Origin of the sequence: Parafrankia elaeagni (genome assembly GCF_000374165.1) — a bacterium.
GTDB classification, from domain to species: domain Bacteria; phylum Actinomycetota; class Actinomycetes; order Frankiales; family Frankiaceae; genus Parafrankia; species Parafrankia elaeagni.
The window spans coordinates 1-57671 of sequence record NZ_KB893733.1 but is presented as its reverse complement, the minus strand read 5'-3'; the positions used below and the strand labels follow the sequence as shown (position 1 = coordinate 57671).

General features: G+C 71.2%; 49 protein-coding genes (1 of these 49 running past the window's edge). 32 read left to right on the top strand and 17 right to left on the bottom strand.

Going from position 1 to position 57671, the window contains the following annotated elements; translation table 11 throughout:
• Positions 1–184, top strand: partial view of an apolipoprotein N-acyltransferase gene (gene lnt, locus B207_RS0119155; protein ID WP_154675469.1) — the end only. The gene continues 1376 nt to the left of window position 1, outside the view; the window shows 184 of its 1560 coding nt (coding positions 1377–1560); the start codon falls outside the window, past its left edge; the stop codon is at positions 182–184.
• Here lnt and B207_RS34585 read toward each other — a convergent pair.
• The 5 genes from B207_RS34585 to B207_RS0119135 all read right to left on the bottom strand — a co-directional run bounded on the left by B207_RS34585 (position 113) and on the right by B207_RS0119135 (position 3228).
• Complete coding sequence (locus B207_RS34585; protein ID WP_230205108.1) at positions 113–946, bottom strand: hypothetical protein; 834 nt, start codon at positions 944–946, stop codon at positions 113–115. The two genes, lnt and B207_RS34585, sit on opposite strands and share 72 nt — an antisense overlap.
• Complete coding sequence (locus B207_RS41655; RefSeq protein WP_018638209.1) at positions 903–1226, bottom strand: hypothetical protein; 324 nt, start codon at positions 1224–1226, stop codon at positions 903–905. The genes B207_RS34585 and B207_RS41655 overlap by 44 nt, the downstream gene beginning before the upstream one ends.
• Positions 1223–1567, bottom strand: a complete 345-nt coding sequence (locus B207_RS0119145) for a PadR family transcriptional regulator (protein WP_018638208.1) — start codon at positions 1565–1567, stop codon at positions 1223–1225. Before B207_RS0119145 ends, B207_RS41655 begins: the two co-directional genes overlap by 4 nt.
• Before the next feature lie 267 nt (positions 1568–1834).
• Positions 1835–2887, bottom strand: a complete 1053-nt coding sequence (locus B207_RS0119140) for a hypothetical protein (protein ID WP_018638206.1) — start codon at positions 2885–2887, stop codon at positions 1835–1837.
• Positions 2884–3228: a PadR family transcriptional regulator gene (locus tag B207_RS0119135; RefSeq protein ID WP_026311224.1), complete on the bottom strand. Its 345-nt coding sequence runs from the start codon at positions 3226–3228 to the stop codon at positions 2884–2886. The genes B207_RS0119140 and B207_RS0119135 overlap by 4 nt, the downstream gene beginning before the upstream one ends.
• A gap of 356 nt (positions 3229–3584) precedes the next feature.
• On the opposite strand from B207_RS0119135, the gene B207_RS34575 reads away from it, so the two are divergent.
• The 10 genes from B207_RS34575 to B207_RS0119080 all read left to right on the top strand — a co-directional run bounded on the left by B207_RS34575 (position 3585) and on the right by B207_RS0119080 (position 13210).
• On the top strand, positions 3585–4268 hold the full coding sequence (locus B207_RS34575) for a hypothetical protein (protein ID WP_018638200.1): 684 nt from the start codon (positions 3585–3587) through the stop codon (positions 4266–4268).
• A gap of 52 nt (positions 4269–4320) precedes the next feature.
• The gene (locus tag B207_RS0119120) at positions 4321–5181 is read left to right on the top strand and encodes a TIGR03620 family F420-dependent LLM class oxidoreductase (protein WP_026311223.1); all 861 of its coding nucleotides are present in this window, start codon (positions 4321–4323) and stop codon (positions 5179–5181) included.
• 158 nt (positions 5182–5339) lie between these two features.
• A complete protein-coding gene (locus B207_RS0119115) occupies positions 5340–5720 on the top strand; it encodes a DUF6204 family protein (protein ID WP_018638195.1) in 381 nt (126 codons plus the stop codon).
• Positions 5721–5873: 153 nt separating this feature from the next.
• A complete protein-coding gene (locus tag B207_RS0119110) occupies positions 5874–7280 on the top strand; it encodes a lamin tail domain-containing protein (RefSeq protein WP_018638193.1) in 1407 nt (468 codons plus the stop codon).
• Positions 7281–7353: 73 nt separating this feature from the next.
• Positions 7354–7776 (top strand): MazG-like family protein, encoded by a 423-nt coding sequence (locus B207_RS37025; RefSeq protein WP_018638192.1) that lies wholly within the window; start codon positions 7354–7356, stop codon positions 7774–7776.
• 76 nt (positions 7777–7852) lie between these two features.
• Positions 7853–8467 carry a PaaI family thioesterase gene (locus B207_RS0119100; protein ID WP_154675467.1) on the top strand — a complete coding sequence of 205 codons (615 nt, stop codon included), beginning with the start codon at positions 7853–7855 and terminating at the stop codon, positions 8465–8467.
• Complete coding sequence (locus B207_RS42590; RefSeq protein ID WP_084692215.1) at positions 8356–9420, top strand: protein kinase domain-containing protein; 1065 nt, start codon at positions 8356–8358, stop codon at positions 9418–9420. Before B207_RS0119100 ends, B207_RS42590 begins: the two co-directional genes overlap by 112 nt.
• Before the next feature lie 302 nt (positions 9421–9722).
• Positions 9723–10694: a polyphosphate kinase 2 gene (gene ppk2 / locus B207_RS0119090; protein ID WP_018638189.1), complete on the top strand. Its 972-nt coding sequence runs from the start codon at positions 9723–9725 to the stop codon at positions 10692–10694.
• 93 nt (positions 10695–10787) lie between these two features.
• The gene (locus B207_RS41645) at positions 10788–12482 is read left to right on the top strand and encodes an LPXTG cell wall anchor domain-containing protein (RefSeq protein WP_154675466.1); all 1695 of its coding nucleotides are present in this window, start codon (positions 10788–10790) and stop codon (positions 12480–12482) included.
• A 5-nt stretch (positions 12483–12487) separates the two neighbouring features.
• Positions 12488–13210 (top strand): YqjF family protein, encoded by a 723-nt coding sequence (locus tag B207_RS0119080; RefSeq protein ID WP_230205106.1) that lies wholly within the window; start codon positions 12488–12490, stop codon positions 13208–13210.
• An 81-nt stretch (positions 13211–13291) separates the two neighbouring features.
• Here B207_RS0119080 and B207_RS0119075 read toward each other — a convergent pair whose 3' ends face one another.
• Positions 13292–13999 carry an O-methyltransferase gene (locus B207_RS0119075; RefSeq protein ID WP_018638186.1) on the bottom strand — a complete coding sequence of 236 codons (708 nt, stop codon included), beginning with the start codon at positions 13997–13999 and terminating at the stop codon, positions 13292–13294.
• Between the two features lie 189 nt (positions 14000–14188).
• Between B207_RS0119075 and hisD the strand changes: the two genes are divergently transcribed.
• The 4 genes from hisD to hisH are packed head-to-tail and all read left to right on the top strand — an operon-like array spanning position 14189 to position 17979.
• Positions 14189–15490 carry a histidinol dehydrogenase gene (gene hisD, locus B207_RS0119070; protein WP_018638184.1) on the top strand — a complete coding sequence of 434 codons (1302 nt, stop codon included), beginning with the start codon at positions 14189–14191 and terminating at the stop codon, positions 15488–15490.
• The gene (locus B207_RS0119065) at positions 15487–16722 is read left to right on the top strand and encodes a histidinol-phosphate transaminase (protein ID WP_018638182.1); all 1236 of its coding nucleotides are present in this window, start codon (positions 15487–15489) and stop codon (positions 16720–16722) included. Before hisD ends, B207_RS0119065 begins: the two co-directional genes overlap by 4 nt.
• Before the next feature lie 58 nt (positions 16723–16780).
• Positions 16781–17368, top strand: a complete 588-nt coding sequence (gene hisB / locus B207_RS0119060) for an imidazoleglycerol-phosphate dehydratase HisB (RefSeq protein WP_018638180.1) — start codon at positions 16781–16783, stop codon at positions 17366–17368.
• Positions 17365–17979, top strand: a complete 615-nt coding sequence (gene hisH, locus B207_RS0119055) for an imidazole glycerol phosphate synthase subunit HisH (protein ID WP_018638179.1) — start codon at positions 17365–17367, stop codon at positions 17977–17979. The genes hisB and hisH overlap by 4 nt, the downstream gene beginning before the upstream one ends.
• Positions 17980–18011: 32 nt before the next feature.
• Here hisH and B207_RS0119050 read toward each other — a convergent pair whose 3' ends face one another.
• Genes B207_RS0119050 through B207_RS0119040 form a run of 3 tightly spaced genes read right to left on the bottom strand, consistent with a single transcriptional unit; the run spans position 18012 to position 20818 of the window.
• A complete protein-coding gene (locus tag B207_RS0119050) occupies positions 18012–19058 on the bottom strand; it encodes an ABC transporter ATP-binding protein (protein ID WP_018638178.1) in 1047 nt (348 codons plus the stop codon).
• Between the two features lie 5 nt (positions 19059–19063).
• Positions 19064–19948 carry an ABC transporter permease gene (locus tag B207_RS0119045; protein ID WP_018638177.1) on the bottom strand — a complete coding sequence of 295 codons (885 nt, stop codon included), beginning with the start codon at positions 19946–19948 and terminating at the stop codon, positions 19064–19066.
• Positions 19949–19954: 6 nt separating this feature from the next.
• Positions 19955–20818, bottom strand: a complete 864-nt coding sequence (locus tag B207_RS0119040) for an ABC transporter permease (protein ID WP_018638176.1) — start codon at positions 20816–20818, stop codon at positions 19955–19957.
• A gap of 122 nt (positions 20819–20940) precedes the next feature.
• On the opposite strand from B207_RS0119040, the gene priA reads away from it, so the two are divergent.
• The 7 genes from priA (at position 20941) to B207_RS0119005 (ending at position 29801) form a co-directional block, all read left to right on the top strand.
• Complete coding sequence (gene priA / locus B207_RS0119035) at positions 20941–21681, top strand: bifunctional 1-(5-phosphoribosyl)-5-((5-phosphoribosylamino)methylideneamino)imidazole-4-carboxamide isomerase/phosphoribosylanthranilate isomerase PriA (RefSeq protein ID WP_018638175.1); 741 nt, start codon at positions 20941–20943, stop codon at positions 21679–21681.
• Entirely contained in the window at positions 21678–22442 is a 765-nt protein-coding gene (gene hisF, locus B207_RS0119030; RefSeq protein ID WP_018638174.1) for an imidazole glycerol phosphate synthase subunit HisF, read from the top strand. Before priA ends, hisF begins: the two co-directional genes overlap by 4 nt.
• 422 nt (positions 22443–22864) lie before the next feature.
• Entirely contained in the window at positions 22865–25201 is a 2337-nt protein-coding gene (locus B207_RS0119025; protein WP_407671435.1) for an ABC transporter ATP-binding protein, read from the top strand.
• Entirely contained in the window at positions 25198–26961 is a 1764-nt protein-coding gene (locus tag B207_RS0119020) for an ABC transporter ATP-binding protein (protein WP_018638172.1), read from the top strand. The genes B207_RS0119025 and B207_RS0119020 overlap by 4 nt, the downstream gene beginning before the upstream one ends.
• Before the next feature lie 166 nt (positions 26962–27127).
• Positions 27128–27550 (top strand): phosphoribosyl-AMP cyclohydrolase, encoded by a 423-nt coding sequence (gene hisI / locus B207_RS0119015; RefSeq protein WP_018638171.1) that lies wholly within the window; start codon positions 27128–27130, stop codon positions 27548–27550.
• Positions 27547–29157 carry an anthranilate synthase component I gene (locus B207_RS0119010; RefSeq protein WP_018638170.1) on the top strand — a complete coding sequence of 537 codons (1611 nt, stop codon included), beginning with the start codon at positions 27547–27549 and terminating at the stop codon, positions 29155–29157. The genes hisI and B207_RS0119010 overlap by 4 nt, the downstream gene beginning before the upstream one ends.
• The gene (locus B207_RS0119005; protein ID WP_018638169.1) at positions 29154–29801 is read left to right on the top strand and encodes a Trp biosynthesis-associated membrane protein; all 648 of its coding nucleotides are present in this window, start codon (positions 29154–29156) and stop codon (positions 29799–29801) included. Before B207_RS0119010 ends, B207_RS0119005 begins: the two co-directional genes overlap by 4 nt.
• Here the strand turns inward: B207_RS0119005 and B207_RS0119000 are convergent, their stop codons facing one another.
• Positions 29802–30137, bottom strand: a complete 336-nt coding sequence (locus tag B207_RS0119000; protein ID WP_018638168.1) for a hypothetical protein — start codon at positions 30135–30137, stop codon at positions 29802–29804. It lies immediately after the preceding gene.
• A gap of 682 nt (positions 30138–30819) precedes the next feature.
• Here B207_RS0119000 and trpC point away from each other — a divergent pair.
• The 10 genes from trpC (at position 30820) to B207_RS0118950 (ending at position 46921) form a co-directional block, all read left to right on the top strand.
• The gene (gene trpC, locus B207_RS0118995; RefSeq protein ID WP_026311218.1) at positions 30820–31626 is read left to right on the top strand and encodes an indole-3-glycerol phosphate synthase TrpC; all 807 of its coding nucleotides are present in this window, start codon (positions 30820–30822) and stop codon (positions 31624–31626) included.
• Between the two features lie 105 nt (positions 31627–31731).
• Positions 31732–33051 (top strand): tryptophan synthase subunit beta, encoded by a 1320-nt coding sequence (trpB, locus tag B207_RS0118990; protein ID WP_407671434.1) that lies wholly within the window; start codon positions 31732–31734, stop codon positions 33049–33051.
• An 82-nt stretch (positions 33052–33133) separates the two neighbouring features.
• Positions 33134–34057, top strand: coding sequence for a tryptophan synthase subunit alpha (gene trpA / locus B207_RS0118985; RefSeq protein WP_407671433.1), 924 nt, complete (start codon positions 33134–33136; stop codon positions 34055–34057).
• A gap of 35 nt (positions 34058–34092) precedes the next feature.
• On the top strand, positions 34093–35283 hold the full coding sequence (gene lgt / locus B207_RS0118980) for a prolipoprotein diacylglyceryl transferase (RefSeq protein WP_084692214.1): 1191 nt from the start codon (positions 34093–34095) through the stop codon (positions 35281–35283).
• A gap of 405 nt (positions 35284–35688) precedes the next feature.
• Positions 35689–40281 (top strand): glutamate synthase large subunit, encoded by a 4593-nt coding sequence (gene gltB, locus B207_RS0118975; RefSeq protein WP_018638163.1) that lies wholly within the window; start codon positions 35689–35691, stop codon positions 40279–40281.
• A gap of 195 nt (positions 40282–40476) precedes the next feature.
• Positions 40477–41922 carry a glutamate synthase subunit beta gene (locus B207_RS0118970; protein ID WP_018638162.1) on the top strand — a complete coding sequence of 482 codons (1446 nt, stop codon included), beginning with the start codon at positions 40477–40479 and terminating at the stop codon, positions 41920–41922.
• Positions 41923–42161: 239 nt separating this feature from the next.
• Positions 42162–42761, top strand: coding sequence for an adenylate kinase (locus B207_RS0118965; protein WP_018638161.1), 600 nt, complete (start codon positions 42162–42164; stop codon positions 42759–42761).
• A gap of 107 nt (positions 42762–42868) precedes the next feature.
• On the top strand, positions 42869–45271 hold the full coding sequence (locus B207_RS0118960) for a PI-PLC domain-containing protein (RefSeq protein WP_026311216.1): 2403 nt from the start codon (positions 42869–42871) through the stop codon (positions 45269–45271).
• A 157-nt stretch (positions 45272–45428) separates the two neighbouring features.
• A complete protein-coding gene (locus B207_RS0118955; RefSeq protein ID WP_018638159.1) occupies positions 45429–45884 on the top strand; it encodes a tellurite resistance TerB family protein in 456 nt (151 codons plus the stop codon).
• Between the two features lie 209 nt (positions 45885–46093).
• A complete protein-coding gene (locus B207_RS0118950; RefSeq protein WP_018638158.1) occupies positions 46094–46921 on the top strand; it encodes a sulfite exporter TauE/SafE family protein in 828 nt (275 codons plus the stop codon).
• Between the two features lie 133 nt (positions 46922–47054).
• Here the strand turns inward: B207_RS0118950 and B207_RS34560 are convergent, their stop codons facing one another.
• From B207_RS34560 to B207_RS38555, 7 genes are all read right to left on the bottom strand, one after another.
• Entirely contained in the window at positions 47055–50585 is a 3531-nt protein-coding gene (locus B207_RS34560) for a non-ribosomal peptide synthetase (protein WP_018638157.1), read from the bottom strand.
• 191 nt (positions 50586–50776) lie between these two features.
• Positions 50777–51988, bottom strand: a complete 1212-nt coding sequence (locus B207_RS34555) for an MFS transporter (RefSeq protein WP_018638156.1) — start codon at positions 51986–51988, stop codon at positions 50777–50779.
• A 194-nt stretch (positions 51989–52182) separates the two neighbouring features.
• Positions 52183–52902, bottom strand: coding sequence for a flavodoxin family protein (locus tag B207_RS34550; RefSeq protein WP_063820938.1), 720 nt, complete (start codon positions 52900–52902; stop codon positions 52183–52185).
• A gap of 35 nt (positions 52903–52937) precedes the next feature.
• Positions 52938–54272, bottom strand: coding sequence for an amidohydrolase family protein (locus tag B207_RS34545; protein WP_051102589.1), 1335 nt, complete (start codon positions 54270–54272; stop codon positions 52938–52940).
• Positions 54273–54337: 65 nt separating this feature from the next.
• A complete protein-coding gene (locus B207_RS34540) occupies positions 54338–55018 on the bottom strand; it encodes a type 2 periplasmic-binding domain-containing protein (protein WP_018638153.1) in 681 nt (226 codons plus the stop codon).
• The gene (locus tag B207_RS0118920) at positions 55015–56427 is read right to left on the bottom strand and encodes a phenylacetate--CoA ligase family protein (protein ID WP_018638152.1); all 1413 of its coding nucleotides are present in this window, start codon (positions 56425–56427) and stop codon (positions 55015–55017) included. The genes B207_RS34540 and B207_RS0118920 overlap by 4 nt, the downstream gene beginning before the upstream one ends.
• Before the next feature lie 379 nt (positions 56428–56806).
• Positions 56807–57394, bottom strand: coding sequence for an SDR family NAD(P)-dependent oxidoreductase (locus B207_RS38555; protein WP_268258210.1), 588 nt, complete (start codon positions 57392–57394; stop codon positions 56807–56809).
• Positions 57395–57671 lie beyond the last annotated feature (277 nt).

The following is a 57671-nucleotide window of genomic DNA, read 5'->3' as shown; positions in this document are numbered from 1 at the left end:
CGACTGGGTACCGCACGGCTCGCTCGCCGTCGTCGCGGCCGTCGCACTCGGTGCCGCGGTGCGGGCGCTCCGCCGGTACCGATCGCGTTGTTCGAGTGACGAGGCCAGGGCTTTACGGTGCTGGTGGCGGGCCCGGCAGCGTCGACCTCGTGGTGAAGGTGCTCGGCTCGGCCCGGGCCGGTGAGCCAGAAGTGTTGTGTGGCGGATCCGAGGTCCGCACGACCTTCAGCCCGGCCGCACGGAAGAGATCGACGACCGCCGCCAGGGCGATGAGCCCGAAGACGAACAGGAATCCGAGCCCGGCGTAGGTGTTCTCCCAGGCCCAGCGGCCGTAGCGGATGGAATCCGCGATCGGGAGAAGCGACCAGATTCCGCCGATGGTGAAGGTCGCCACGATCCAGCCGGGTCGCCGCACGCTGGCCGCGGTCGCGAGGAGAGCCCCGACGGCGACGACGGCCGGCACGATCATCTCGACGGTGTCGAGCAGGCCGCCGTAGCCACGGTAGGCGTGAAGAGGCCAGTTCCAGTGGTCGCTGGGGTAGGTCCGGCGGAACAGCGACACGCTGAGAGCTGTCGCACCCGCGAGGAGCAGGCCGTGTAGCGCCACGGCGCCGAACAGGTCGCGGCGGGAAACCCCCGCCGAGTATCCGCCCGCCGCCAGCGCTGCCAGCACGCCCAGCACGGCGAGCAGATACAACTGCGGCCGCTCGGCGTCCATCGAAGGGGTGGCCAGCGGCAACACAAGAATCGTGAGGACCGCGAGGCAGGTGAGCCCCAGCATGGCGCGGGCGACGCGGCGGGCCTTCGCCGCGGCCGCGACGAAGGCGAGGACCGGCAGGGGATAGAGGGCCGCGCCCATGGTGACGAACGGGCCGAAGGTCAGACCAGACTCGTCCCGCCAGTTACCCCCGTCGGCCGGAAACGGCCGGGGTAGCACCTCGGCCACGACGAAAAGGGCGCAGGAGAGTGGCGACGGAAGCGAACGCCATGGCCGCGACGCGGTTCCGCACCGTCGCGGGCAGCAGGTCCAGCGAGGCGCCGAACCTGGCGGCGAGGCCATGGGCGAGCAGGTTCGCGGCTTCGCCGGGGCTCGGCCTGGTGCGTCCCTCCGCGTCGGCGACGTCCAGGAGCGTGGCGACGACCTCGTCCGCGTGCCGCTGCTGCCACCGGGGTGGGTAGCACTTCAGCAGACGGCGGTAGACGATCTCGAGCCGCGGGGCCGTCATGCCGGTGCCTGCACTGGACGAGGCCGTGAACGAAGTCGACGGTCGGCCTCGGCGGCGTTCTGTCGCAGGCGGGCGGCCTGTGCGGCGAGAACCTCGACGCCGGCGTCGGTGAGGTCGTAGTAGCGCCGGAGTCGCCCGTCGACCACCTCCTCGCCGCTCTGACGCACCAGCCCCTGGTCGGCCAGTCGGCCGAGAGCGGCGTAGAGGGTGCCCGCCCGCAGCGTCACCCGGCCGTCGGAGATGGCCTCGACCTCCCGGATCACCGCGTACCCGTGTTTGGCCCCGTCAGCGAGTGCCGCGAGGACCAGGAAGGTCGGCTCGCGGATGTCCTCGATACCCACTTCGACAGCATATACCGACGATCGATATATGCCGGTGCCGGTAGCTGGTGACGCCGAGGCCGGATGGCTGACGGCCGTTCCGGCCGGACGTACCGGGAACGCGGCCTTAGGTCGGGTGGTCGGTCGTCGATCCACCGAAGGGAATGAGCGGCCCGTCGACGTCCAGGAAATGCGGCGGGCTATGCGTGGACCCACCCACGCCATGAATCGTATGTCCCGGCAGGAGCGACGTACGGCATGCACTTTCACCCTGGTTCCGCCGGCACACTACTCGGGCTCGGCGGCGTCGCGGCCGGTGGATGACAGGCCCGGGTTCCGCACGATTCTCAGGTCCGCGGCGCGAAACAGATCGACGGCGGCGGCCAGGGCGATGAGGGCGAAGACGAACACGAAGCCGAGGATGGCGTAGTTGTCGTACCCCCATCCCCAGCGGGGGTAGCGGATCGACGCCGCCACGGGTATCACTGACCACGACCCGCCGACCACGAAAGCCGCCACGATCCAGCCGGGACGCCGCACACTGGCCACGGTCGCGACGGCGGCGCCGACGATGACGGCGGCCGGCACCGTCGACCCGACCGCGGCGAGAAGTCCATAGTGGCCGCGGTAGGCGACGAGCGGCAGGTTCCAGCCGTTACCAGGGTAGGTCGGGCGGTAGTACACGACACCGTAGACGGCTGCGCAGGCCAGCAGCAGGCCGAACAGCGCCGTGGTGGCGAGCAGGTCGCGGCGGGGGACCATCGGTGGCATGCCGACCGCAGCCATCCCCGCCAGTAGGCCCAACGTCACGAGCAGGTACAGCACGGGCCGTTCGGCGTCGCTCCACGCCGCGGCCGGTAGAACGGCGCACACCGCGAGGCAGGTGAGGCCCAACAGCGCGCGGGACGTGCGCCGGGCGCCGACCACGGCGGCGGCGAAGGCGAGGACCGGCAGGGGGTAGAAGGCTGCGCCGAGCGTGACGAACGGGCCGAAGGTCAGCCCGGAGCGGTCCGGTACGTAGCCTCCGGCCGCCGAGAACGGCACGGGCAGTACCTCCGCCACGATGAACAGGCTCAACGACAGGGTGGCCACCGAGGCGAGGGCCAGGACTGCGACCCGGTGCCACACCACGGCGGGTACCAGGCCGCGTGAAGCGCCGAGTCGGGCGGCCAGGCCGTGGGCGACCAGGTTCGCGATCTCACCGGCGCTCGGCCTGGTTCGCTGGCCGGCGTCCGCGACGTCCAGCAGCGTGGCGACGATCTCGTCCTCGTGCTCCTGCCGCCACCGGGGTGGGTAGCAACGCAGCAGCCGGCGGTAGACCGCCTCCAGACGCGCGGTCACGCCGGTGCCTTTCCCAGGCGAGCCCGCGCGCGTAGCCGGCGGTCGGCCTCGACGACGTTCTGCCGCAGACGGGTGGTCTGTGCGGCCAGGGCTTCGGCGCCGGCTTCGGTGAGGTCGTAATAGCGCCGGAGCCGTCCGTCGACCACTTCCTCGCCGCTCTGGTGTATCAACCCGCCCTCGGCCAGGCGGCCGAGGGCGGCGTAGAGGGTTCCCGCCCGCAGTGTCACCCGACCCGAGGAGATGCCTTCGACCTCCTTGATCAACGCGTAGCCGTGCTTTGCCCCGTCGGCGAGTGCCGCGAGGACCAGGAAGGTCGGCTCACGGATCTCCTCCATGCTCATATCGTCAGAATATACTCATGATCTTACTGCGCCGGGACGAGCGTCGCCGAGTCTGTGGGCTGGTCGGGTCGGTGGGCTCAGGTGAGGGGCGTGCGGACCCGCTCGGCCGCGAGGAGCCTGGCGGCCTCCACCGGATACGGCTCGAACAGTTCCTCGCGCGGCCCCGGCGCGACGCTGTAGATCACGCCTGGGACGGCCCGTTCGTCCCGCGGAACCGGTGTTCTGGCCGACTGTGGGTGAGGACGTACCGGTTGCGGCGGCATGGGATGACCGGTGCTCGCGACCGCTTACGGGATGCCCATTCCTGTGGTTCGGGATGTGTTCCCGCGGGCGATAGTGTGACCCGCATGGATCGGATGTCCGTAACCATCGTTCAGCAGGCGTTCGCCCAGGCCGGGCAGAGCGCAGGGAATTCTGTCGACGGGTTCGACGTCCTGTTTGCGCTCGCGACCGAGCCGTCCGGTGTCCGTGATCTGCTGGCTGATCTCGGGGTGACTTCCGAACGTCTTCGCTCCGTACGTGCCGAGCGTGTCCGCATGCGGTCTGAACAGCTCGGATACGACCCGGCGGAGGTGGAACGCGACGCGGGGAGAGCGACAACTCTCGGACCCAGCGCTCACGAGATCAAGGGCAGGGCGGAGGGGTTCGCGTTTGCCTGGGGGTGGCCGGAGACCGAACGGGAGCACTGGCTTCTCGCTGTCCTCTACGCGGATCCGACCGTCATCGGCGGTGTGCTCGTAGACCTGGGCACCTCGGCGGGCGAGGTCGTCGAGGAACTTCGCCGGCGAGGGACGCGGGTCCCCGAGGTGCCGGCGCCCCGGCACCGCCCCTGGCGCGGACAGCACCATCTGGACGTCGTCGGATCCGCGGAGCCGCTTCTCGTCCTGCTGCGTCAGCACCATCCGCCCGGGACCGAGTGGCGGTGGGCCATCAGCTACTTTCCCGGCGACACGGCGAACACACGGTGCCGGGTGCACGCGGAGGAGGGCATCGACCTTCGTGCACTGCTCGCCGAGGCGCGGGAGAACGAGGCAGGCTGAGACCGGCCGGGTGACGGGGAACACGGCCGGGTGGGTCGCGGTTGTGCGGAGCGTGGTGACTCTTGGACCCTTGGGAATCGCGGCATCCGGACTTGCGGCGGACCGGCCCGACGCGGAGATCGTCCTCGCGCGGGAGGCGGAGGCGGCCGGCTACTCCACGGTGTGGCTGGCGGGCGGCCAGGGTAACAACCTGCCCGTCATCGACCGGATCGTGCGGGCAACGGGGCGGATCCAGGCGGCCAGCGGCATCATCCCGGTAGATGTGGTGCCGGCGGCCGAGGTGGCGCGCACCTACGCGGACCTCGAGGAGTCGTTCCCCGGCCGGTTCGTGGTCGGTCTCGGCGGCGCGCACGGGCCCCGGCCGTTGCGGTCCCTCAATGCCTATCTCGACACCCTGGACGGGCGTGACGCTGGAACCAGTGCCGGAAGCGTGCCCGCGTCCTCACGGGTTCTTGCCGCGCTCGGTCCGGCCGTGCTCGCGCTGGCCCGCGACCGGGCGTCCGGCGCCTATCCCTACCTGGTCACCCCGGACTATGTAGGGAAGGCACGGGCGACTCTCGGCGCGGGCCCGGCACTGGCGGTGCTGTTGGCGGTGATTCCCGAGGTCGATCCGGCCACCGCGCGGGCGACGGCGGCGGAGAGCCTGCGGTTCTTCGTCACCACACCTGGCTACCGGCGCAGTTTCCTCCGCATGGGGTTCACGGAGCCGGAGATCGATGGCCTGGAACCGAGGTTTCTCGACGCGGTGACCGCCTGGGGGGACGTCGACTCCATTGTCGCCCGCGTCCGTGAGTACCATGCCGCCGGAGCTGACCAGGTTGTCCTGCGTATCACCGGTGACGCCGGTGGCGACAAGGGTTCCGGTCCTTTCGGTGGGTTGTTGCGCCGATTTGCTGAGGCCATACTGCCCTGACCCGGGAAATCTTCCTCTCGGTCCGTTGCAGCCCGCGATGATGGTGGCCCGCCTGTGCGATTGCCCCGCGCCGGGGCGGCGTACCGAGACCCGTCGGACGTCTCCGGGTGCCCGAAATTCCGTGGACGTGAGCGCGCCGGGATGGTTCCGTGAGGCCGGTGAGTGCCCGAACCTTCCGAGTCATCGTCCGCGGCGCCTTCGCCGACCTCACCGCGGAGCAGCGCGCCGAACTGGCGGCGCACGCGGCGGAGCATGAGCCGTTGCGCGCCGCCTTCACCTCCGAGGGCACCCTCACCTACGAGATCGACGCCCGGCCGTTCTTCACCTTCCGGTTCGAGATCACCGTCGACGTCGACACCGCCGCCGGCACCAACATCGAATCGGCCGCGGTGGCAGCGCGGGGTGAGACCCGCGCGCTGGCATGGCTGGACGAGCACGGCTACCGCCACAAGCACCTGACGAGCCGCGCCGACGAGGTCCCGCAGGCACCGCCCGGCGCCCGGGCTCGTCGCGAGCAGCGCCGCAACCAGCGGGCCTGACGGGCCGACCCTGCGTCGCCGCGACGTGTGGTCATCCAGACTGCGGGTCGTGTTGGCCGCGGGTTCAGGCTCCGGTCCGCGGGGCGCGGGAGGCTCGGCAATGAGCACAGTGTGCTTTCTCCTGCCGGTTGACCCGCGAGAAGGAGTGGCTGCGTGTCCGGATCCTCCCGTGGAAGAACGCGACTGGCCGTCGCTGTTCTCCTGGCCTTTGTCTCGCTCGGCCTGTCTGTCCTGCCGGCCTCGGCGGACGGCCCGGCCAGTGTCCGGATCAACGAGGTCGAGTCGAGCGGGGGTTCGCCCGGCGACTGGGTGGAACTCGTGAACACCGGCGGGACGTCGGTGAGTATTTCCGGCTGGGTCGTGAAGGATAACGACAACTCGCATGCTTTCGCGGTCGAGTCGGGAACGTCGCTCGCGTCCGGTGGCCGGGTGGTCCTCGACGTCGACCCGGAGTTCGGCCTCGGCAGTTCGGATTCGGTGCGTTTGTACCAGGCCGGCGGCACGTCGCTGGTGGACTCGTACTCCTGGACGTCGCATGCGTCGACGACCTACGGGCGGTGCCCGGACGGCACCGGCACCTTCGCCACCACGACGGCGCCGACCCGCGGAGCAGCGAACGTGTGCCCGGTGCCCGTCGTTGCCTGGCCCGGCGATTCCGCCGTGGCCGTCGCGGACGGCACGAACGTGTTCGGAACCAACCTCAGTGGGCTGTCCTTCGAGAGCTCCGGTGTGCTCTGGGCGGTCAAGAACGGCGCCGGGCGCCTCTACCGTCTCGTCCCGAACGGCACGAACGGCACGAACTGGGCCCCTGACACGTCCGGCGGCTGGGGGAGCGGGAAGACCCTGCGTTACGCGAACGGGTCCGGCGACCCCGACGCGGAAGGTGTCGTCATCACCCCGGACGGCGCGCTGGTCGCCACCGAGCGCAACAACAGCAGCGGCAGTACCAGCCTGCTGAAGGTGCTCCGCTACGACATCGCCTCCACGGCGACCTCGCTGAACGCGACCGCGGAGTGGAACCTCACCGCCGATCTGCCCGCGGTGGCGGCCAACAGCGGGCTCGAGGCCATCTCCTGGATCCCGGACTCCTACCTCACCGCACACGGCTTCCACGACGAGCATGCCGGCGCCGTCTACAACCCGGTCGCCTACCCGGGCCACGGCACCGGGCTGTACTTCGTCGGGCTCGAGGCCAACGCGACGGTCTACGCCTACGCGCTCGACCAGGCCGGCGGCGGCTACACCCGGATCGCCACGATCACCAGTGGTCTCGCGGGCGTCATGGACCTGGAGTACGAGCCGGCGACCGGCCACCTGTGGGCGGCCTGCGACGACACCTGCCAGGGCCGCACCGCGACGCTGGCTGTCAACGCCCAGGGCCGGTTCGCCGCCACCGCGGTGTACACGCGTCCCACCGGCATGTCGAACTACAACAACGAGGGGTTCGCCATCGCACCGGCGGAGACCTGCTCGGCGGGCCGCAAGCCTGTCGTCTGGTCCGATGACAGCAACGACGCCAGCCACGCGCTGCGGCGGGGCGCCGTCACCTGCTCGGGCTGAGCCACCTGCTCGGGCTGAGCCACCTGCCCGGGCCGGTACCGTCGGGGCGGTGGACATCCCCCCGAGCAGTCCGGTGAGGCCGGGCGCCCTGCTGCCTGTCGCCGCGATCGACGCCGTCGTGCGTGCGCTCGACGTGAACGACGGCCGGCGGTCGATCGGCCCCGACGAGGCGCTGGCGCTGCGGGTGGTCAAGGTGGCGGAGGAGTGCGGCGAGGCGAGCGCGGCGCTGATCGGGTTGCGGGGCCAGAACCCGCGCAAGGGGTTCTCCTCCGAGCAGCATCTGGTGGACGAACTGTTGGACGTCGCGCTGTCCGCACTGGTCGCCGCGGCTTCCGTGACCGATGACTGGGCTGACCGCTTCGCCGCCCACGTGACCGCCAGGACGTCCCGGCTGATCGCGGCCGTCGACGGCGGCGCGCCGGGTGGCGGCATGCCGGGTGGCGAGGCACTTGGTGGCGCCGCATCCGGAGCCGGAGCCGGAGCCGCGACCGACTGACGGTCCGTGCGGGCGGGTGCCGATGATTGTCCGCATCCGTTCGAAGGGCCCGCAGGCCCGGGTTAGGCTCCGGACCATGCCATCGCAGACCCCGGAAACTCGCGTACCCGTCGAGCTGCAGCCCGCCGAGCCGGGGCAGGGTGGAGTGTCACCGGAAACGTCTCCCCCCGGAGAGATCGGGGAACAGCGGACCGCTGGCCGGCGGCGGAAAACCATCAGCTGGGACGACCCCGCCGCCACCGCTGCGCTGGGTATGGGAATGTCCGGCCTGGATTTCCTGCGCGGCATGGTGGCCGGGACGGTTCCGCCGCCGCCCATCTCCCAGGTGTTCGACTTCCGCCCGGTCTCGGTCGAGGTCGGTGACGTGGTCTTCACCTGCGAGCCGGACGAGTCCGCGTACAACCCGATCGGCGTTGTGCACGGCGGGCTCGTCTGCACTCTGCTGGACACCGTCTCCGCCTGCGCGGTGCACACCACGCTGGCCGCCGGAGTCGCCTACACCTCCCTGGAGCTCAAGGTCAGTTATGTGCGTCCCGTCCGCCTCATCCCCGGCCGGGTGAACACGCTGACCGCGCACGGATGGATTGTGCGGCCCGGCCGCCGGGCCGCGTTTGCCGAAGGCGACGTCCGGGACGTGGACGGCCGCGTCGTGGCCACGGCCAGCACCACCTGCCTCGTCATGGAACCCTGATCCACCGCGATCTGAAACCAGGAAACATCATTCTGGCTGCTGACGGCCCCAGGGTGATCGATTTCGGAATCTCCCGGGCTGTCGAGGGCTCGAGTTCGCGCACCCATCCGAGCGTCCTTTTCGGGACGCCCGCGTTCATGGCCCCGGAGCGGGTGCGCGGCGACGATCTGGGTCCCCCCGGCGACGTGTTCGCGCTGGGATCGACGGCCTACTACGCCGCCACCGGCGAGCTGCCGTTCGGCGTCGACAGCGCGGTGTTCCACCGGATCGCGTACGAGAGCCCGAACTGGCGGCGCTGCCCCGACCAGATCCGGGCGGTACTGGCCCGGTGCGTGGAGAAGGCGCCGGGGGATCGTCCGCGTCCGGCGGAACTCATCGAGCTGTGCCGGCAGGCGTCCACGGACGAACGGCTGCGGGTCGGCGAGGGCTGGCTGCCCGCCACGGTCGCCGGTGAGATCACCCGCTACCAGCTTGCGCCCCTCGCGGCAGCGGAACCCGGCGCGGGTCCAGTTCCCTCGCCGGCTCAGGCTTCGTCGGCGGCGGATCCGCCGGTCGCCGCACTGTCGGACTCCCCGCCGGCCCCGCCGGGGCCGGCGCAGGCGGGGCTGCTGGCAGAGGAGGTGCTGCTGCTGCAGGAAGACGCCTACGACCGGGATTCGCTGGTCATCGACTCGCTGCCGCTGGTTGTCACGGACGCGTCCGCGAGTTTCCACGTGCTGTCGGGACGACTGCTCGGCAAGCGGCTCGCGGAGTGGAACGCCCCCGGTGCGCCGACCGCCGCCGACTGTGCCCAGGAGCTGCGCCTGCGTCCGGTGGACTCTCTCGTCAACCATCCCGGGGCCCGGTTCTGCCTGCTCGGGACGGAGACACCCCTCATCGCCGCGGGAGAGGTGCAGTCCTACGACGGCAGGGTCAGCACCATCCGGTTCACGGTGTGGGACCGGCGCCTCTGAGAGCGACCGGTCCCCCCGGGCGACCCGGAGCGGCGCGACATCGGCCTGCCCAGGCCCGGGAGCCAGCGCCCGGACGGGCCCGCCGAGGTGCTTCCTCGGCAAACAGGTGATGAACACCCAGCTCGGGGCAGACCCATCCGGCCGGGCTGATGATGGGATCGGGCCACGACACATCCGGGCCTGACCAGGCGCTGCCGGGGCCAGCCCGGCACGCCCCTTCCGCATGCCCGGGACGGGTACGGCACTGAACTGACGGACGCGCGCCGCCCGTGATGCCGAGCGAGACTCCACCGGAGGCTGCGATGAGCGAACTGATCACGGAAACATCCGGTCCGCGGCCTGTCTGGACACTTCCCCGCGAGCTGCCGATCGAGTATCTCGGCGTGAATGTCGACGAACTGCGGGTGGTTGAGGAGGACGCCGACGACGCCACCCTGCTGCGCCCGGACGGGACCTCCATCGACACCTGGCGGGAGAACTACCCGTACACGCAGCGGCTGTCACGTGACGCCTACGAGAAGGAGAAGCGGCTGCTGCAGATCGAGCTGCTGAAGCTGCAGTACTGGGTGAAGGAGACCGGTCAGCGGTTGGTCCTCCTCTTCGAGGGGCGGGACGCCGCCGGCAAGGGCGGCACCATCAAACGGTTCACCGAGCACCTGAACCCACGCGGGGCGAGGGTCGTGGCGCTGGAGAAGCCGACCGAGACCGAGCGCGGGTCCTGGTACTTCCAGCGCTATGTCGCACACCTTCCCACGGCCGGCGAGATCGTCATGTTCGACCGGTCCTGGTACAACCGCGCCGGCGTCGAGCGGGTGATGGGGTTCTGCACCCAGGACGAGTACCGCGAGTTTCTCCGCCAGACGCCCGAGCTCGAGCGAATGCTCGTCCGGAGCGGCATTCATCTCATCAAACTGTGGTTCTCCGTCTCGCGCAGCGAGCAGCAGACCCGTTTCCTCATCCGTCAGATCGACCCCGTCCGGCAGTGGAAGCTGAGCCCCGTCGACCTGGCCGCCCTCGACCGGTGGGACGCCTACACCGAGGCGAAGGAGTCCATGTTCTTCTACACGGACATTCCCGAGGCCCCGTGGACCGTCATCAAAAGCAACGACAAGCGCCGCGCCCGGGTGGAGGCGTTGCGCCATGTCCTTTCCCGGCTTGACTACACCGGCCGGGACGACTCGGTCATCGGGCACCCTGACCCGCGCATCGTCGGACCGGCCGCGGGCCTGCTGGAGACGGGTGAGCAGGCCGGCCGGGAGTTTCCCCGGCTCTGAGCCGCAGGTTATGGACACGGAGAGTAGTCCTTTCTAAGCTCTCCGTTGTTGACGGCTTCGCCGCCAGCCGCGACGGGTGGGGGTGGTCGGTCGATGGGCGCATGTGTGGAGCCGGTCGCAGCTCCGCCCCCCCGGGGCCGCCTGCGCCGGGGCGCCGCGCTCTGCCTGGTCCTGGCCGCGTTCGTGCTCCTCGCCGGTGCCGGTGCCGGTGCCGCTCCCGCGGCCGGGCTGGCGACGGGCCTCGCCGGCGAGGGGTGCCTGGGAGCCCGGGTCGGCCATTCCCGCCTGCTGGTCGGGGAGATCACGACCTTTGACGGATGCGGCTTCGGGCCCGGGACGGTGGTCGAGATCGCCTCCGGCGGTCGGGTGTTGCGGGCGGTGACGGCAGACGAGGCCGGGCGGGTCTCGGCACAGATCTCCTTCGCGTCGCCGGGCGTCAGGCTGATCACTGCCCGTGGCCTGGGCATGCCGCCCGCCGTAGCCGCCGGAAGTCCGCCCGTGCTGCCGTCGGGTGCCTCGCCAGGCCTCACCCCGGTGGGGGCCTCGGGCCACCCGGGCCCCGGCTCCGCAGGTGCCGGGCCGCCGGGTCCGTCCGGCCTCACCCCTGCCTCCGGATCGGGGGCGGGGCTGGGACAGGTGGTGTCGCCGGGAACCTCGCCGGCGGTGGCCGCGCCACGCACCCTGTCCGTGACGGTGCTCGTGATCGGGTTGACCGGTGTCGCCGATGCCGCGGCCACTGGTGGCCGTGCTGGTGCTGGTGCCCTCGGCGACGCCGGTGCCGGTGCCGGTGCCGGTGCCGGTGCCGGCAGCGGGGCCCGGGGCGGCGCCTGGCCCCCTCCGCAGTCCAGCGGGCTGACCCCGACCGATGTTCTGGCGCTGCTCGCGTTGCTGCAGAGCCAGGCGAACCAGCGGGGCTCCGCCGTCGTGAGCGGCACGGGAACGCCCGGCCTGGGGGCGGAACTCGCGCTGGGTGATTTGCTCGGGGCTGAGGAGGTGGCCGCCGTCGAGGAGGAGGCCGTGGCCGAGGAGCCGGTGCCGGTCGCGCAGCCGCCCGGGCCGGTGGCGGCCGGTGCGGGTGCCGGCGCGGTCGCTGGTGCGGGGACCGGGCAGCCCGCCGTCACCGCCGACCCCGGCGGCGAGCTTCCGCTGACCGGCGTCTCCGGGACCGCCCTGACGCTGCTCGCCGGCGGGCTGCTCGCCGGCGGGTTCTGGTGGCTGCGCCGTCGCCGCGAGTTCTACGTGCGGCAGTACGCGGCCGGGCCCGCCGTGCCGTGGGGCCCACCGGGGCCGCCGGGCCCCATCCCGCCGACGGGCTGGTGGCACGGAGGCTGGCCGGGCTGGCCGGGCTGGCCGGGCTGGCCGGGCTGGCCGGGCTGGCAGGGAGTGCCGGGCGGGCCGGGGTTGCAGGGCGGGTCCTGGCCCGGTCCGCCCGGCAGAGCTGACGGTCAGGGCCCGCAGGACGAATCGGTGGTGGGCGGACCCGGCCCTCATGGTGGTGGCCAGCTGAACCTGGCCCGCCCGGTGGACGCCAGGCTGCGCCGAGCGACTCCGACGGGTCTGATTGCGATGGGTCTGCCCGCGCCTGATCGCGGTGTTCACCGGTCGCCGGCACCGTTCGGAGCGATCCAGAAGCGCGGGGCGTCCATTATCGCCCTATGTACGCGGATGAAACGAATCCGGCAGGGGTGGAGGGCTCCGTTCCGCCGGCCTCGGAGCGGCCCGCTGTCGGGCCCGTCTGTCCGTTCACGGTCGAGCGGCCCGCCTCGCTCCAGCGCTGGGAGCGGCTGACGTTCGTGCACTGGCCGTTCGAGCCCGAGCAGGTGCGCGCACTGCTGCCGCCGGAGCTGGAGGTCGATGCCTTCGACGGTCGCGCCTGGGTCAGCCTGGTGCCCTTCACCATGCGGGTGGCGACCGGCCGGGGCTGGTCGGTTCCGTGGGCGTCGACGTTTCCGGAGACGAATGTCCGGACGTATGTCGTGGACCGCCTGGGCCGGCGCGGCGTCTGGTTCTTCTCTCTGGACGCGGCCCGGCTCGGCGCCGTTCTGGTGGCTCGGAACGGTTACCGGTTGCCCTATCTGTGGTCCGCGATGACGCTCTCCGGACCTGACGGGCTGCCCGCGGAGCCCGGGTCCGGGCCCGGACCAGGGCCCCGACCAGGGCCCCGACCAGGGCCAGGGCCCGGCGAGATCCGGTACGGGAGCCGTCGCCGCTGGCCCGGCCCGCGAGGTGCGTCCTGCCGGCTGCGGGTGCGGATCGGCGCGGCCTACCGCGATGACGAGCTGGGCCCGCTGGACCACTTCCTCACCGCCCGCTGGCGGCTGTACAGCGCGACCGGGCCGGCCCACCGGGCGATCCGGGCCAGCCACGACCCGTGGCCCCTGTACCGGGCGCAGGTGGCGGAGCTCGACGACGGGTTGCTGCGGGCGGCCGGACTCACCCCGCCGCCGGGCGACCCGCTCGCGCACTACTCGCCGGGCGTCGGCGTCAGGATCGGCCGCCCGGAGAAATACCTGTGATGTGCCCGGGCCAGGACCCACAGGCCCAGGTCCAGGTCCAGGTCCAGGCCAGGGCCGTGCGGCGGACGGCTGTTCCGGCCGCTACGGCAGCTTCCGCGCGATCGTCAGCCCGTCCGCCACGGGGAGGACGACGACCTGCACCCGGGCGTCGACGGCGAGCGCCGCGTTGAAGCCACGGATCGCGAGGACGTTGGGGCTGTCCTCCGCGTCCTCCTCGTCCAGCACCCGCCCGGACTGCAGCACGTTGTCCACGATGATCAGCCCGTTGGTGTTCATCCGGGGGAGCAGCAGCTCGAAGTAGGCCGGGTACGACTGCTTGTCGGCGTCGATGAAGGCCAGGTCGAAGGTGGGCTCCTCGGGCAGCGCCGCCAGTGACTCGGCGGCCGGCCCCAGGCGCAGCTCGACCCGGTCACTCACCCCGGCCCGCTCCCAGTAGCGACGCGCGACGGACGTCCACTCGTCGTTGACGTCGAGGCACAGCAGGCGCCCGCCCGGCGGCAGGCCCCGGGCCGTGCACAGCGACGAGTACCCGGTGAACGTCCCGATCTCGATCGCCCGGGACGGCGCGAGCGCCGCGGTCAGAATCGTCAGGAGCGCACCCTGTTCGGCGGGGATCTGCATCCGCCCGGCGTCGCCGAGCGCCGCCGTCTCGGCGGCGAGGTCGACCAGGATGTCGTCCGGCGGCGAACCGTGGGCGACCAGGTAGCCCCGCAGGGCCGGAGGCAGGAAGCCCGACTTGCCGGAGTCGGTGTTCCCGCTGGTCGGGGCGACGTCCGCGCTGTCAGTCACCGGCCGAGGCTATCGGACCTGATCTGCCTCCGGCGTCAAGCCCACCGGTCGGTCGGCGCGGCTGCCGAGAGGTGACGGAACTGACCCGTTCTTCGTGGAGAATCTGTCGGATCGGACGCATTGTCGTGCCGTGTTGTGGTATTCCCGAAGAATTCCACTCCTCGGATCGGCGGCCGGGCCGATACGCTCATGGGCGTGCTCAGAAGGCTCGATCTGCGTTCCACGACTCCCAGCGCCGCGGAGGTCCGCCGGCTGTTCCCGCGGGCAGCCGTCGATGTCGACGTGGCGATCGAGGCGGTCCGCCCCGTCTGCGACGACGTCCGCGACCGCGGTGACGCGGCCGTTCTCGACGCGGCCGAGCGGTTCGACCGGGTGCGCCCCGCGGGCCTGCGGGTGCCGGCCGAGGTCCTCGCCGCGGCGCTCGCCGAGCTCGACCCGGCGGTCCGCGACGCGCTGACCGAGGCGATCCGGCGGGCCCGGCTGGTCCATCGCGCCCAGCTGCGGGAACCGGTCGCCGTCGAGGTCGCTCCGGGCACGACGGTCACCGAGCGGTGGATTCCGGTCGAGCGGGTCGGCCTCTACGTGCCGGGCGGGCGGGTCGCCTACCCCAGCAGTGTGGTCATGAACGTGGTCCCGGCTCAGGAGGCCGGGGTGGGGTCGCTGGCCGTCGCCTCTCCGCCGCAGGTCGACAACGGCGGGCTGCCGCACCCGGTCGTGCTGGCCGCCTGCGCGCTGCTCGGCGTCGGCGAGGTCTACGCGGCCGGGGGCGCCCAGGCCGTGGCGATGTTCGCCCACGGCACCGAGAGCTGCCCGCCGGTCGACGTGGTCACCGGCCCGGGCAACGTCTACGTGACGGCGGCGAAGCGCCTGCTCCGCGGCATCGTCGGGGTCGACGCCGAGGCAGGGCCGACCGAGGTCGCCATCCTCGCCGACGGTTCGGCCCGGGCGGACTTCGTCGCCGCCGACCTGATCGCCCAGGCGGAGCACGATCCGATGGCGGCGTGCCTGCTGGTCACGACGTCGGTCGAGCTCGCCGACACGGTGGACGTCGAGCTCGACAAGCAGGTCCCCGCCACCCGACACCGGGACCGGGTGGCCGAGGCCCTGGCCGGCCAGGGCGGGGTGGCGCTCGTCGCGGACCTCGACGCAGGCCTGGCCGTCGTCGACGCGTGGGCCGCGGAGCACCTGGAGATCCAGACGATGGACGCCGCGGCGGTCGCCGCCCGGGTGCGGAACGCGGGTGCGATCTTCGTGGGGCCGTACGCGCCGGTGCCGCTGGGTGACTACCTGGCCGGTTCCAACCACGTCCTGCCGACCGGTGGCACGGCGCGGCACTCCGGTGGTCTTGCCGTGTCCGCGTTCCAGCGCCAGGTTCACGTCGTGGAGTGCACGGACGAGGCGCTCGCCGACATCGCGCCGCGGATCGCCGCGCTCGGCGGCGCCGAGGATCTGATCGGGCACGTCGATGCGGTGGAGGTTCGGGCGCGATGACCAGCAGCACCAGCAGCACCAGCGCGGCGGGAGGCGCCGCCGCCGGCACGGCCGTCGCCGGTGGCGAACGTGCCGCCAGGCGGGTCGTCACACTGGACGACCTGCCCCTGCGCGATGACCTGCGCGGGCTGTCGCCCTACGGGGCGCCGCAGATCGACGTCCCGGTGCGGCTGAACACGAACGAGAACCCGCACCCGCCGTCGCCCGGGCTCGTCGACGCCCTGGGCAAGGCCGCGACGCTGGCCGCGACCGAGGCGAACCGCTACCCGGACCGCGAGGCCGAGGCGCTGCGCGCCGACCTCGCCTACTACCTGACCCCGGACGCCGGCTTCGGGGTGACGGCCGCCCAGGTCTGGGCCGCCAACGGGTCGAACGAGATCATCCAGCAGCTCTGCCAGGTCTTCGGCGGGCCGGGGCGCAGCGCCGTCGGCTTCGAGCCGTCCTACTCGATGCACCGGCTGATCGCGCTGGCCACGGCCACCGGCTGGGTCGCCGAGCAGCGGGCGGCGGACTTCACCCTCGGCGCCGACCAGGTCGCCGGCGCGATCCACCGGCACCGCCCGGCGCTGCTGTTCCTGTGCTCACCGAACAACCCCACCGCCACCGCGATCGACCTGGACGTCATCACCGCCGCCTGTGAGGCGATGGGCGAGGTCGGCTCGGGTGTGGTGGTGGTCGACGAGGCCTACGGGGAGTTCCGCCGGGCCGGTGTGCACAGCGCCCTCACCCTGCTGCCGGCGCAGCCCCGGCTGGTGGTCACCCGCACGATGAGCAAGGCGTTCGCGCTCGCGGGTGCCCGGGTCGGGTACCTGGCGGCGCACCCGGCGGTCGTCGACGCGCTGCAGCTGGTGCGGCTGCCCTACCATCTCTCCTCGTTCACCCAGGCGGTCGCGCGTACCGCGCTGGCGCACGCCGACGAGCTGCTCGGCACCGTCGACGCGGTCAAGGCCCAGCGTGACCTGCTGGTACGGTCCCTGCCGGAGCTGGGCTGCGAGGTGGCGCCGAGCGACGCGAACTTCGTCCTGTTCGGCCGGTTCACCGACCAGCACGCGGTGTGGCAGGGCCTGCTCGACGCCGGCGTGCTCGTGCGGGATCTGGGCCTCGACGGCTGGCTGCGGGTCACCGCCGGGCTGCCCGCCGAGACGGACGCCTTCCTGGCCGCGCTGCGCACGGTGCTCGCCGACCGCCCGTCCCTGCTGCGCACAGCACCGGTGAGCCCGCCGGTCGGCTGAGCGAACACCGACCCCGAAACCGTCACCGCAGACCCGACAGAAGCCGCAAGGGACCCGCATGGCACGCACCGCCCGGATCGAGCGCAGCACCAAGGAATCGCACGTCCTCGTCGACCTCGACCTCGACGGGACGGGCCGGGCGTCGTCCGAGACCGGCGTCCCGTTCTTCGATCACATGATGGAGCAGCTCGGCAAGCACGGCGGCTTCGATCTCACCGTGCGGACCAAGGGCGATCTGCACATCGACGCCCATCACACGGTCGAGGACACGTCCATCGCCTTCGGGGCGGCGCTGCGGGAGGCCCTCGGCGACAAGGCCGGGATCCGGCGGTTCGGGGACGCGACCGTGCCGCTCGACGAGGCGCTCGTTCAGTCCGCGGTGGACCTGTCCGGCCGGCCCTACTGCGTCCACGTCGAACCGGAGCTGGTCGGGCTGATCGGCACCTACGACACGACCCTCACCCGGCACGTCTTCGAGTCGATCACCGCCTCGGCGCGGATCGCGCTGCACGTGCGGGTGCTGTCCGGGCGCAACGCGCACCACGTCGTCGAGGCCCAGTTCAAGTCCGTCGCCCGCGCGATGCGTGACGCGGTGGCCCTCGACGCCCGGGTGGCCGGCGTCCCGTCCACCAAGGGTGTGCTGTGAGCGGCGGGCAGCCGAACGTCGTCGTTCTCGACTACGGCTCGGGGAACCTGCGGTCCGCCGAGCGGGCCGTCGCCCGCGTCGGTGCCCAGGTGACCGTGACGGCTGATCTCGACGCCGCGCGGGCCGCGGACGGCCTCGTCGTTCCCGGCGTGGGTGCCTTCGCGGCCTGCATGGCCGGCCTGACGGCGGTCGGTGGCGAGGCTGTCGTGCACGAGCGGCTCGCGGCCGGGCGGCCTGTCCTCGGGATCTGCGTCGGCATGCAGATCCTCTACGAGCTCGGCGACGAGCACGGGGTGCGGACTGAGGGCCTCGGTGTGCTCGCCGGCAGCGTGGAACGGCTGTCCGCGCCCATCCTGCCGCACATGGGCTGGAACGTCGTCGCGCCGCCGCCCGCGTCCGTCCTGTTCGCGGGGGTCGATGCCGACACGCGTTTCTACTTCGTGCACTCCTACGCCGCCCGGCCGCGGCCCGGGGACACTGTCGCCGAGCACGGCGAGGCCTTCGCCGCGGCGGTCGAGCGCGGTCCGCTGACGGCCACCCAGTTCCACCCGGAGAAGTCCGGGGACGCCGGTGCCCACGTCCTGGAGAACTGGCTGCGCACCCTGAACTGACCGCCCGCCGCGATCCCGCCCGCCGCGGAGTCTCACCCGACTCTCGGCAACGGGAGGCGGTCGGTCGTGTAGAGGCGCGCGACGATGTCCTCGATCGCCGGCTCGCCGACGGTCAGATCCACCAGCGGATAACGGGCCGCCACCTCGCTGACCAGCGGTGCCGCGCTCCTGTCCGCCGGGAACTGCAGCCACTGCCGAGTCCCTTCCACGCGCACGACCTCAGCTCCCTCCACAGCCATCGCCGGCATCGGCACGGCCAGGTCGACCCGCAGCGTCCGCACACCGCCGATGCGCGCCCGCAGCGCCGCCAGCTCACCGTCGAAGCCGAGCCGGCCGTGGTCGATGACCATCACCCGGCGGCAGAGCTGTTCGACGTCGCCCATGTCGTGGGTCGTCAGCAGGATCGTCGTCCCCTGCTCACGGTTCGTCCGCTCCAGGAACGAACGGACGGCGGCCTTGGAGACCACGTCCAGACCGATCGTCGGTTCGTCCAGGTAGACGATCTCGGGGTTGGGGAGGAAGGCCGCGGTGATGGTCCCGCGCATCCGCTGCCCCAGCGAGAGCTGGCGCACCGGGGTGTCGATGAACGGCCCCAGGTCCAGCAGGTCGACGAACTCGTCGAGGTTCCGGCGGTACCGGTCGGGCGGGATCCGGTAGATGCGGCGGACCAGTTCGAAGCTGTCGCGGAGTGGGAGGTCGTACCACAGCGCCGAGCGTTGGCCGAACACGACGCCGATGCGCCGGGCGAGCCGCAGCCGCTGCCGGGACGGATCGAGCCCGGCCACCCGCAACCGCCCGCCGGACGGGGTGAGAATGCCGACCAGCATCTTGATCGTGGTGCTCTTGCCCGCCCCGTTCGGCCCGAGGTAGCCCACCATCTCGCCGGCCCGCACGGTGAACGACAGGTCCGAGACGGCATGCAGGACGGATCTCTCCCGGCGCATCCAGCCGGTGCGCCGCCGCAGCACGAACGTCCGGGTGACGTTCCGGACGTCGATCGCGATGTCGTCCGCGATGTCGTCCGCGACGTCGTCCGCGATGTCGTCCGCGACGTTGCCGTCGGTGTCGCCGTCAGGCATTCGGCTCAGCCCCCCACGCCGCGGTAGTGACGGATCCCCGACCGCCACGCCGTCGCGGCGGCGGCGGCGCAGACGACGGCGACGGGCAGGGAGAGGAAGCGGGTGAACGCCGGCAGGCCGAACGGGTCCGGCCGGTCGAGGACGAACAGCGCCGGCTGCCAGTTCACGAAGGCGATCGGAAGGACCACGGTCATCAGCAGGGCGGCGCGGCGCCCGTAGACCGTGAGCGGGTACTGCGTCGCCAGGGCCGAGCCCTGCCGGACGGCGCTGACCGCGAGGCTCGAGTCCGGCGCGACGAACAGAACGGCCGCGATGCCGACAGCGAGACTGATGCTGATCAGTGTCCCGCAGGCGATCATCGCGGGGAGCAGCGCGACGCGGGCCGGGGTCCAGTCGACGTCGAGTGCGGCGACACTGACCGCGAGAACGGCGACCGGCTGGACGATCCGGCTGAGGCGCTGCGGTGAGAAGTCCATCGTCGCGCACTGCACGAGCACGCTGACCGGGCGGATGAGCACCGCGTCCATCCTGCCCTCCTTGATGTGCCAGCCGAGCTGGTCGAGTGGGCCGGCCATGGCCTCGGCGAGGGCGAACGCCAGCGCGGACGTCCCGTAGAGGAACGCGACCTCGGCCAGCGAGAAGCCGTCGAGGTCCGACAGGTGGGCGAAGATGATGCTGATCGTGGCGAGGTCCAGGGCCGCGCCCGCCATCTCCACCAGGGTGTAGAGCACCAGCGAGACGCGGTACTGCGCGGCCGAGCGGAACGCCGCGCCGACCAGCAGCAGGTAGCTGCCGGCCTCCGTGCGCAGCAGCCCGATCCGCTCGCCGGCCCGCTCGCCGGTCCGTTCGCCCGTCCGCCTGTCGGTCCGTTCGCCGGTCCGTTCGTTCATCGGCCCTCATCCGCCCTGTACGACGAGGCGGCGCAGGCCCGCGGTCGTCAGCACCCTGGCGGTGAGCAGCAGGAGAGCGGCCCAGACGGCCTGGAACGCGAGGGCGCGCAGTGTTCCGCCGTCCGCCGTGCCGAGGTAGAGATCCATCGGGACCTGCACCACGGCCCCGAACGGCGCCAGCCCGGCGATCGTGCCGAGCGGCCCGGGAAACAGGGCGAGCGGGAGCACCGCCCCGGAGAAGAACATCATCACCAGCGCGGAGACCGCCTGCACGCCCCGGGCGTCCGTCATCCAGAACGCGCTGAGGCCCACCAGGTAGCGCAGCCCGAAGCTGACGAGCAGGGCGAGGCCGAGGCCCACCGCGAAGGCGGCGCAGGCGCCGGGCGACCCTGGCCGGCGCAGATCGAACAGGAGCGCGCCGACGATCGCGGCCGGCACCGCCCGACTGGCGAAGTACACCGCTGCCCGGCCCACCTCCAGCCCGAGCCACCAGCGCTGGAACCCCACCGGCCGGACCAGGTCGACCTCGATCGACCCGTTCCGGATCCGCCACGGCATGTCGATCATGCCGCCGAACACGGCGAAGGTCGTCACCAGCGACTGCCCGAGCACGGTGAACGTGATGGCGGCCGTGCTGTCGTACCCGGCGAGGCCGGGCCGCTGCTCCCAGACGGCGAGCGCCACATGCCCGCGCAGCACGGTCAGGATGATGTTCGACAGGATGGACGCCGCGATCGTCGCGCGGTAGCAGAGCATCCGGCGCGCGGCGGCGGACGCGACCGCGCACCACATCCGCGCGCAGCCCGCGGCGCTGCCCCCGAACGGGCGTGCGGCCGCCGCGACCGGACTCGCCGGATCAGAGATCACCACAGCCAACGTAGGGCTCGCGGGTCCGGCACACCGGTGATTCTGGTCAACATGTCGGCGGGGCGGCCAGGTGTTCGCGGGGGAGACCACGGCCGGCACCGTCGGCGGACCCGTAGGGTGGTCACGTGACGCTGACGCTGCTACCCGCGGTGGACGTGGCCGACGGCCAAGCCGTCCGCCTGGTCCAGGGCGAGGCCGGATCCGAGACCTCCTACGGCGACCCCCGCGAGGCGGCGCTGACCTGGCAGCGCGACGGCGCCGAGTGGATCCACCTCGTCGACCTCGACGCCGCCTTCGGTCGCGGCTCCAACCGAGACCTGATCGCCGAGGTCGTGCGCTCCGTCGACGTGGCCGTCGAGCTCTCCGGCGGCATCCGCGACGACGAGACGCTCGATGCCGCACTGGCGACCGGTGCCGCCCGGGTCAACATCGGCACCGCCGCGCTGGAGAACCCGGACTGGGTCCGCGCGGCCATCGACCGGGTCGGCGACCGGATCGCGGTCGGCCTCGACGTGCGCGGCACCACCCTCTCCGCCCGCGGCTGGACGCGCGACGGCGGCGAGTTGTTCGAGGTGCTCGCCCGCCTCGACGCCGACGGCTGCGCCCGCTACGTCGTCACCGACGTGCGCCGCGACGGGACGCTGACCGGCCCCAACGTCGAGCTGCTGCGGTCGGTGACCGCCGCGACGAACCGCCCGGTGGTCGCCAGCGGCGGAGTCTCCTCCCTGGCGGACCTCAGCGCGATCGCCGCGGTCCCCGGTGTCGAGGGCGCCATCATCGGCAAGGCGCTGTACGCAGGCGCGTTCACGCTGCCCGAGGCGCTGGCAGTGGCGGCGCGGGAACCAGCGGTCCCGGGCACGCCGTGACGGTCGCCGTCCGGGTGATCCCCTGCCTCGACGTCGACGGCGGCCGGGTGGTCAAGGGTGTGAACTTCACCGATCTGCGGGACGCCGGTGACCCGGTGGAGATGGCCCGTCTCTACGACGCCGAAGGCGCCGACGAGCTGACCTTCCTGGACATCACCGCGTCCAGTGGCGACCGTGAGACCACCTACGACATCGTCCGGCGCACCGCCGAGCAGGTCTTCATCCCGTTGACCGTCGGCGGGGGAGTGCGCGCCGTCTCCGACGTCGACCGCCTCCTGCGTGCCGGGGCCGACAAGGTCGGGATCAACACGGCCGCGGTGGCCCGTCCCGAGCTCGTCCGGGAGTGCGCGCTGCAGTTCGGCAGCCAGTGCATCGTGCTGTCGGTCGACGCCCGGCGCTCCAGCGAGCCTGGCGGCCCGTTGTTCGAGGTGACCACGCACGGCGGCCGCCGCGGCACCGGCATCGACGCGGTGGAGTGGGCGGCCCGGGCCGTCGAGCTCGGCGCCGGCGAGATCCTGCTGAACTCGATGGACGCCGACGGCACCCAGGACGGCTACGACCTGCAGATGATCGGCGCGGTCCGCGCGGTGGTGGACGTCCCGGTGATAGCCAGCGGCGGAGCGGGGAAGCTCGACCACTTCGCCCCCGCCGTCGGCGCCGGCGCGGACGCCGTGCTCGCCGCCAGCGTCTTCCACTTCGGCCGGATGCGGATCTCCGAGGTGAAGGAGCGCCTGCGGGACGCGGCCATCCCGGTGCGCTGACATCCCGGTGCGCCGGCGCCCTGGCGTGCCGGCCTCCTGGCGTGCCGATTCCGGCGCGCTGGCCCAGCCGTTGCCAGCCCGAGCCTGCCGCTGGTCGCTCGTGCGTGCCGCCGGCCGCCGGGTGTGCCGCAGGGCCCAGAAAGCGGCCCGCGAACACCGACGGAACATCGGTTGTCCAGCAGCGGTCAGCTCGCCGATCGTGGCGGTCAGGGCCCGGCCGCCGGGCCAGTATGACGGCTCGTACCGGCGCCGGCACGAGCACCGCGGCTCACCGGCCGCAGGCCGGATCCCTGACTCGTCCTCACCGGTGGGCGGGACTTTTGCGCTGGCCGGCCGTGTTGGCCGTGTTGTGGGACGAGCCGGGGCCGTCGCGTCCCACAGCGGTAGCGATCCGGTAGCGATGGTGAGACGGAGGAGCAGCATTGCCCGGTGAACCCGCATCCAGCCTGGTGCCCGGTCAGGGGGCACCGATCGCCGCCACCACCGCCGGCAGCCGGCCTCCTCGTCACGTGACGCGCTCCGCCGAGGTGTCCGAGGTGTCCGAGGTGACCCCGCGGACGGCCCCGAGCACGCCCGGGGACGCCTCGGCCGGGGGCAGGTCGGCAGGGGGAGCCCAGGACGGGGTGATCCGGCGCGGGCTGGGTGTCCTCGCGATCGCGGTACGCGAGGAGCCGCGGATCTTCGTCGCGGCGGTGGCCGGAAGCTCGCTCTACGCTCTCGCGACAGTGGCGAGCTCGCTCGCCCTGGGCGAGATCACCGAGCAGGTGATCGTGCCGAGCATCCGGAACGAGCACGCCGACTGGAGCACCGTCCTCGCGGTCGGGGCGATCATGGTCGGGATCGGGCTCGCGCGAGCCTGCGGGTTGTTCTTCCGTCGCCTGGTCTCCGGCATGATGCAGTACCGGCTCCAGGCCACCTACCGGCGCCGTGTCACCCGCCAGTACCTGCACCTGCCGCTGGCCTGGCACCAGCGGCACCCGACCGGCTCGCTGCTGTCGAACGCGAACGCGGACGTCGAGGCCACCTGGGCGCCGATCGCCCCGTTGCCCTTCGCCGTCGGTGTGCTGGTGATGCTGGCTGCCGCGCTCGTCCTGCTGATCCTCACCGATCCGCTTCTCGCCCTGGTGGGCTGTGTCGTGTTCCCCGCCTTCGGGGTGGTGAACATCGTCTACGGCCGCTGGGTGTCACCGCTGTACGGCCGGGTCCAGCGGCTGCGCGGCGAGGTCAGCGCGGTCGCCCACGAGTCGTTCGACGGGGCGCTCGTCGTCAAGACCCTCGGCCGGGAGGCCGATGAGACGGAGCGTTTCACCGGCAAGGCCCACGAGTTGCGGGACGCGATGGTCCGCGCCGGCCGGATCCGTGGCCTGTTCGACCCGGTCATGGAGGCGCTGCCCAACCTGGGTGTGCTCACGGTGATCCTGGTCGGCGCGGTGCGCATCGACAACGGCTCCCTCACGGTGGGGGAGCTGGTGCGGGTCGCCTATCTGTTCACCCTGCTCGCCTTCCCGATCAGGTCGATCGGATGGGTCTTCGGCGAGCTTCCGAGGTCCGTCGTCGGCTACGAGCGGGTGGCGGCGGTGCTGGCGGCCCGCGGCGGGCTCAGCCACGGGACAGCCGCCCTGAACGGGACCGACCCGGCCACGCTGCGTGTCACCGGCGTCGGCTACGCCTATCCGCAGCCGGCAGCGGCACCGGCCCCGCCCGCGGGAACCGAAGCGCTCGCCACCGATCTGCTCCCCTCCGAGCCCGCCACCGACGCGCCGTCCGTCGACGCGGCCGGCCGCCCCGCTTCCGCCTCCCCCTCCGCCTCAGTGGCTGTCGCCGACGCCGACGCCGACGCCGATCGGCAGGCACTGGCCGCGGTCACCTTCGAGGTACGTCCCGGCCGGGTGGTGGCTCTGACCGGTCGTACCGGAGCCGGCAAGTCGACTCTGGTCAACCTGCTGGCCCGGCTCGTCGACCCCGACGCCGGCACGGTCCGCGTCGACGGCACGGACCTGCGCGAGCTCGCCGCCGGCGAAGTGGCCCGCGCGGTCGCGCTCGTCCCCCAGCAGACCTTCCTGTTCGACGACACCGTGCGCGCGAACGTCACCCTGGGGCTCGACCTGGGCGACGACGAGGTGTGGGAGGCCCTGCGGCGGGCCCAGGCGGACCGGTTCGTCCGCGCCCTTCCCGACGGCCTCGACACCCGGGTCGGGGAGCGGGGCACCACACTCTCCGGCGGTCAGCGGCAGCGGATCGGCCTGGCCCGCGCGCTGGTGCGCCAGCCGCGGATGCTCATCCTGGACGACGCGACCTCCAGCGTCGATCCGCGGATCGAGGCGTCGATCCTCGCCGACCTGCGGCAGCGGGCGGGGGCGTCCACCGTCGTGATCGTCGCCTACCGCCGTTCGACGGTCGAGCTCGCCGACGAGGTCGTGTTCCTCGCCGACGGCCGGGTCGCAGCCCAGGGAACCCACGCCGAACTGCTGGCCTGCTCGCCCGGTTACGCCGAGCTGCTCACTGCCTACGACGGCGCCGCGCGGGCGCGGGCGGACGCGCTGGCGGCGATGCCCGTCCCGCCCGTCCCGCCCGTCCCGCCCGTCCCGCCGGCACCCGCTCAGGTGGCGGATCTCCTCGCATCGTCCGTGGCCGCTGCCGACCCGGCGGACGGAACGGTACCGGCGCAGCCGCCGGACCTGGCCGCGGATCCGGCGGCGGAGCCGGCCCCGCTCGCCGACCACCGGGTGCCGGCGGCGGACAGGGACGGGGTCCGATGAGCGACGGCCTGGTGGCGACTGCCGGCCGCCTGCGTCGGCTGGTGCCGGAACTGACCGCCGGTATCCTCGGGACGCTCTCGCTGGCCGCTCTCGCCACTGTCGGCAAGGTGGTCATCCCGGTGGTCGTCCAGCAGACGCTCGACCGCGGTGTCGGGGACGACGGCGCCGACCTCGGCCTGGTCGGGACATCCGTCGCTGTCGCGGCCGTCGCGATCCTGGTCACCGGCTTCGCGGCGTTCCGGATGAACGTGCGGCTCTACCGGATCTCGGAGAGCGCGCTGGCCACACTGCGGATCCGCGCGTTCCGCCATGTCCACGACCTGTCGATGCTGAGCCAGTCCGAACAGCGGCGCGGGTCGCTGACCTCGCGGGTGACCAGCGACGTCGACACGATGTCGCAGTTCCTGCAGTTCGGCGGCGTGATGCTGATCGTCGCCTCGGGGCAGATGCTGATCGCCACGGTCCTGATGTTCGTCTACTCCTGGCAGCTCGCCCTGCTCGTGTACGCCTTCTTCGTCCCGCTGGTCCTGGCCACCCACCGCTTCCAGCGGCGGCTGGCCCGCCGGTACGGCGTGGTCCGCGAACGGGTCGGTGACATGCTCGGCGCGATCGCCGAGTCGGTGGTCGGTGCCCAGGTCGTGCGGGCCTACGGATCGCAGGACCGCACCGCCCACCGCATCGACACCACGGTGGAGAACTACCGTTCCGCGCAGACCGGCGCGCAGACGCTGGTGGCCGGGGTGTTCGCGGGCGTCGAGGGCGTCGCGGCGCTGACCACGGCGGCGGTGGTCGTGGTGGGCGTGCTGCTCGGTGTCGACGGTTCGCTGACCACCGGTCAGCTGGTGGCGTTCCTGTTCCTGCTGACCCTGTTCATCATGCCGATCCAGTCGCTGACCGAGGTGCTCAACGAGGGCTCCAACGCCCTCGCCGGGCTTCGCCGTGTCCTCGACGTCCTGGACACCCCCACGGACATCCGTGACCCGGCCGCGGACGGCGCGGGCCGCGCGCTGCCCGCCGGCCCGCTCGGTGTCCGCTTCGACGGGGTCGGCTTCGCCTACCCCGGCGGCCCTCCGGTCCTGCACGAGGTCACCCTCGACCTCGCGCCGCGCGGCCGGGTGGCCGTCGTCGGCGAGACCGGCTCCGGCAAGACGACTCTGGCCAAGCTGCTGACCCGCCTCATGGACCCGACCAGCGGAACAGTGCTGATCGGCGGTGTCCCCCTCTCCGACGTGCGCTTCGGCTCGCTGCGCCGCCGCGTGGTCATGGTGCCGCAGGACGGCTTCCTGTTCGACCTCTCCATCGCGGACAACGCCCGCTACGGGCGGCCCGACGCCACCGACGCGCAGATCGAGGGGGCATTCGTGGAGCTGGGACTCGGGGACTGGCTCGCCGGCCTGCCCGCCGGTATCCGCACACCGGTCGGTGAACGCGGAGAGCTGCTCTCCGCCGGCGAACGACAGCTCGTCGCGCTGGCCCGCGCCCAGCTGGCCGACCCCGACCTGCTCGTCCTCGACGAGGCGACCTCCGCCGTCGACCCCGCGACCGAGGTGCGGATCGCCGCGGCGCTCCTCGCACTGACCAGGCACCGGACCTCGGTCACGATCGCGCACCGGCTGTCGACCGCCGAGGCGGCCGACGACGTGATCGTGATGGACGCCGGCCGGGTGGTCCAGCGCGGGGCGCATGCGGATCTCGTCGCCGTCCCCGGCGTCTACCGGCGCCTGCACGAATCCTGGGCCGCCGGAGTCACGGCCGGCTGACCGCTGCCGGCCGACGCGCGGCGGCCCGCGTGGCAGGCGGCCGCGACTCCGGCGGCCCGCCCGGAAGGCGGCTCGACGGGTGTCCGGTCGGCGGCCGGCAGCGTCTGCGGCCGGCCGGTGCCGGCGGGGACACGGCCGGCCGGGCCGCGGCGGGCAGAATGGGCGGGTGACCGCACGCGCCTCCCGTCTGGATCCCACCATCGCCCGCCGGCTCAAACGCGACAGCGCCGGCCTGTTCCCGGCCGTCGCCCAGCAGCACGACACCGGGGAGGTCCTCATGGTCGGCTGGATGGACGACGAGGCGCTGCACCGCACGCTCACCACCGGCCGCGCCACCTACTGGAGCCGGAGCCGTTCCGAGTACTGGGTCAAGGGCGACACCAGTGGGCACGTCCAACAGGTGCGTTCGGTCGCGCTCGACTGCGACGGCGACACCGTGCTCGTCCGGGTGGACCAGACCGGCCCCGCCTGCCACACCGGGGAGCGGACCTGCTTCACCGGCCGAGAGCTCCCGCTCGGCCCCGAGCGGGCCGACACGGCGCCGACCGCGAGCCAGGCGCCCGTGCCGACGACGGGAGCGACTCGATGACGACCGGCGAGATCATCCCGAGTCGGGAGGAGTTCCACGAGCTCGCGGCCCGGCAGGCCGTCGTGGCGGTGTCCCGGCGCCTGCTCGCCGACGGGGAGACCCCGGTCGGGGTCTACCGCAAGCTGGCCGGCGGCCCGGGAACCTTCCTGCTGGAGTCCGCCGAGCACGGCGGCATGTGGTCGCGGTACTCGTTCGTCGGCGTCCGGGCCGCGGCCACTCTCACCGAGCGTGACGGCCAGGCCGTGTGGGTCGACGGCGCCCCGCCGCCCGGCGTTCCCGAGGGGGGCGACCCGCTCGAGGTTCTGCGCGCGGTGGAGCGCCAGCTCTGCTCGCCGCGCCCGGAGGGCACCCCGCCCCTGCTCGGCGGGCTGGTCGGCTACCTGTCCTACGACATCGTCCGGCGCATCGAGCGGCTGCCCGCCAACGCTGCCGACGACCTCGGCATCCCCGAGCTGAGGATGCTGCTGACGACGGACCTCGCCGTCCTCGACCACACCGACGGCTCCTGCCAGCTGGTCGCGAACGTCTTCACCGGCGCCACCCGCCCGCGGGGCGCCGCGGATCCGCCGCCGGAGCCGGGCGACAGCCAACCGGGCGACCCGCGGACGGGGCGGCAGGCCGCCACCCGGCAGGCCGCCACCCGGCGGGCCGAGCTCGACGCGGCCTATGACGACGCGGTGCACCGCATCGAGGTGATGACGGCAGATCTCGGCAAGTGGAGCGAGCCGACCGTCGCGACCACCACGGGGGCGGTCACGGGTGTCCGCGACTTCGTCTCGGCCACCGAACCCGGCGGGTTCCACCGCGCCGTCGAGCGGTCCATCGAGGAGATCCGGGCCGGGGAGTGCTTCCAGATCGTCATCTCCCAGCGGTTCGAGCGCCCCACCACCGCGGACGCGCTCGACGTCTACCGGGTGCTGCGCGCCTCCAACCCCAGCCCGTACATGTACCTGCTGAGGTTCGCCGATCACGACGTGGTGGGCTCCTCGCCGGAGGCGCACGTCAAGGTCACGGGCCGGCGGGCACTGCTGCACCCGATCGCCGGCAGCCGGCCGCGCGGCGGCACCCCGGAACGCGACGCCGAACTGGCCGCCCAGCTGCTCGCCGATCCCAAGGAACGATCCGAGCACGTCATGCTGGTCGATCTGGTCCGCAACGACCTGGGGCGGGTCTGCGTTCCCGGCTCGGTACGGGTGGTCGAGTTCGCCGCGGTCGAGCGGTTCTCGCACATCATGCACATCGTCTCCACGGTGATCGGGCAGGTCGAGCCCGACCGCAGCGCCATCGACGTGCTCGCGGCGACCTTCCCCGCGGGCACCCTGTCCGGTGCGCCCAAGGTGCGGGCGATGGAGATCATCGACGAGCTCGAACCGACACGGCGGGGCCTCTACGGGGGTGTGGTCGGCTATCTCGACTTCGGCGGTGACCTGGACACCGCCATCGCCATCCGCACCGCGGTGCTGCGGTCCGGCATGGCCTACGTGCAGGCCGGCGCGGGAATCGTCGCGGACTCCGTGCCCGCGTCGGAGGACCTGGAGAGCCGGACCAAGGCCGCCGCGGTGCTCCGCGCGGTCGAGGTGGCGGAGTCCCTCCGCCCGCCGGTATGACACCCCCCGCCGGGTCGTCGCCCGCCGGCGCGACACCACCCGGCCCGGCCCCGATCTCCGGGCCGGGCCGGCGTGCCCGCCGGGAGCGGGCACTCGCCGTCGTCGCCTGCCTGCTCGGTTCCGCCGCCGTCCTGTTCAGCGCCGGCTCCACCTGGGTCTCCGCCCGGGTGCAGGCGGCGACCGGAGCGGGAAACGAGGTGGTGGCGGCGCCGTTGCCCGTCAGCTGGTCAGGCGGGTCCCTGGCGCCGGCCGTCACCGGGCTGGCACTGCTGGGTCTCGCCGGGACCGTGGCGATCATCGCCACCCGGCGCCTGGGGCGGATCGTGGTCGGCGTGCTGGTCGTGCTCGCCGGTCTCGGCATCGTGCTGACCGCCGGTGGCATCGCTCTCGACCCTGAGGGGGCAGTTCGCGGCACGGACGAGGTCCAGGCCGTGGTGCCCGTGGGGGAACCGGCCATCCTCGGGCTGTCGAGCGGTGCCGGGCCGTGGTTCGCGGTGCTGGGCGGGCTCGTGCTGGCGGTCACGGGCGCGATCGTCGTCGCCCGCGCCGGGACCTGGCCGGCCATGTCCGGCCGTTACCAGGCCCGTGTAGCCGCACCCGTCGACGCCTGGGATGCCATCGAGCGGGGCCAGGACCCCACCTGATCATCGGGGAACCTCCGCTCCGCCCGGGCGGAGCGGGGACCCCGGGCCCGGCCCACCCGCGACCCGCGGCGCCGGGAACCGGCGTGGCTGGTAGCCGCCGACCGCCCCGACCGCGTCGAGCAGCAGACGGTTGCGCTCGACGTCCGCCTCGATCAGACCGATGAGCACGTCGATCCGGGCGATGCGCTGGTCGAGCTCCTCGAGCCGGGCCCTGATCCGGGTGTGGTCCGCCGGGCTGCCGGCAGCCTTCGCGGGGCCCGCCACCGGGCCGGGGGCCGTGGTGGCCGCTGCGCCGGGCGCTGGCGCGCCCGAGGGCTCGGCAGCCGTGACACCCACCGGAACCCGGGGCGCGAGGCCGCGCGGCGGCCCGCCCGGCGGGTACGGCGATGATCGTGCATTCCGTTCCGTCCTCTCCTCCATACCACCTTCCGGCCCGCTCGGACCGGGCCGCCCGTAGGAGCCTCCGCGAGGGGCGCCGGCGCGCCGAGCGACCCGTGAGGCGGCCGTGGCCCACCCCGCCAGGGGCTCCGCGGACCCGCCGCCCCACGACGCCGGACCGGCCGGATCTGACCCTGATGCCGGGACGGCGGCATCCTGGCCCGTCGGCTGGTCGCTCCGCGGCACGTCGGCCAGTTCCCTCATCACGCCTCCCGGTAGCACTTGTCTTCGAACGTGTGTTCGATGATACGGGCCGGGTGCGGGCCGTCAACGCAATGGGGTCGCAGGCGTGTCGGGCGGCCGATCGGTGCCCGTTTCGGGGCGTGTCCGCACGGTCGCTGCGGGTGGTACTAGCAACGGGCCCACGACTACGGAAGTAACCCGGTCTGTCACCTGTCGGGGGATACGTCTGTTCTGTCTGGCCTCGACGTCAATGTCAGGAGCCTGCACATCGTTCGGATCAACACGAGAACAACAACGGGTGGTGACCGGGTGGCGCCATGGGCGGGGGCGGCGGGCCAGCACCGCGTGCCTGCCCTACCATCGGCGGCATGGCCGTGAGTGGCGCGAGCGCGGGGCGATGAACGCTCTCGACGAGATCCTCGACGGGGTCAGAGCAGATCTGGCCGAACGCGAGCGAGCAACGTCCCTGGCAGCTCTCAAGCAACGAGTGGAACGCGTACCGGATGCACGGGACGCGCTGGCGGTGCTGCGTGCACCCCGGGTATCGGTGATCGCGGAGATCAAGCGCCGCTCGCCGTCGAAGGGTGCGCTGGCGACGATCAGCGACCCGGCCGGGCTCGCCTCGCTCTATGAGCAGGCGGGTGCGGCGGCGGTGAGCGTCCTCACGGAACGGCGGCGCTTCGGTGGTTCGCTCGCAGACCTGGACGCTGTCCGGGTCGCGGTCGACATACCGGTGCTGCGCAAGGACTTCGTGGTCTCTCCGTACCAGGTGCTCGAGGCGCGGGCCCACGGTGCGGACATGGTCCTGCTGATCGTGGCCGCGCTCGACCAGCCTCGGCTGATCGGCCTGCTGGAGCGGATCGAGTCGCTCGGCATGACCGCGCTGATCGAGGTGCACGACGAGGCCGAGATGGTGCGGGCGCTGGACGCGGGTGCCCGGCTGATCGGGATCAACGCCCGCAACCTGCGGACGCTCGAGGTCGACCGGGACACCTTCGGGCGCCTCGCCCCGATGGTTCCGTCCGGCGTGCTGAAGGTGGCGGAGTCCGGTGTGCGCGGGCCGCACGACCTGCTCCACTTCGCGGGTGCCGGTGCGGATGCCGTCCTTGTCGGGGAGGCCGCCGTGACGGGCGGGGACCCGCGCCAGTTCGTCGCCGACCTGGTGACCGCCGGAACCCATCCGGCCACCCGCATCGCTCACTGAGTCACGGGTGCCCGCCGGCCGACCGGCCGGCGGAGTGCGCCCCCGGCCGCCCGGCTGGTGGCGCACGCCACCTCGGTGGGGGTGGGCGCCGGTACAGTCGGGGCCGTGACAGCTCGACCCACCGGAACGTTCGCCGACTCCTCCCGCGCCGCCGACGCGGCCGACCAGCATGCCGCGGGTGCCGCCGGAGACTGGTCGCCCGCCCGAGCCGCCGAGAGCTGGCAGGCGGTGCCGGACACGTCCGGCCACTTCGGCCGGTTCGGCGGCCGGTTCGTGCCGGAGGCGCTGTTCGCCGCCCTCGACGAGCTCTCGGCCGCCTACGAGGCCGCCCGGGTCGACCCGGCGTTCACCGCCGAGCTCGACGGCCTGCTGGCGTCCTACGCCGGTCGGCCGACCCCGCTGACCTCGGCGGCCCGGCTGACCGAGCGGATCGGTGGCGCACGCATCCTGCTCAAGCGGGAGGACCTCGCGCACACCGGCTCACACAAGATCAACAATGTGCTCGGCCAGTGCCTGCTCACCCGCCGGATGGGCAAGACGCGCGTCATCGCCGAGACGGGCGCCGGCCAGCACGGGGTGGCCACGGCGACCGCCTGCGCCCTGCTGGGGCTGGAGTGCGTCGTCTACATGGGCGAGGAGGACACCCGCCGGCAGGCCCTCAACGTGGCCCGGATGCGCCTGCTCGGCGCGGAGGTCGTCGCCGTCGCGTCGGGCAGCCGCACCCTGAAGGACGCCATCAACGAGGCCATGCGCGACTGGGTGGCCACGGTCGACTCGACCCACTACTGCATCGGGTCGGTCATGGGGCCCCACCCCTTCCCGATGATGGTGCGGGACTTCCAGCGCATCATCGGCGTCGAGGCCCGCCAGCAGACCCTCGACCTGCTCGGTCGGCTCCCTGACGCGGTCGTCGCCTGCGTCGGCGGGGGGTCCAACGCCATGGGTGTCTTCCACCGCTTCATCCCGGACGCCGAGGTGGCGCTGATCGGCTGTGAGGCCGGTGGCGACGGAGTGGCCAGCGGCCGGCACGCGGCCGCGATCGCCGGCGGGGCGCCCGGAGTGCTGCACGGCATGCGGACCTTCCTGCTGCAGGACGCCGACGGGCAGACCCAGGTCTCGCACTCGATCTCGGCCGGGCTCGACTATCCCGGCATCGGCCCCGAGCACGCGCTGCTGCACGAGACCGGCCGCGCCAGCTACCGGGTGGTCGACGACGCGGCCGCGATGGAGGCGCTGGCGCTGGTGGCGCGCACCGAGGGCATCCTCGTCGCGATCGAGAGCGCCCACGCCTTCGCCGGCGCGTTCGAGGTGGCCCGCGAGCTCGGCCCCGACGGCGTCGTCCTGGTCAACTGCTCCGGCCGCGGCGACAAGGACGTCGACACCGCCGCCCGCTGGTTCGACCTGCTGGACCCGGACGCCGGCTAGCCGGGTGGGGGCCCCGACCCGGGTGCCCCCACCTCCGCCCGATCACCCCCGCCCGATCATCACGACGAGGAACGGACCCACGGTGCGCAGTCAGTTGGCACACGACCAGCCGGCCCAGGGGCAGCCTGCCGGCGGCCCGGCAGCGGCGGCCCGGCCGGTCCCGGCCGGGCGGGAGGCGGCCCGGGCCGGGCGCAGCCCGCTGGACGAGGTCTTCGCGGCGGCCCGGGCACAGGGGCGGGCTGTCCTGGTGGGCTACCTCCCCGCCGGGTTCCCGACCGTGGAGCGGGGCATCGCCGCGATGCGGGCGATGGTCGCGGCAGGCGTGGACCTCGTCGAGGTCGGCCTGCCCTACTCGGACCCGACCATGGACGGCCCGGTCATCCAGGACGCCGCGGACGTGGCGCTGCGCGGCGGCGTCACCACCCGTGACGTGCTGCGCACGGTCGAGGCGGTCGCCGACACGGGCGCCCCCACCGTGGTCATGACCTACTGGAACCCGGTGGAGAGGTACGGCCTGGAGGCGTTCGCCGCCGACCTGGCGTCGGCCGGAGGGGCCGGGGCGATCACGCCCGACCTGCCGCCGGAGGAGGCCGGCCCCTGGCTCGCGGCCTGCGCCACCCACGCGATCGACCCCGTCTTCCTGGTCGCGCCGAGCTCGACTCCGCAGCGACTGCGCCTGGTCACGTCGCACAGCCGCGGCTTTGTCTACGCGGCGTCGACGATGGGCGTCACCGGTGCCCGGGCGGCGGTCGGGGCCCGGGCCGGTGACCTCGTCACCCGGGTACGCGAGGTGACGACCCTGCCGGTGGCTGTCGGCCTGGGCGTGAGCACCGGGGCACAGGCCGCGGAGGTCGCCGGCTTCGCCGACGGCGTGATCGTGGGTTCCGCGCTCGTCCGCGCCCTCGCCACCGGTGACGGCGAAGGCGAAGGCGGCGGGGGTGGTGTCGACGCGGTCACCCGACTCGCGGCGGAGCTCGCCGCCGGCGTGCGCGCGGCATCCGCCTGACAGGCGCGGACAGGGACGGGGATAGCCTGACGCTCGTGGTGCTCGCAGCTATCCCCAGCCCATCCCGAGGGGTCGTGCATCTGGGACCCGTCCCGTTGCGCGCCTACGCCCTGATGATCGTCGTCGGGATCATCGTGGCGGTCGTCGTGACCGCCCGGCGGCTGCGGGCCCGCGGAGTGGACCCCGTGGTCGCCAGCGAGGTCGCGTACTGGGCGGTCCCGTTCGGCATCGTCGGCGCGCGGATCTACCACGTCATCAGCAGCCCCGACGCCTACTTCGGCGAGGACGGCGACCCCCTCGCGGTCTTCGAGGTCTGGAACGGCGGTCTGGCGATCTGGGGGGCCGTCGCGGGTGGAGCGCTCGGCGCGTGGCTCGCCTGCCGGCGCATGGACGTCCCGTTCGGCCTGTTCGCGGACGCGATGGCCCCCGGGCTGGCCCTCGCCCAGGCGATCGGCCGGTGGGGCAACTGGTTCAACCAGGAGCTGTACGGCCGGGCGACGGACCTGCCGTGGGCGGTCCGCATCGACCCGGCCCACCAGATGATCCCGGGGGTCGAGACCTACCACCCGACCTTCCTCTACGAGTCGCTGTGGAACCTGGCCATCGCCGGGCTGCTGCTGCTGGTCGACCGCCGGTGGCGGCTGGGCCGCGGGCGGCTGTTCTTCCTGTACGTGGCGCTGTACACGACCGGCCGGTTGTGGATCGAGGCGCTGCGGATCGACACCGCCGAGAAGGTCCTCGGGCTCCGGGTGAACATCTGGGTCTCGATCGTGGTCTTCCTGATCGCGCTGCTGGTCCTCGCCCTGATCCGCCGTCCCGTCGATCCGGACATCGGCTGGACGTCCCCGGCCGTGGCGGGAGGCGCCAGGCGCACCGGTGGGCAGCAGGCGGGCGGCACCGACAGTTCCGACACCGGCTCCACCGAGGACGCCGCCGCCGACACCGCCGGGGCGGAGACCGCGCCGGCGGGCACCGCCGACCCCGCACCAGGGACCACGCCACCTACCACCACGCCGAAGACCGTCACGCCGCCTACCGGCGGCCCGGCGTCCACCGCTCCGGCGTCCACCGCGACCTCGGTCGTGACCGGCTCGCCGGCGGGTGGGTCCGGTGCGACCGCCGTCGCGGACACGGGTGCTGGCGGCGCCACCGCCTCGAGCGACGAGGAGCGGCCAGGCGACCGGGCTGCCGAGCCGGCCGGCCCGGCGGCGCAGGACGGGCGCTAGGCCCCGGGCTTCCGCCGGACGTCCACAGCGAAGATCGGGCGGGCTGGCGGCGGATCTACGGCAAACTGGATCCGTACACTGCGGATGGGCAGGATATCCTCACGCTCCCCGCCCACTTCGGGATGCTCTGCCCCCAGATGGTGCTCTCGGTGACGAGAATGTTGCGTTCCTGTGACATGTTTCGCCTGGCGGGCCTTCTACCGGAGGTTCGTTGATCGTCCAGGAAATCTGCCGAAATATCCCTGTGACCTGGCGGACATGAGCGATCACGGCGGATGGGGCGCACACATGGCACACTCGAGAGAGGCGCGGAGCTGACGACCAGCCCGTCATCGAAGTCGTGCCGCCCTCCGGACAGCGTCGTCCGCCCCCATCGGCCCCTGAAGATGGACAGGACACCTCCGGATGTCGACTGCGCAAGGTCTGTACGACCCCACGTTCGAACACGACGCCTGTGGCGTCGGCTTCGTTGTCGATGTGCACGGCCGGCGCAGCCATGAGCTGGTCGATCAGGGGCTGACGGTACTGCGCAATCTTGATCACCGTGGTGCGTCCGGCAGCGACCCCGACACCGGTGACGGCGCGGGAATCCTCGTCCAGGTCCCGGACGGGTTCTTCCGCGACGTCGTGGAGTTCGCGCTGCCCGCACCCGGGCGATACGCCGTCGGCACCGTGTTCCTCCCGCAGGTGGCGGGCCAGCGCGACGACGCGGTCCGGACGATCAGCCGCATCGTCCGCCAGGAGGGCCTGCGCCTTCTCGGGTGGCGCGACGTCCCGACCGTCGGGCACCTGGTCGGCCACGCCGCCCGGGAGGTGGAGCCGTGGATGCGGCAGATCTTCCTCACCCGGCCCGGTGTCCCGGTCGGCGCCGCCGCGGCCGAGGCCGCCGCGGGTGCCGGCGCGGAGGGCGGGGGCGCGGCCGGCAGCGGCACCGACTTCGACGTGATGGATCTGGAGCGCCGCGCGTTCTGCGTGCGCAAGCGGGTGCGCCGTGAGACCGGCGTGTACATGCCCTCGCTGTCGTCGCGCACCATCGTCTACAAGGGCATGCTGACGACCCACCAGCTGTCCGCCTACTTCCCGGACCTGGACGATCCGCGGTTCGCCAGCGCCATCGCGCTCGTGCACAGCCGGTTCTCCACCAACACGTTCCCGAGCTGGCCGCTGGCCCACCCGTACCGGCTGATCGCCCACAACGGCGAGATCAACACGGTGCGCGGCAACCGGAACTGGATGCGGGCGCGCGAGGCGCTGCTGGCCAGCGACCTCATCCCCGGCGACCTGTCCCGGCTGTTCCCGATCTGCGCGGACGGCGCCAGCGACTCGGCCAGCTTCGACGAGGTCCTGGAGCTGCTGCATCTGGGCGGGCGGTCGCTGCCGCACGCCGTGCTGATGATGATCCCGGAGGCCTGGGAGAACCACGAGGAGATGGACCCGGCCCGCCGGGCCTTCTACCGGTTCCACTCCGCGCTCATGGAGCCGTGGGACGGCCCGGCGTCCATCGCGTTCACCGACGGCACGGTCATCGGCGCGGTGCTGGACCGCAACGGCCTGCGCCCGTCCCGGTACTGGGTGACCGACGACGGGCTGGTCGTGATGGCCTCCGAGGTGGGCGTGCTGGACATCCCGCCGCACCGGGTGGTGCGCAAGGGACGCCTGCAGCCGGGCCGGATGTTCCTCGTCGACACCGGCAAGGGCCGGATCGTCAGTGACGACGAGATCAAGTCGGAGCTGGCCCACGCCGCACCGTACGAGGAGTGGCTGCACGCCGGCGTCATCTCGCTGGACGATCTGCCCGAGCGGGAGCACGTCCTGTACGGGCACTCGTCTGTCATGCGCCGCCAGCAGGTCTTCGGGTACACCGAGGAGGAGCTGCGGATCATCATCAGTCCGATGGCGCGCCTGGGCCTGGAGCCGATCGGCTCGATGGGCACCGACACGCCGGTCGCCGTGCTCTCCAACCGGCCGCGGCTGCTGTTCGACTACTTCACCCAGCTGTTCGCCCAGGTGACCAACCCGCCGCTGGACGCGATCCGGGAGGAGCTGGTCACCAGCCTGGCGCGCACCCTGGGCCCGGAGGGGAACCTGCTCGCGCCGTCGCCCGCGTCGGCGCGCATGGTCCACCTGCCGTTCCCGGTGATCAGCAACACCCAGCTCGCGCGGATCGTCGGCATCAACGACGACGGTGACATGCCCGGCTTCGCGTCGGTGACCGTACGTGGTCTCTACGACGTCACGGGCGGCGGTGCCGCGCTGGCCGCGCGGCTGGCGGAGATCTGCGCCGGAGTCAGCGAGGCGATCGCCGACGGTGCCCGCATCGTGGTCCTGTCCGACCGCGACTCCGACGAGCACAAGGCGCCGATCCCGTCGCTGCTGCTGACCGCGGCGGTGCACCACCACCTGATCCGGGAGAAGACCCGGACCAAGGTCGGTCTCATCGTCGAGTGCGGCGACGCCCGCGAGGTGCACCACATCGCCCTGCTCACCGGGTTCGGCGCCGCGGCGGTCAACCCGTACCTGGCCTTCGAGTCGATCGACGACCTGCTGGCCTGCGGCGAGCTCACCGGCATCGAGCGTGAGCAGGCCGAGAAGAACATGATCAAGGCTCTGGGCAAGGGCCTGCTCAAGGTGATGTCCAAGATGGGCATCTCGACCGTGGCGAGCTACACCGGCGCCCAGGTCTTCGAGGCCATCGGGCTGTCCCAGGAGCTGGTCGACCAGTACTTCGCCGGCACCCCGACCCGGCTGGACGGCGTCGGCATCGACATCATCGCCGAGGAGGTCGCGGCCCGGCACCGGCGCGCCTACCCGGCGGTCCCGTCCGAGCTCGCGCACCGCAACCTGGAGGTCGGCGGCGAGTACCAGTGGCGGCGTGAGGGCGAGCTGCACCTGTTCAACCCGGAGACGGTCTTCCTGCTCCAGCACGCCACCCGCAGCCGCCAGTACGACCTGTTCCGCGAGTACACCGGCATGGTCGACGACCTGGCCCGGCAGAACGCGACCCTGCGTGGGCTGTTCGAGCTGCGCGAGACCGGGCGCGGCCCGATCCCGATCGACCAGGTCGAGCCGGTGTCGGAGATCGTGAAACGGTTCGCCACCGGCGCGATGTCGTACGGCTCGATCAGCGCCGAGGCGCACGAGACGCTGGCGATCGCGATGAACCGCCTGGGCGGCAAGTCGAACACGGGCGAGGGCGGCGAGGACGCCCGCCGCTTCACCCCCGACGAGAACGGCGACCTGCGCCGCTCGGCGGTCAAGCAGGTCGCCAGCGGCCGGTTCGGGGTGACCAGCGAGTACCTGGCGAACGCCGACGACATCCAGATCAAGATGGCGCAGGGCGCGAAGCCGGGGGAGGGTGGCCAGCTCCCCGGGCACAAGGTCTACCCGTGGATCGCGAAGACCCGCCACTCCACCCCGGGTGTCGGTCTGATCTCCCCGCCGCCGCACCACGACATCTACTCGATCGAGGACCTCGCCCAGCTCATCCACGACCTGAAGAACGCCAACCCGAAGGCGCGGGTGCACGTCAAGCTGGTCGCCGAGGTCGGGGTCGGCACGGTCGCGGCGGGCGTCTCGAAGGCCCACGCGGACGTCGTGCTGATCTCCGGGCATGACGGCGGCACCGGCGCCTCCCCGCTGACCTCGCTCAAGCACGCCGGCGCCCCCTGGGAGCTGGGGCTGGCCGAGACCCAGCAGACGCTGCTGCTCAACGGCCTGCGGGACCGCATCGTCGTGCAGGTCGACGGCCAGATGAAGACCGGGCGGGACGTGCTGATCGGGGCCCTGCTGGGCGCCGAGGAGTTCGGGTTCGCCACCGCGCCGCTGGTCGTCGCCGGCTGCGTGATGATGCGGGTCTGTCACCTCGACACCTGTCCGGTCGGCGTGGCGACCCAGAATCCGGAGCTGCGCGCCCGGTTCACCGGGCGCCCCGAGTTCGTCGAGGCGTTCTTCACCTTCATCGCCGAGGAGGTGCGCGAGTACCTGGCCGCCCTGGGGCTGCGCAGCATCGCCGAGGCGGTCGGGCGGGTCGACCTGCTTGACGCCCGTGCGGCCATCGACCACTGGAAGGCGTCCGGGCTCGACATCACGCCGCTGCTGCACATCCCGGAGCGGCCGTTCGGGGGGGCGCTGCACTGCACCGCCAGCCAGGACCACGGGCTGGACAAGGCCCTGGACAACTCGCTGATCCAGCTCTGCGAGGGCGCGATCGAGGAGGGCCGGCCGGTCTGGCTGGAGATGCCGATCCGCAACGTCAACCGGACGGTCGGCACGATGCTGGGCTACGAGGTCACGAAGAGGTACGGCGCGGCCGGTCTGCCCGACGACACGATCTCGCTGCGCTTCACCGGGTCGGCGGGGCAGAGCTTCGGCGCGTTCGTCCCCCGCGGGATGACCCTCACCCTGGAGGGCGACGTCAACGACTACGCCGGCAAGGGGCTGTCCGGCGGGCGGATCATCGTCTTCCCGCCGAAGGAGTCGCCGCTGCGGGCGGAGGAGAACACCGTCGCCGGCAACGTGCTGCTCTACGGCGCGACCGCCGGTGAGGCCTACTTCCGCGGGATCGTCGGGGAGCGTTTCTGCGTGCGCAACTCCGGCGCCGTCGCCGTCGTCGAGGGCGTCGGTGACCACGGGTGCGAGTACATGACCGGCGGGGTCGTGGTCGTCCTCGGGTCGATCGGGCGCAACTTCGCCGCCGGCATGAGCGGCGGCGTCGCCTACCTGTACAAGCCGGTGCGGCAGCGGATCAACACCGAGATGGTGGACGTCGACCCGCTCGCCGAGGACGATCTCGCCGCGCTGCGCGGCATCGTGGAGAAGCACTACCGGGAGACCGGGTCCGCGGTCGCGGCGCGCCTGATCGCGAAGTGGGCGACCGAGCAGGACCACTTCGTCAAGGTCATGCCGCGGGACTTCAAGCGGGTGCTCGCGGCGAGGCGGCGGGCCGAGGAGCAGGGTCTGTCGGTCGACGAGGAGATCATGGCCTCGGCCCGGATCTGACCCGGTCGCCGCGGGCACCGACCGATGGTCGGGCTGTCCACTCAGGACGGACAGCCCGACCAGCCAGACGAGACACGACCAGGACTGACCAGAACGGCCGAGCACGCGCGGCTCCGGCGACCCGGCACCAGGCCGGGCCCGCCGGGTCGCCGGGCGGAGACGCCACAGCGGCCACATGGAACCGACAGGAGCGGCATGGCTGACCCGACTGGCTTTCTCAAGCACCGCCGGGAGCTGCCCACCCGCCGGCCGGTGGACGTGCGCATCACCGACTGGCGCGAGGTGTACGAGCCGTTCCCGGAGCCGGCGCTGCGTGACCAGGCGGGCCGGTGCATGGACTGCGGCATCCCGTTCTGCCACCAGGGCTGCCCGCTCGGGAACATCATCCCCGAGTGGAACGACCTCGCCCGGCGGTCGGACTGGACCGACGCCATCGAGCGACTGCACGCGACGAACAACTTCCCGGAGTTCACCGGGCGGCTGTGCCCGGCCCCCTGCGAGGCGGCCTGCGTGCTGGGGATCGGCGACGACCCGGTGACGATCAAGCAGATCGAGGTCACCATCATCGACCGCGCCCTCGCGGACGGGACGGTGGTACCGATCCCGCCGTCCGCGCGGACCGGCCGGCGGGTCGCGGTGGTCGGCTCCGGGCCGGCCGGTCTGGCCGCCGCCCAGCAGCTCACCCGCGCCGGCCACGAGGTGGTCGTCTACGAGCGTGCGGACCGGGTGGGCGGGCTGCTCCGCTACGGCATCCCCGAGTTCAAGATGGAGAAGCGGGTCCTCGACACCCGGCTCGCCCAGATGGAGGCCGAGGGCACCTCGTTCGTCACGTCCTGCAACGTCGGTGTCGACATCACCGCGGACGAGCTGCGCTCCTCCTACGACGCGGTGGTCCTCGCCGGTGGGTCGACGGTGGGCCGCGACCTGCCCGTGCCCGGGCGCGAGTTCAGGGGCATCCACCTCGCGATGGAGTTCCTGGTCCCCGCGAACCGGGTCCAGCAGGGGGACCTGGCCGAGACGACCATCTCCGCCGCCGGGAAGCGGGTCGTGATCATCGGCGGCGGTGACACCGGGGCGGACTGCCTGGGAACCTCGCTGCGCCAGGGCGCCGCCTCCGTCCACCAGCTCGAGATCATGCCCCGGCCGCCGGCCAGCCGGCCGCCGGCGAACCCGTGGCCGTCGTTCCCGATCATCTACCGGGTCTCCAGCGCGCACGAGGAGGGCGGCGAGCGGGTCTTCGCCGTGTCCACCGAGCGGTTCCTCGGCGACGACGAGGGCAACGTGCGGGCGTTGCTCATGCACGAGGTCGCGATGGTCGACGGCCGCTTCCAGAAGGTCGAGGGCACCGACATCGAGCTGCCGTGCGACCTGGTGCTGCTGGCGATGGGCTTCGTCGGGCCGGACCGGGCCGGGCTGCTGGAGCAGCTCGGCGTCGAGCTGGACGCGCGCGGCAACGTGGCCCGCGACCTCGGCTGGTCGACCTCTGTCCCCGGAGTGTTCGTCGCCGGCGACATGGGCCGGGGCCAGTCGCTGATCGTCTGGGCGATCGCCGAAGGACGGTCGGCGGCGTCGGCTGTCGACCGCTACCTGACCGGGTCGACCGACCTGCCCGCGCCGATTCTGCCCACCCGCCGTCCCTGAGCTACCGCCGGTCGGCCGGGTCCAGACGGCCGGCCCTGCCATCTGGCTCCACCTGTCCGGGCGTCCCCGCCGTCCCCGCGGGGTGATCCCCGGCCGGGTCCCGGCCGGGGAGATCGGCCGATACGCCGTGCTCACGCCCGGATGAGCAGGGTGTGTCGGAGCGCCTCGGATCCGGTCCGGGGGCGGCGGTCTCCTCCCGTGCGGCTACCGCATGCTCAACTGCCGGTAACGTGCTGGCCATGAGGCTCGTGCTGCTTGGTCCGCCCGGCGCAGGCAAGGGAACCCAGGCCGCCCGCATCAGCGCGCGGCACGGTGTCCCGGCGATCTCGACAGGTCAGCTCTTCGACCAGCAGATCTCCGCCGGTACGGCGCTGGGCCGCCGGGCCGAGCACTACGTCCGGGCCGGCGAGCTGGTCCCTGACGAGATCGTGCTCGACATGGTCGCGGAGCGCCTCACCACCAGCGTCGACTGCGAGGTGGGCTTCCTGCTCGACGGCTTCCCGCGGACGGTGCCCCAGGCCGAGGCGCTGGACCGGATGCTCGGCGCCTCCTGCGGCCCGCTCGACCTCGTGGTCGACCTCGTGGTCGGCGAGGACGAGGTGCTCGAGCGAATCAGCCGGCGTGCCGTCTCCGAGGGCCGCCGCGACGACACCGAGCAGACGGCGCGCCGGCGGCTGAAGGTCTTCGCCGCGGAGACGGCTCCGCTGCGCAGCCACTACGCGGAGCAGGGCCTGCTGCGCAGCGTCGACGGCTCCGGGTCGCCGGACGAGGTCTCTGCCCGCATCGAGGAGGTGCTCGCCGCCGTGGCGCACCCGGAGGTACGGGCCAGCCGTCCCTGAGGTGGCCTTCCCGTGCCCCGAAACCGGTCAGGTGATCTCGGACCGGGAGATGCGGGATAAGTTGGGACCCGTCAGTGACGGACACGGTGACAGGTCGGGGATGACCGATGGCTTCTGGGCTCCGTGGGCGTCTCCTGCGTCGCTCCACGCCGCCTGAACCCGCCGCCGGGAGCTTCTCGGCAGAGACACCCGGCCCCGCGGTCGAGCCTGGCTCCGGGGTAGCCGCGGTTCCCGAACCACGCCGGCAGGCCGGGCCCGGTGCTGGTGGCGGTGGCCGCGGGCAGAGCGCGCAGGGCCGGCCGCGGCGAGGCGGGAGCCCGGGCCGCCCGCGCGCCGCGGGTGGCGAGCCGCCGACGGGCGGAAAGCGGCTTCGGGCCGCGCAGTGGGCCCTCGCCGTGCTGCTCGCCCTGGTGTGGCTACCGGTGGTCGTGCTGACCACTGCCCGCACCACGGTGCTCAGCGCCGACTTCTACTCCCAGGCGCTGAGCCGGGCGGACGCCTACGACCGCCTCTACACCGAGGTCCTGCCCGACCCGGCAGTGGACGGGCTGCTCTCCGGCCTGCCGATCGACTCGACGCTCGTCACCGCGAACCTGCGGACGGTCCTCCCGCCGTCGACGGTGGAGGAGATGACCAACGAGCAGATCCGGCGGGTCGTCGACTACCTGGCCGCGCGTGAGGACGACCTGGCCTTCAGCGTCGACCTGACCCCGATCTTCGGCAACATCTCCGGTCTCGCCAACCGGTACATCGCCGGTGAGCTCGGGTCGGGAACCAGTTACCGGGTCGAGTCCGTGACCGAGTTCACCCGTGCCGTGCTGACCGCCATCGACGAGATCATGGCTGGTCGCCCCCCTGCGGACCTGCCCACGATGGAGCTGTCGGCGCAGGACACCGACCGGGTGGTCGACGCCGTCCTCGGCCGGCTGCCGCCCGCCGAGCGCGAGGAGGTGGCCGGCCCGCTGCGTGCGGACCTGCGGTCCGGGAACATCGCCGGCGCCCTGGCGCTGATCGGCCCGCTGCTGTTCCAGGGCGACGAGCAGGCGATCGGCCAGCTCCAGACGCACCTCGCCGACGGCGCCGTGCTCGACCTGGGGCTGCGGCTGTCCGACCTGCGCGAGGAACCCGCGATCAGCGCCGTGTCCCGGCTGCACGACGTGGCGGCGGCGCTCGACGGGCTGACGGTGGCCCTGCTCGCGCTGGTCGGGCTGATCGGGGCGGGCATCGTCATGGTCGCGGGCGCGCGCGGGCGCTCGCGGATCCGCGCGGTGGCGGGCGCCGTGCTCACCGCCGGCGTCGCGGCGGCCCTGCTCGGGCTCGTCCTGCGGATCACGCTGCCGAACCCGCTGCTGGCGCTGGAGAAGCCTGGCGGCCCGCTGCCGCCGGGTGCCGGCGCCGTCCTCGCCGACTTCTCCCGGCACGCCTACGGCGACATCGAGGCCGACTTCCTGCGCATCGTCGGCTGGACGCTGGTCGTCGGCGGGGTGGTCCTCGGCGCCGCGTTCCTGCTGCGGGTGTCGCGGGCGTGGAGCCAGGCGGGCCGCCGGCGCCGGCTGGTCGCCGGCCTCGCGGTGACCGTGCCGGTGATGACTGCGCTGACCTGGCTCGCGTTCCCGGGCGCCGCGGCCAACGCGCGCGACCTGTGTAACAGCCAGACCGTGCTGTGTGACCGGCGCTACGACGAGGTGACCAACCTCGCCGCCCACAACGCCATGGCGACCAGTGAGGACCGCTTCCTCGGCCCGACCCAGGACCCGTCGCTGGTGCACCAGCTTGATCTCGGCGTGCGCGGCCTGCTGATCGACGTCCACCACTGGACGACACCGGAGCAGGTCGACGCGGTCCTCGCGACCCTGCCGCCGTCGACCCGGTCCGCGATCGAGCCGCTGACCCGCAACGCCCGGTCGTCGCGGCCGGGGCTGTGGCTGTGTCACAACCTGTGTCAGCTCGGAGCCCTGGAGCTCTCCGCCGAGCTCGCCCGGGTCGGGGAGTGGATGGCCCGCAACCCGACCGAGGTGGTCACCCTCCTCATCCAGGACCAGGTGCCCGCGCCGGAGATCGCCGGCGCGGTGGCGCAGGCCGGCCTGTCACCCCTGGTCGTCACGCCGCCCGCCGAGGGGGAGCGGTGGCCCCGCCTGCGGGAGATGATCGAGAGCGGGCGGCGCCTCGTCGTCTTCACCGAGAGCCAGGATCTGCCCGGAACCTTCCTGCGCAGCTTCTACCGCTACGCCTCCGACACGCCGTTCTCCATCGACACGACGGACAAACTCACCGGCTGCGCCCGGGAACGCGGCTCCGCGGGCGCCCCGCTGCTCCTGCTCAACCACTGGGTGACGGACGCGGCGCCGAGCCGGCAGGCGGCGCTGGTCGCGAACAGCGCCGAAAGCATCCTCGGCCGCGCGCGGGCCTGCGAGTCCGCGCAGGGCCGGCGCCCGACGTTCATCGCCGTCGACTTCGTGAACATCGGCAACGCCTCGCTGGCGATCGACCGCCTGAACGGTGCGGGATGATCGCGGCAGGGCGGCGGGGGAGCGTTGCCCCATTGCCGCACGTTGACCTCGTGGGACGCTTGACCTGGCTCGGGCGGGGCCCGGCCCTGACCTGATCCGTATCAGAGACCGCAGGGTCTCCACCGACACCGGACACGCCACCGGCAAAGGAGCACAGGTGCCGATCTGGAACCAGCTACGACAGTCCGCGCAGAGCATGCAGGGCCAGCTCAACGCGAAGAAGAACGACCTCAAGAGCGGCGCGTTCCGGGACGCGAGCATGGCGATGTGCGCGCTCGTCGCCGCCGCGGACGGCACCATCGACCCGGCCGAGCGCCAGCGGGTAGCCTCGTTGATCGTCAGCAACGACGTCCTGTCCAACTTCGCCGCGGACGATCTCCAGCGCCGGTTCAACGACTACCTCGGCAAGCTGCAGGCCGACTTCGACTTCGGCAAGGTGTCCGTCCTGCAGGAGATCGGCAAGGTCAAGAAGAAGCCGACCGAGGCGCGCGCGGTGATCCAGATCGGGATCGTGATCGGCGGCGCCGACGGCAACTTCGACAAGACCGAGCAGGCGATCGTCCGCGAGGCGTGCTTCGCGGTGGGAATCAACCCGGAGGAGTTCGACCTCTGACCAGGGCGCGACTCTGACCACCGTCGGGTTTTCGGGTGTCTCCGTCACGCACCGGGCCTTCCGGCTGACACGACCGTGACCTGGGCCGCAATGCCTGGCTTGAGCGGTTCCTTCGGACCAGGGTAAAGTCGGCGGCCTTCCGACGGACGCCGCGTCGCCGCGGGTCGTGACGAGTCGTCGGTGGCTCGTCACGACCCGACGGAGGACCTGTGGAACCATCCGACGCGGCTCTGGTCGCGGGGGGCGGACTGCTCGCGGGCGCGGTCAACGCCATCGCGGGCGGCGGGACGCTGATCGCCTTCCCCGCGCTCCTCGCCACCGGAATGCCGGCTCTCACCGCCAACATCACCTCCTCGGTCGGTCTTCTCACCGGGTACGCCGGCGGAGCTTTCGGCTACCGCAGGGAACTGCGCGGTCAGGCCCACCGGCTCCGGGCGCTGGCGCCCCCGGCGTTGTTCGGCGGCCTGGTAGGCGCCATCGTTCTTCTGCTCACGCCGTCCGACGGTTTCAAGAGGGCGGTGCCGTTCCTGGTCCTGGCCGCCTGTCTGCTCCTGGCGGTGCAGTCCCGGCTCGCCGCCGTGGTCGCCCGGCGGCGCGCGGCCACGGTGGCGTCCGCACCCTCTACCGCATCGGTCACCGCCTCTAGGTCGGCCACCGCCGTCACGCCGGCTGTCGCGGGGAACGACATCACCTGGCCGACGAGAATCGGCGTGTTTGTCGCGGGAGTCTACGGTTCCTATTTCGGCGCGGGGCTCGGCGTCCTTCTGCTGGGGGTTCTCGGTATCCTGCTGGTCGACGAGCTGCAGCGGACGAATGCGCTCAAAACGCTACTCTCCTTCGGGGTGAACGCGGTCGGTGTCTTGATCTTTCTGGTTGCCGCACAGGTGTCCTGGGCGTTCGCCGGTATCCTGGTGGTGACGTCGGCCTGCGGCGGTGTACTCGGCGCGCGCGCCGCCCGGCTCCTGCCCGCCACCGTTTTGCGTACCGCCGTCGTCATACTGGGTGTTGTCGTGGCTGTGGTGCTGCTCGTCCGTTGAGGTGGTCTGCTGACGAGCGCGATCGACGCGGGCGGTTAGCGACCTCTGCGTTCGGCTGAGGTCGCCGGGGCCCGGGGAGCCCAGCGTCAACACCATGTCGCCCTGCGGCCTTCTCGCCTGCCCCGCTGCGCGGTCACTTGGGGGTGAGAGCGGTAATCAGACGGGCGAGCTCCGCGGCGTGCGGATCCTCAAGCAGGCTGAAATGATCGCCAGGCGTGGAATACACCCGGGTGGGAGCGTGCTGGTCCCAACCCAGTGCACGGCCCTGACGGAAGAGGCGGTCACGGGCCTCCGCCGTGGACCGATCCGCCGCCACGACGATGTTGATCGGTGTGGTGGACGACGGTGGCAGGTAGGCATCGCAGGCATCGACCAAGGCCCTTGCCTGCTTTTCCCGACGCCCGTCCGTCAGGGTCAGCGCGAGTCCACCGTTGCTCCGCCGCAACCAATCCCACCGGGTCTCACGATCCGGATCGCTGGCCATGGGTGCCGGGGCATCCAAGAGGGTGAGGCGCAGCTCTCTGTCCTCATGCTGCCACTGACGCCCGAGTTCATAGGCGATAACCCCACCGAGTGACCAACCCACCAGGTGAACCGGGCCCGGTGGCACCTCCTTCTCCAGGATCGCGAGGTACTGCCGGGCGATATCCATGATCGCCAGCCTCCCGCTCTGGGCTGACGCAGCCATTCCGTAACAGGTCATGTCACTCGGCAGGAGGTCCACAAGTCTGGAGTAGCAGACAGGTGATCCACCCAGGGCATGCACGAAGATCAGATGGGGTCCGCCCGCCTCCTTCGCATTGCGCATTCTGATGCAGCGTGGGCCGGCGGTGGTTCGCTGGCCAGATTCGGCCATCAGTCGCGCTGTCTGGTCGAAGGGCAGATCCTCGAGAAGGTCCCGGACCGAAAAATCGTAGCCCTGGGATTCCAGTAGGTCGACGAGTTCGACCAGCTGTAGCGACGTGGCGCCCTCATCGCTGAGCAGCGCTGAGAACGAGGGCACGGTAGTCCCGAGAACGTCCTCCCATGCGGCTGCAAGGGCGCGTTCCTCGGGGGTCCGGCCGGCTATTGTTCGTTGCGCCGAGGCTGGCTCCGGCGCAAGCTTTCTCTCATCCACTTTGCCATGGTCGGTGATGGGAAAGGAACGGAGGGGAACCACCACCGAAGGCCGCAGGTGGAGGGGCAGTCTGGCGGCCGCACTCGCGCGTACCGTCGCCCTGAGCTCCTGACCGACGGCTACCCCCAGCGGGTCGGTCACAACCGGCCTTCCGGCATCGAGCGCGAGGGAAGCCCGCTGAAGATTGCGCTCGTGACAGAAGGTTGCAACGGCGCGCATGTCCGCTTCCAGAGGGGCGTGCACGATGTCAAACAGCCGGTGGTCGGTGAGGGAGGTGACCGCGATGGCCGTCGTGCCGGGGCGGTCGTGCGCGGTGACGTCGTCCGGGTCGAGCAGCGCCGTCCGCTCGACTACGGACGGATCGCCGTCGCGGAGCGCGTCATCGCGCAGCCGCCGGTTCGGGATATCCGCGGTGTAGGCCCATCCGTCATGCGTCTGTGTACCCTCCTTTACCCGGCTGTTGTCGGCTGCCGGCGACGGGCAGAAGATCGTGACGTCGTAGCGGTACCGGCCCATCTCGGTGTCACGGGTACCAGACCGGGGTCGGCAGAGCACTCTCCAGTGGTCGGGTAGTTCCCTGTAGAACCAGGCCGGATTTACGAGTAGTTCCTGCTCCTCGCGGAGCGTTCGGCTCACCTCGTCCGCCGTGGCGTCCTCGCACAGCCGTCCGCGGAATCTCAGTTGCGCTGCAGCGGACCTGATATCCCGGAGGTCTCCGAGGTAGATGACGCCCTGTTCTCGGAAGAGGCTGGCGGCTCGCAGAAGGACTGTTCGCAGGTAGGTTGCGTCCGGGAAATACTGGACGACGGAATTCAGGACGACCATATCTGTGTCCTCGGCCGCGACATCCCAGGCGTCGTGTGCGGGAAGAGCGTGCAATGTGGCCGGTGGCCGGCCGTTCCTGGCCAGCCACGATCGGAAAAGGTCGAGCCCCGGCTCGGACACGTCGACGCCGACGTAGGACCGCGATGCGGCGAGCAGCCGCCGTCCAAGTAAGCCGGCACCGCAGCCTATCTCCAGGAGCGACCGGGGCCGTTCGGCCAGAACGCGGAGTGTGCTTGCTTCCAGCCACTCCGACACGACGGAAACGGGCAGTGTGGTCCCATGCCGGCCAGACCGCCATCCGTTGTGTTCTGCCTCTGTAGGGGGGCACCAGTCAAGGGCCTTCCCGGCGACGTCATCCCGGCCGTTGTACTCCTGGTCACTCATTCTCCGGACGGCGCCGATGTAGCCGGCATATCGAGTCCGCGCGACAAGCTCCGCAGAGGGTGTAACATACGCGACGAGCGAGCCTTGGTTATCAGGCCTCGCCATCACGTGGCATTGGAGCACCTCCGGCAGCTCGCCGAGGACGGCCTCGACCTCCGCGGGTTCGATCCTGAAGCCGCGTACCTTGATCTGGCGGTCCACTCTCCCCAGGTACTGGTATCGACCGTCGTCACGTAGAACGGCCAAGTCTCCCGTCCGATATCGGCGCTCGCCCTGCCCGGCGACACCAAAGAAGGCCGTGGTCTGGGCGAGGTCAAGATATCCCAGGGCGACGTTGGGCCCAGTGACCACGAGCTCGCCCTGCTCGCCGTTGTTGAGAACCCGCCCCTCCCGGTCCTCGATGGACAGCTTCAGGCCCGGAAGCGGCCTTCCGATGCTGGGAGGGGACCCGGCGAACACCTCATCGAAGGTCGTCCAGAGCGCGACCTCCGTTGGTCCGTACACGTTGAAGAAATGCCTTCCTGACGCCCAGTCATCGACGAGCGAGGCATCGCACCGCTCGCCCCCCGTGATGACCGTGCGCACCGAACGGAGACGACCGGCATGAAGAGTGCGCAGAATGGACGGCGTGGTCGCCACCGCGGAGACACCGGCCGTCGACAGGAACTCCTCCAATGGCCTTCCGGGGAGGACACCGGGTGCCGCGATGCAGAGCGCCGCGCCCGAGACGAGGGCCAGAGATATCTCGAACAGAGAGGCGTCGAAGGTCAGCGGCAGGTGGTGCAGCACACGGTCCCGCGCGTGCAGGTGAAGCTCCCTCATGCTGTCGACGGCTCGGCTCAGCCCTTCCCGGGAGTTGACGACGCCCTTCGGGGCGCCCGAGGAGCCGGATGTGTGGATGATGTAGGCCGCCGAGCTCGGTCGGGGGAACACAACAGGGTGCGATGGCTGATCATCCCAGCTTTGGCGCATCAGGTCCGGGTAGGACAGCGTCATGAGGCCGATGTCATCCACAGGCCGGTCACTCAGGATGATGATGGCGCGGGCGCCGACCCCGCGGATGATCTGGCGCGTCCGTGCGGAGGTGTCCTCGGCGTCGACGGGGGTGTAGACGCAGCCCACGCGCCACAGGGCGAGGATGGTTACCACCGCCTCGTAGGAGCGAACGCCGGTCATGAGTACGACGTCGCCCGGCCCGAGACCGTGCCGCCGGCAACTGTGGGCGAGCCGGGAAACGTCGGCTGCCAGCCTGGCCCAGTCGTGGGAACGGCCTCTGTCCACGACGGCTGCGGCGCGAGGCGTCATGCCTGCCCAACGGTCGACGTAGACATCAGGCATGGCCGGCGATGCTGCACTCACTCTGCGTCCTTTCGGTTGTGGGGAGGCGCCGTTCCGGGGGCGCGTAGGAGCCTGCGGCCAGGGGACCGACGACTGCCGTCACACGAGGCGTGGAACGGGACGTTTGCTGATGGCACCTGTCGGCCCGGGGACGTCTGGGAGGGGCGAGCCGTCAACGGTGGGACGGACGTTCACCCGCGGTCCCGCAGGGCGCTCGCCGCCGTTCCCACCGATACCGGGGGGGCAGCGGCGGCCGCGACAGGGATGCGTCCGCGCAGGTAGGTAGTGCAGGCAAGTAGCAGCGCAGCTCCCGTGGCCGCTCCGCCGATGAGTCCGAGCCACGAGGCGTCCAGCGTCTCGATCCCGAAGGCACCGAGCGTGCCTGAGCCGGCCACGCCGAGAGTGAGAGCTGCGCTGTTCAGCGAGATCAACAGCGGGCCGTGCTCGGGCGCGGCGCCGAGGAGCCTCGCCTGCTGCGGCACCGTGACGCTCCATCCCGCGACACCCCACACAGCGAGCGCCACGACGGCACCAGGATAGGTATCGCCGGTGACCGGCAGCAGCAGCAGGCCGGCGGTGAGCCCGGTCAATCCGGTGATCAGTACGGCCGACGTCCCGAAGCGATCGGTGGCACGGCCGGCGATGAAGGTGCCCACCCCGCCGGCGATGCCGTAGACCACCAGCAGTTGTGCGAGGACCGAACCTCGGCCATCGGTGACGGGTCGTAGTACGTCGCCGATGTAGGTGTACACCGTGAACGCACCGAGAAAGATGAGGAAGGTCACCCCAAGGACCGCCAGGACGCGGCTGTCGCGGAGCGGCCGTAGGCGCTGTCGCAGTCCGACCGCTGGTCCTGGAGCCAGCCTCGGCAGGGCCGTAGCCACCGCGGCCGCGACAACCGCCGTCGAGCCCACTAGCGCCCACATAACCCACTGCCAGGAGTTCCTCCCTGCCAGCCAGGTACCGGCCGGTACGCCAAGAATGGCTGCGGCCGCCAATCCCCCGGAGACCGCGGACAGGGCACGACCACGCTGCTCGGCGGGCACAAGCATCGTCGCCGAGGCCGCGGCATTCGGTGTGTAGAGTGCGGCGCCGGCGGCCGCCACCACGCGGGAGAGCAGCATGAGTGGGTAGTTTGGGGCGAGTGCTGTGGCGGCATTGCCGATTGAGAACACCACCAGCGCGCACAGCAAGACTCGGTTGCGCGACCAGCCAGCGGTCAACGTGGCGAGCACGGGAGACAGCAGCGCGAAGGCAAGGGAGAAGACTGTGACGAGCTGACCCGCGGCGCTTGTCGGGATGCCGAAGTCGTCCGCCACGGAGTCGAGAATGCCGGCAAAAACAAAGTTGTCGGTGCCGATGATAAACATACCCAGGGCGAGAACTGCAAGGCGCAGCCGCACGGATGTCTCCAGGGATTGTGAGCGGAGGGCAGGGCTGAGTGGCATTCTGGTGGCACGTTGCGGCCCCGTTCTGCCGACGCGTGTAATCGCACCGAATTCATCGGCCTGATTTGCATCCGGCGGCCCGTGCGGCGCCACAGCCGGCCGGGGGGGCGATTCTCGGGTTCACCCGGCGCCCAGCTGGCATCCCATGTCTACTCCTGCGCAGTGGCGACGTTCGCACCGTTCGCTTCCGGCGCCCGGGCGATCAGGTTGCTGGTGGGCGGAACCAGATGGCGGAGCCGGGAGGTCTCCCGCTCGTTGCGCTCCGCTGGTGCTGGCAGGGCTTTCCGACCACCGGCCGACGGTGTGCCGAGCAGTTGGGCGAACTCGGCCATCCGGTCGATCATGCTGCACAGCGCGTCCAAGCCCTCCTGGTCCCGCAGTGCATCCCCCGGAGCGCCGCCGGTGAACGTGACCGGATAACCGCTCCCAACCAGAATCGTCCTGTTGAGCAGCAGGTTGTTCATTATTTGGGCATGTACGTCGGAGTGGCTGTAGCGCCGTCCGGTGACAACGACTCCAGCCAGTTTGTTGGCCAGCGGCCGATCGAAACGCAGATACCCGACACCTGCCCGTTCGAGGAAAATCTGCATAAGGTGCGACAAGCCGAATCCGTGCACCGGTGCCGCGTATACCAGGGCGTCTGCCTGGACCATCCGATCCAGCAGATTTGGGACGTCGTCCTCGATCGCGCATGGCGTGGTCCTGATATTGCAGTCCCCGCATGGGCTGCATGGATTTATCCGGAACTCTCGGAGGGAAATTATATCTGTCTCGCCGCCGAGGCGGTGCACCACCTCGGCGGCGTAGTCGACCACCATGTCCGTGTTTCCTCCGGCACGTTCCGAGCCGGAAATGAAGGTAAAACGCATGTCTGCTCCCCTGGGGTTGGGAGTACTGTGAGCGTTTAGTGGCTGGCTGCCATCGTGGCGGGCGTGGCCCTAGGCAGCGCATCGGCCGTCTGCCCGGGTGCTGTGCGCGGCGGTGCCTCGGGTCCAGCCACGTGCCTGCCGCCGATCAGCACCGAACGCAGGGCGTCGGGCTCCCGGAGCACCGAGATGTCGGTAGCGGGGTCCCGTGACCAGACGACAATGTCGGCCAGTCGGCCGGGCGCGAGAACGCCGGCATCCTTGCCCCTGCCCGCTAGCGCCGCGCCGTTCCTACAGGCCCACTTCAGTACCGTCTCGGGGCTGATCCCCACCCTCTCAACGTAGGTAATCAGTTCCTCCGCGTACGTGCCGTGTGGTGTCCAGGCAAATCCGAAGTCGTCGCCGGGAACAATGCGAAGACCTAGCTTCTCTGCGCGGGGTAGGAAAGTCAGCGTATTCTCGATCTCTTGGTTGAAATCCAGGCCGTCCAGGTACTCCACAGATTTCCCGTGTTCGATGCCGGCCGCCAGCAGCCGAACAGGTTGGTAAAGGCTCGGCACGACGAAGATGCCGCGCTCGGCAATCTTTTCCAGAGCATCGTCATCCGCGTAGCTCGCATGGTCGATGATATGAACCCCGGCCAGCAGGGAATTGCGTATCCCGGCAATCCCACGGGAGTGGGCTCGCACGCGCACGCCGCGCTCCTCGGCGATCCGCACGACGGTGCGCAGTTCGTCGAGGCTGAACAGCAGCTCCTTGGAACGGGCATTCGGGAAGGTGTCGTCGCCGGAGGAGAAGACTTTGATGATTTCAGCGCCCTGGTCGATCTCCTCGTTCGTGTAGGTGACCATGTCGCCTACGAGGTCCACCACTGGCATGAGTTCCCTTGGCATGCGTTTCGAAAGTTCAGGTGTCCGGCGGTCCGGTGGACCGGACACCATCAGGTCCCGACTACAGGGGGTGACACGCGGCCCGGGTACGCTACCCGCCTCGATCGCGTTCTTCAGAGCCATGTCGATGCCGGCCACCGATCCGGCCCCGACAAATGCCGTGTAGCCTCGTTCGAGGAGACCTCTGGCGTGCCCGGCGGCACGCAGCGCGAGCTCGGGAACACGGTACTTGAACAGCGTCTCCCGCGCATTGGTGACATCAACATAAGCGATGTGCGTGTGGCCGAGTGTCATCCCCGGCATCACCGTCGCACCGGCCAGATCCCAGGAGAGGAAGTCGCCGTCCCGTGGTGCGGCGCCGCTCGGAAGGATCGCCTCGATCCGTTCCCCGGCCAGCAGGACAGAATGGGCGGGTTTCGACACCGTCCCACATCCTTCCTGCAATGTCACGTTGTGCAGGAGGAGTCGAGGGCCGTATTTCATGGTGCTCCTTGTACGTCCTAGAACGTCTTCACCGTTTTCTGCGCCGGTGGGAGTAAGTTTCGAGTTCACGCAGAACGCTGTCCGAAGAGCAGCCAGATCATGGCGATGCCGGAGCGGCTGCTCAGGAAGGTCAGGCCGCAGGCTGCTCGTGCCGGTTCGTTCGTCACGGCGACGTCGGCTGCGCCTTGGCGGGCAAGCTGCGCCGCATGGTAAGTCGACGACGCAGTCACCCACTCCACGGTCCAGCCACCGGGCGAGCTGTCCGCGGTATCAGGCGCGAACCGGGGCTCTAGGAGCTCGATGAGCCCCTCAGTCTCGGGTAACGACGACACCCGCAGGGCAGAGCCTGTAGGAAGGCTGGAGCCACGTCGGACCGCCAGGCCATAGCGTGGTGTCGGCCGGCTGAACGAGCCGAGCAACCGCAGCCGCGGCGACCAGAAGAACCGCGTCGCCGATTCCGCTGCGCTGGGCACCAGGGCGAATCGCGGCCCGCCATTGGTCACGGCCTCGAGCAGCTCGTCGAAGTTCGGGTAGGCCCGGGGCTGGATCACCGTCCGGTGGACGGCCTGGACGTGTTCCGCGAACCAGTCCAGCGCGGCCATCGCCGATGTTCCCCGGGGGCCGAGCGTCGCTATCGGTACGGTCAGTCCATCGCCGAACAGATCCTCTGCCAGGAGGTTTGGCTCCCAGCGGATCGAGCTCTCCTCCGTTCGCGGTGCCTTGACGATCTTGCCGGGCGCTGTCAAGACCGGTATCCCCGCTTGCCGGCCATGGCCACCGCTGCCTTCGTCTCGTTGTCGTCCGTGTGACGTGTGTCCTTGATGCGGGCCGCCTTCCAGCTCACGAAGGCCCCTGTCGTCGTCACCGGGTCGAGCTCGTCCACGTGCTCGACCACCGCTGGCACGCCGAGCTGTTCGGAGATCCTCGCTGCATGAGCCTGCACCGCGGCCTGGCCGGGCCGCTGGCGGACGTCGAGCCGGACCCGCAGCACATCGCCGCCATGCTCGTCACGGCCGATCTCGACCTGGTAGCCGAGGCAGGATTCCACACCGCGAAGGACGGCTTCCTCCACATCCCACGCACGCCAGCTGCGTCCTCCGAAAGCAAGCCGATCCAGAGTGCGGCCCGCGATTTCGATCAGAGGCCCGAAAATGCCGCAGCCGCAGTTGTTCCGTGCGATATGCACGTAGTCGCCCGTCCGATACCGGATAAGCGGCTTGGCACCCTCGATCAGCATCGTCACGACAAGCTCTCCGCTGCCGTAGCTACCGAGGAGCTCCGCCGTATCCGGGTCGATGAGCTCGGCTACGTAATTGGGTGCGGCCAGGTGCAGCCGGCCGTTTGCGCATGCCGAGGCGATGACAAGACTCTCCTGAGCCCCGTACAATGCGTTGTAGGTTTTGGCATCCCATGCGGTGTCGATCTGTCGCGCGAGAGCCGGAGTGCAGAGCTCTCCGGTAACTAGCCAGACCTTCACTGCGAAATCCTTGCGAGGATCGAACCCGTAAAAATATGCGGCCTTGGCGAGGGTCATAGCGACGTTGGGGGTACAAAATATGACGTCAAGTTGGAGCTGATGCATCAGCTCGAGTGCCCTGCGGAAGCCCATGACAGGCGAATAAGGCCAGATCTTGGCGACCATCGACTCTACGTTCCGGGCGATGTCGCCAAGGGTGTCTCCGGTGGAGTGGACCTCGGTGGGGCCCATCAGGCCGACCCGGGGATTCCGCCCGGGAAAGTGCTTCGCGAAAATATTGCGCCAGGATTCTGTGACGTGCGCATTGCTTGCCATCACCTCCCGTGCATCGCGAGGGCAGGGGGTGGCGCGGCCGGTCGTGCCGGTCGTCTCGTAGAAGAAGCACGCCTCGTCCAGGTCTCGACTGAGCATGTTCATCATCTGATTCCGCAGGTCCTCCTTAGTAGTAAAGGGAAGCTGTTGAAGGTCGCCGAGCTGGAGGCTTCGGGCGTCGATCGAGGCAAGTTGCTTTTGGTAAAAGGTAGAACCCTCCTTGGCGAGCGCGACAACCTTGCGTAGCTGGCTCTCCGACCAGTCGTGCAGTTCTTGGTCGGAGACCGCACCCGTGACGTAGCGGCCGTGCAGATCAAAATACTCCTCGACGAAATCCCGATATTTTGGACTTGTTGGGAGCCACATATGTTAAACTTCCTCGCAGGAGAGTAGTGGGATGGAGAATCGGACGTGTGGGTCAGGCAGGGGAGGGTCGGAGGGTCGCACCCCGATCTTTGGACTGTGTGGCGGCCCTGCCGAATCCTGCGCGCTGGCGGAGGCATCCCCCTCGGCGCCTGCGTGAATGTCGCGGCGCGATGATCCGCGATGCCCGCCAGGAACCACGGCGGGGAGTATCCGTTCGACAGACGGGCCGTCGGGACCCGTGGTTGGACGGGTCCGCTCTGCTCAGCGGGCAGGCGGCGTGTGGCGGTGGTGGCTGGTCCGCGGAGCGGGGATCGTCGGCGGCCGGACCTCGGTCAGAGTCTGGAATCTGGATGGGCCGGGTGGGCCGGCCGGTGCGAGGTCAGCTCATGCCGCCGTTAACGTCGACAACCGTTCCGACAAGATAGCTGGCCTGTTCGGAAAGGAGGAAGGCGACCGCCGCAGAAACTTCCTCCGGAGATGCCAGACGGTGCAGTGGAATATCGGACAGGTAGGAGCTGATGCGATCTTCCGGAATCACGCGAGCCATATCCGTGTCTACGATTCCGGGTGCTACGGCATTTATGCGGATGCCGCTACTGGCGAATGCGCGCCCCGCGCCCCGGGTGAAAGCGATGAGGGCGCCTTTGGATGCTCCATAGGCGGCATCTGGGCTGCCGATCTGGCCGCTCACCGAGGCGACATTGACAATCCTCGCCGCCGAGCCGGCGTGGATGTTACGTGCGACCATCTCACGGGTGAGAAGTATAGGAGCGCGTACATTGACCGCATAGACTTCGTCCAGATATGTGATCTCGGTCTCTAGAAGGCTGTGTGCCAAGTAGACTCCTGCCGAGTTCACGAGTATCTGGGGTACCCCGAGTTCACTGCATACCCGCGTCATGAGCAGTGTCGGCGTGTCGGGCGTGGCCAGATCGACGACGTAGCTGTGAACACCCGCGGATACCAGGGCTGCGCAGAGATCGCACCAGGTTGTGATCAGTGACGTTCCGTAGCCACGTTGTGGGGCGCCTCAAGGTGCCTTGCGCGGAGCGGAGCGAGTTGGATGCGATCCCGCCACGCTCGCCCGGGATGGGCCGCACAAATCAAGGCCACGCACACCCGGATCAAATTCCGAGGAAACGACGCAGAGCTTCACCGGAGAAACTCCGGCAGCCGAATTACCGAAAACGTGGCCAGCCGTAGTGACGGAAGTGGCCTTCCAGTCGGATGATGAAAGCGCGACC

Excerpts from the sequence above, each read along its gene's own strand:
- ppk2 (WP_018638189.1), top strand. The coding sequence starts at position 9,723 with ATGAGCGAACTGATCACGGAAACATCCGGTCCGCGGCCTGTCTGGACA.
- B207_RS34550 (WP_063820938.1), bottom strand. The coding sequence starts at position 52,902 with ATGCGTTTTACCTTCATTTCCGGCTCGGAACGTGCCGGAGGAAACACG.
- gltB (WP_018638163.1), top strand. The coding sequence starts at position 35,689 with ATGTCGACTGCGCAAGGTCTGTACGACCCCACGTTCGAACACGACGCC.
- B207_RS34575 (WP_018638200.1), top strand. The coding sequence starts at position 3,585 with ATGTCCGTAACCATCGTTCAGCAGGCGTTCGCCCAGGCCGGGCAGAGC.
- B207_RS0119135 (WP_026311224.1), bottom strand. The coding sequence starts at position 3,228 with ATGAGCATGGAGGAGATCCGTGAGCCGACCTTCCTGGTCCTCGCGGCA.
- B207_RS0118970 (WP_018638162.1), top strand. The coding sequence starts at position 40,477 with ATGGCTGACCCGACTGGCTTTCTCAAGCACCGCCGGGAGCTGCCCACC.
- B207_RS0119065 (WP_018638182.1), top strand. The coding sequence starts at position 15,487 with ATGACCAGCAGCACCAGCAGCACCAGCGCGGCGGGAGGCGCCGCCGCC.
- B207_RS0119010 (WP_018638170.1), top strand. The coding sequence starts at position 27,547 with ATGACGACCGGCGAGATCATCCCGAGTCGGGAGGAGTTCCACGAGCTC.
- B207_RS41645 (WP_154675466.1), top strand. The coding sequence starts at position 10,788 with ATGGGCGCATGTGTGGAGCCGGTCGCAGCTCCGCCCCCCCGGGGCCGC.
- B207_RS0119100 (WP_154675467.1), top strand. The coding sequence starts at position 7,853 with ATGCCATCGCAGACCCCGGAAACTCGCGTACCCGTCGAGCTGCAGCCC.
- B207_RS0118960 (WP_026311216.1), top strand. The coding sequence starts at position 42,869 with ATGGCTTCTGGGCTCCGTGGGCGTCTCCTGCGTCGCTCCACGCCGCCT.
- B207_RS34545 (WP_051102589.1), bottom strand. The coding sequence starts at position 54,272 with ATGAAATACGGCCCTCGACTCCTCCTGCACAACGTGACATTGCAGGAA.
- hisD (WP_018638184.1), top strand. The coding sequence starts at position 14,189 with ATGGGCGTGCTCAGAAGGCTCGATCTGCGTTCCACGACTCCCAGCGCC.
- B207_RS0118920 (WP_018638152.1), bottom strand. The coding sequence starts at position 56,427 with ATGTGGCTCCCAACAAGTCCAAAATATCGGGATTTCGTCGAGGAGTAT.
- B207_RS0119005 (WP_018638169.1), top strand. The coding sequence starts at position 29,154 with ATGACACCCCCCGCCGGGTCGTCGCCCGCCGGCGCGACACCACCCGGC.
- B207_RS34560 (WP_018638157.1), bottom strand. The coding sequence starts at position 50,585 with ATGCCTGATGTCTACGTCGACCGTTGGGCAGGCATGACGCCTCGCGCC.
- B207_RS41655 (WP_018638209.1), bottom strand. The coding sequence starts at position 1,226 with ATGACGGCCCCGCGGCTCGAGATCGTCTACCGCCGTCTGCTGAAGTGC.
- B207_RS0118965 (WP_018638161.1), top strand. The coding sequence starts at position 42,162 with ATGAGGCTCGTGCTGCTTGGTCCGCCCGGCGCAGGCAAGGGAACCCAG.
- B207_RS0119045 (WP_018638177.1), bottom strand. The coding sequence starts at position 19,948 with ATGAACGAACGGACCGGCGAACGGACCGACAGGCGGACGGGCGAACGG.
- hisB (WP_018638180.1), top strand. The coding sequence starts at position 16,781 with ATGGCACGCACCGCCCGGATCGAGCGCAGCACCAAGGAATCGCACGTC.
- B207_RS0119020 (WP_018638172.1), top strand. The coding sequence starts at position 25,198 with ATGAGCGACGGCCTGGTGGCGACTGCCGGCCGCCTGCGTCGGCTGGTG.
- trpC (WP_026311218.1), top strand. The coding sequence starts at position 30,820 with ATGAACGCTCTCGACGAGATCCTCGACGGGGTCAGAGCAGATCTGGCC.
- B207_RS42590 (WP_084692215.1), top strand. The coding sequence starts at position 8,356 with ATGGATTGTGCGGCCCGGCCGCCGGGCCGCGTTTGCCGAAGGCGACGT.
- B207_RS0119050 (WP_018638178.1), bottom strand. The coding sequence starts at position 19,058 with ATGCCTGACGGCGACACCGACGGCAACGTCGCGGACGACATCGCGGAC.